Source organism: Sporosarcina sp. FSL K6-1540, assembly GCF_038620285.1.
GTDB lineage: Bacteria > Bacillota > Bacilli > Bacillales_A > Planococcaceae > Sporosarcina > Sporosarcina psychrophila.
Genome location: NZ_CP152018.1, coordinates 1,760,344 through 1,818,014, shown reverse-complemented (window position 1 = coordinate 1,818,014; position 57,671 = coordinate 1,760,344). Strand labels below are relative to the sequence as shown.

General features: G+C 41.0%; 57 protein-coding genes, 1 pseudogene and 1 riboswitch (1 of these 59 running past the window's edge). Of the genes and pseudogenes, 14 read left to right on the top strand and 44 right to left on the bottom strand.

The features are described from left to right. The 4 genes and pseudogenes from MKY15_RS08285 to MKY15_RS08270 form a co-directional block, all read left to right on the top strand. Positions 1-157, top strand: a pseudogene (locus MKY15_RS08285) (TetR-like C-terminal domain-containing protein); its annotated part reaches 322 nt to the left of the window's first position; the annotation flags it as partial. Between the two features lie 131 nt (positions 158-288). Further along, positions 289-918: a TetR/AcrR family transcriptional regulator gene (locus MKY15_RS08280; RefSeq protein ID WP_187046390.1), complete on the top strand. Its 630-nt coding sequence runs from the start codon at positions 289-291 to the stop codon at positions 916-918. A 109-nt stretch (positions 919-1,027) separates the two neighbouring features. Further along, a complete protein-coding gene (locus MKY15_RS08275) occupies positions 1,028-1,762 on the top strand; it encodes a glucose 1-dehydrogenase (RefSeq protein ID WP_187046389.1) in 735 nt (244 codons plus the stop codon). 645 nt (positions 1,763-2,407) lie between these two features. Beyond that, positions 2,408-3,655, top strand: coding sequence for a DUF4153 domain-containing protein (locus MKY15_RS08270; protein ID WP_342539404.1), 1,248 nt, complete (start codon positions 2,408-2,410; stop codon positions 3,653-3,655). A 178-nt stretch (positions 3,656-3,833) separates the two neighbouring features. Here the strand turns inward: MKY15_RS08270 and MKY15_RS08265 are convergent, their stop codons facing one another. Continuing rightward, positions 3,834-4,910: an AraC family transcriptional regulator gene (locus MKY15_RS08265; protein WP_342539403.1), complete on the bottom strand. Its 1,077-nt coding sequence runs from the start codon at positions 4,908-4,910 to the stop codon at positions 3,834-3,836. Positions 4,911-5,092: 182 nt separating this feature from the next. Here MKY15_RS08265 and MKY15_RS08260 point away from each other — a divergent pair, with 182 nt between their 5' ends. Continuing rightward, complete coding sequence (locus MKY15_RS08260; protein WP_082786452.1) at positions 5,093-6,259, top strand: solute carrier family 23 protein; 1,167 nt, start codon at positions 5,093-5,095, stop codon at positions 6,257-6,259. A gap of 163 nt (positions 6,260-6,422) precedes the next feature. On the opposite strand, the gene MKY15_RS08255 is transcribed toward MKY15_RS08260, so the two are convergent. The 5 genes from MKY15_RS08255 to MKY15_RS08235 form a co-directional block, all read right to left on the bottom strand. Continuing rightward, a complete protein-coding gene (locus MKY15_RS08255; protein ID WP_342539401.1) occupies positions 6,423-7,040 on the bottom strand; it encodes a CoA pyrophosphatase in 618 nt (205 codons plus the stop codon). Between the two features lie 126 nt (positions 7,041-7,166). Next, a complete protein-coding gene (locus MKY15_RS08250; RefSeq protein WP_342539399.1) occupies positions 7,167-7,613 on the bottom strand; it encodes an ATP-binding protein in 447 nt (148 codons plus the stop codon). A 426-nt stretch (positions 7,614-8,039) separates the two neighbouring features. Continuing rightward, a complete protein-coding gene (locus MKY15_RS08245) occupies positions 8,040-9,260 on the bottom strand; it encodes an MFS transporter (protein WP_342539398.1) in 1,221 nt (406 codons plus the stop codon). Positions 9,261-9,436: 176 nt separating this feature from the next. Next, positions 9,437-12,586: a DUF3427 domain-containing protein gene (locus MKY15_RS08240; protein ID WP_342539397.1), complete on the bottom strand. Its 3,150-nt coding sequence runs from the start codon at positions 12,584-12,586 to the stop codon at positions 9,437-9,439. Further along, complete coding sequence (locus tag MKY15_RS08235) at positions 12,559-12,975, bottom strand: (deoxy)nucleoside triphosphate pyrophosphohydrolase (RefSeq protein ID WP_342539726.1); 417 nt, start codon at positions 12,973-12,975, stop codon at positions 12,559-12,561. The genes MKY15_RS08240 and MKY15_RS08235 overlap by 28 nt, the downstream gene beginning before the upstream one ends. Positions 12,976-13,892: 917 nt before the next feature. Here MKY15_RS08235 and MKY15_RS08230 point away from each other — a divergent pair. Then, on the top strand, positions 13,893-14,030 hold the full coding sequence (locus MKY15_RS08230; protein WP_342539395.1) for a hypothetical protein: 138 nt from the start codon (positions 13,893-13,895) through the stop codon (positions 14,028-14,030). 206 nt (positions 14,031-14,236) lie between these two features. Here the strand turns inward: MKY15_RS08230 and MKY15_RS08225 are convergent, their stop codons facing one another. The 10 genes from MKY15_RS08225 to MKY15_RS08180 form a co-directional block, all read right to left on the bottom strand. Next, positions 14,237-14,773, bottom strand: a complete 537-nt coding sequence (locus MKY15_RS08225) for a chromate transporter (protein WP_067204435.1) — start codon at positions 14,771-14,773, stop codon at positions 14,237-14,239. Further along, positions 14,770-15,315, bottom strand: coding sequence for a chromate transporter (locus MKY15_RS08220; RefSeq protein ID WP_342539393.1), 546 nt, complete (start codon positions 15,313-15,315; stop codon positions 14,770-14,772). The genes MKY15_RS08225 and MKY15_RS08220 overlap by 4 nt, the downstream gene beginning before the upstream one ends. A gap of 56 nt (positions 15,316-15,371) precedes the next feature. Beyond that, a complete protein-coding gene (locus tag MKY15_RS08215) occupies positions 15,372-16,976 on the bottom strand; it encodes a gamma-glutamyltransferase family protein (protein ID WP_342539392.1) in 1,605 nt (534 codons plus the stop codon). 32 nt (positions 16,977-17,008) lie between these two features. Then, positions 17,009-18,007, bottom strand: coding sequence for an oligopeptide/dipeptide ABC transporter ATP-binding protein (locus MKY15_RS08210; protein WP_067213792.1), 999 nt, complete (start codon positions 18,005-18,007; stop codon positions 17,009-17,011). After that, positions 17,934-18,995, bottom strand: coding sequence for an ABC transporter ATP-binding protein (locus MKY15_RS08205; protein WP_187046373.1), 1,062 nt, complete (start codon positions 18,993-18,995; stop codon positions 17,934-17,936). The genes MKY15_RS08210 and MKY15_RS08205 overlap by 74 nt, the downstream gene beginning before the upstream one ends. Before the next feature lie 8 nt (positions 18,996-19,003). Next, positions 19,004-20,545: an ABC transporter substrate-binding protein gene (locus MKY15_RS08200; protein WP_342539390.1), complete on the bottom strand. Its 1,542-nt coding sequence runs from the start codon at positions 20,543-20,545 to the stop codon at positions 19,004-19,006. Between the two features lie 19 nt (positions 20,546-20,564). Continuing rightward, complete coding sequence (locus MKY15_RS08195; RefSeq protein WP_342539389.1) at positions 20,565-21,461, bottom strand: ABC transporter permease; 897 nt, start codon at positions 21,459-21,461, stop codon at positions 20,565-20,567. A 16-nt stretch (positions 21,462-21,477) separates the two neighbouring features. Further along, on the bottom strand, positions 21,478-22,419 hold the full coding sequence (gene nikB, locus MKY15_RS08190) for a nickel ABC transporter permease (protein ID WP_187046370.1): 942 nt from the start codon (positions 22,417-22,419) through the stop codon (positions 21,478-21,480). Positions 22,420-22,732: 313 nt separating this feature from the next. Beyond that, a complete protein-coding gene (locus MKY15_RS08185) occupies positions 22,733-23,176 on the bottom strand; it encodes an Lrp/AsnC family transcriptional regulator (protein WP_231885753.1) in 444 nt (147 codons plus the stop codon). 225 nt (positions 23,177-23,401) lie between these two features. Then, a complete protein-coding gene (locus tag MKY15_RS08180; RefSeq protein ID WP_342539387.1) occupies positions 23,402-24,712 on the bottom strand; it encodes a serine hydrolase in 1,311 nt (436 codons plus the stop codon). A 204-nt stretch (positions 24,713-24,916) separates the two neighbouring features. Between MKY15_RS08180 and MKY15_RS08175 the strand changes: the two genes are divergently transcribed. Further along, entirely contained in the window at positions 24,917-26,281 is a 1,365-nt protein-coding gene (locus MKY15_RS08175; RefSeq protein WP_342539385.1) for an FAD-dependent oxidoreductase, read from the top strand. A 193-nt stretch (positions 26,282-26,474) separates the two neighbouring features. On the opposite strand, the gene MKY15_RS08170 is transcribed toward MKY15_RS08175, so the two are convergent. Both MKY15_RS08170 and MKY15_RS08165 read right to left on the bottom strand, forming a co-directional pair. After that, entirely contained in the window at positions 26,475-26,795 is a 321-nt protein-coding gene (locus MKY15_RS08170; RefSeq protein ID WP_067204413.1) for a DUF4183 domain-containing protein, read from the bottom strand. An 89-nt stretch (positions 26,796-26,884) separates the two neighbouring features. Further along, entirely contained in the window at positions 26,885-27,298 is a 414-nt protein-coding gene (locus MKY15_RS08165; protein WP_340766558.1) for a DUF4183 domain-containing protein, read from the bottom strand. Between the two features lie 276 nt (positions 27,299-27,574). Here MKY15_RS08165 and MKY15_RS08160 point away from each other — a divergent pair, with 276 nt between their 5' ends. Beyond that, entirely contained in the window at positions 27,575-28,201 is a 627-nt protein-coding gene (locus tag MKY15_RS08160; RefSeq protein WP_067204408.1) for a flavodoxin family protein, read from the top strand. A 123-nt stretch (positions 28,202-28,324) separates the two neighbouring features. Here MKY15_RS08160 and MKY15_RS08155 read toward each other — a convergent pair whose 3' ends face one another. Further along, complete coding sequence (locus tag MKY15_RS08155; RefSeq protein ID WP_338654227.1) at positions 28,325-29,176, bottom strand: arginine deiminase family protein; 852 nt, start codon at positions 29,174-29,176, stop codon at positions 28,325-28,327. A gap of 132 nt (positions 29,177-29,308) precedes the next feature. Between MKY15_RS08155 and MKY15_RS08150 the strand changes: the two genes are divergently transcribed. Then, on the top strand, positions 29,309-30,046 hold the full coding sequence (locus MKY15_RS08150; protein ID WP_187046364.1) for a YqcI/YcgG family protein: 738 nt from the start codon (positions 29,309-29,311) through the stop codon (positions 30,044-30,046). A 101-nt stretch (positions 30,047-30,147) separates the two neighbouring features. Here MKY15_RS08150 and MKY15_RS08145 read toward each other — a convergent pair whose 3' ends face one another. The 14 genes from MKY15_RS08145 to MKY15_RS08080 all read right to left on the bottom strand — a co-directional run bounded on the left by MKY15_RS08145 (position 30,148) and on the right by MKY15_RS08080 (position 44,054). Beyond that, on the bottom strand, positions 30,148-31,461 hold the full coding sequence (locus tag MKY15_RS08145) for a D-serine ammonia-lyase (RefSeq protein WP_342539384.1): 1,314 nt from the start codon (positions 31,459-31,461) through the stop codon (positions 30,148-30,150). A gap of 63 nt (positions 31,462-31,524) precedes the next feature. Next, positions 31,525-32,412, bottom strand: a complete 888-nt coding sequence (locus MKY15_RS08140; protein ID WP_340741191.1) for a D-alanyl-D-alanine carboxypeptidase family protein — start codon at positions 32,410-32,412, stop codon at positions 31,525-31,527. 110 nt (positions 32,413-32,522) lie between these two features. Then, on the bottom strand, positions 32,523-32,693 hold the full coding sequence (locus MKY15_RS08135; RefSeq protein WP_338654237.1) for a hypothetical protein: 171 nt from the start codon (positions 32,691-32,693) through the stop codon (positions 32,523-32,525). A 483-nt stretch (positions 32,694-33,176) separates the two neighbouring features. After that, positions 33,177-33,995 (bottom strand): tryptophan 2,3-dioxygenase, encoded by an 819-nt coding sequence (kynA, locus tag MKY15_RS08130; RefSeq protein ID WP_342539383.1) that lies wholly within the window; start codon positions 33,993-33,995, stop codon positions 33,177-33,179. Beyond that, positions 33,988-34,638, bottom strand: coding sequence for an arylformamidase (gene kynB / locus MKY15_RS08125; protein ID WP_342539382.1), 651 nt, complete (start codon positions 34,636-34,638; stop codon positions 33,988-33,990). Before kynB ends, kynA begins: the two co-directional genes overlap by 8 nt. Then, the gene (kynU, locus tag MKY15_RS08120; RefSeq protein WP_342539380.1) at positions 34,635-35,900 is read right to left on the bottom strand and encodes a kynureninase; all 1,266 of its coding nucleotides are present in this window, start codon (positions 35,898-35,900) and stop codon (positions 34,635-34,637) included. The genes kynB and kynU overlap by 4 nt, the downstream gene beginning before the upstream one ends. A gap of 277 nt (positions 35,901-36,177) precedes the next feature. Next, a complete protein-coding gene (locus MKY15_RS08115; protein ID WP_067204387.1) occupies positions 36,178-36,789 on the bottom strand; it encodes a response regulator transcription factor in 612 nt (203 codons plus the stop codon). A gap of 1 nt (position 36,790) precedes the next feature. After that, positions 36,791-37,921 carry a sensor histidine kinase gene (locus tag MKY15_RS08110; protein ID WP_187046357.1) on the bottom strand — a complete coding sequence of 377 codons (1,131 nt, stop codon included), beginning with the start codon at positions 37,919-37,921 and terminating at the stop codon, positions 36,791-36,793. 94 nt (positions 37,922-38,015) lie between these two features. Beyond that, positions 38,016-39,068 carry a fatty acid desaturase gene (locus MKY15_RS08105; protein WP_187046356.1) on the bottom strand — a complete coding sequence of 351 codons (1,053 nt, stop codon included), beginning with the start codon at positions 39,066-39,068 and terminating at the stop codon, positions 38,016-38,018. Between the two features lie 214 nt (positions 39,069-39,282). Further along, entirely contained in the window at positions 39,283-40,536 is a 1,254-nt protein-coding gene (locus MKY15_RS08100) for a GGDEF domain-containing protein (protein ID WP_342539378.1), read from the bottom strand. Beyond that, positions 40,533-41,273, bottom strand: a complete 741-nt coding sequence (gene fabG / locus MKY15_RS08095) for a 3-oxoacyl-ACP reductase FabG (protein ID WP_187046355.1) — start codon at positions 41,271-41,273, stop codon at positions 40,533-40,535. Before fabG ends, MKY15_RS08100 begins: the two co-directional genes overlap by 4 nt. A gap of 241 nt (positions 41,274-41,514) precedes the next feature. Beyond that, complete coding sequence (gene ytxJ / locus MKY15_RS08090) at positions 41,515-41,844, bottom strand: bacillithiol system redox-active protein YtxJ (RefSeq protein WP_342539377.1); 330 nt, start codon at positions 41,842-41,844, stop codon at positions 41,515-41,517. Between the two features lie 19 nt (positions 41,845-41,863). Then, positions 41,864-43,477, bottom strand: a complete 1,614-nt coding sequence (locus tag MKY15_RS08085) for an aminotransferase class V-fold PLP-dependent enzyme (protein WP_342539376.1) — start codon at positions 43,475-43,477, stop codon at positions 41,864-41,866. A gap of 4 nt (positions 43,478-43,481) precedes the next feature. Continuing rightward, entirely contained in the window at positions 43,482-44,054 is a 573-nt protein-coding gene (locus tag MKY15_RS08080) for a glycerol-3-phosphate acyltransferase (RefSeq protein ID WP_342539375.1), read from the bottom strand. A 154-nt stretch (positions 44,055-44,208) separates the two neighbouring features. Between MKY15_RS08080 and MKY15_RS08075 the strand changes: the two genes are divergently transcribed. Further along, positions 44,209-44,868, top strand: a complete 660-nt coding sequence (locus tag MKY15_RS08075) for a phosphatase PAP2 family protein (protein WP_342539374.1) — start codon at positions 44,209-44,211, stop codon at positions 44,866-44,868. Positions 44,869-45,158: 290 nt separating this feature from the next. Here MKY15_RS08075 and MKY15_RS08070 read toward each other — a convergent pair whose 3' ends face one another. Further along, a complete protein-coding gene (locus MKY15_RS08070) occupies positions 45,159-45,656 on the bottom strand; it encodes a hypothetical protein (protein WP_342539373.1) in 498 nt (165 codons plus the stop codon). Positions 45,657-45,770: 114 nt separating this feature from the next. Here MKY15_RS08070 and MKY15_RS08065 point away from each other — a divergent pair, with 114 nt between their 5' ends. Together MKY15_RS08065 and mscL are read left to right on the top strand one after the other, a co-directional pair. Next, positions 45,771-46,100 carry an MGMT family protein gene (locus MKY15_RS08065; RefSeq protein ID WP_342539372.1) on the top strand — a complete coding sequence of 110 codons (330 nt, stop codon included), beginning with the start codon at positions 45,771-45,773 and terminating at the stop codon, positions 46,098-46,100. 189 nt (positions 46,101-46,289) lie between these two features. Next, a complete protein-coding gene (gene mscL, locus MKY15_RS08060) occupies positions 46,290-46,676 on the top strand; it encodes a large conductance mechanosensitive channel protein MscL (protein ID WP_340741183.1) in 387 nt (128 codons plus the stop codon). A 1,350-nt stretch (positions 46,677-48,026) separates the two neighbouring features. Here mscL and MKY15_RS08055 read toward each other — a convergent pair. The 7 genes from MKY15_RS08055 to MKY15_RS08025 all read right to left on the bottom strand — a co-directional run bounded on the left by MKY15_RS08055 (position 48,027) and on the right by MKY15_RS08025 (position 53,644). Next, the gene (locus MKY15_RS08055) at positions 48,027-48,977 is read right to left on the bottom strand and encodes an ABC transporter permease (protein WP_231885752.1); all 951 of its coding nucleotides are present in this window, start codon (positions 48,975-48,977) and stop codon (positions 48,027-48,029) included. Further along, positions 48,946-49,869: an ABC transporter ATP-binding protein gene (locus tag MKY15_RS08050; protein WP_342539371.1), complete on the bottom strand. Its 924-nt coding sequence runs from the start codon at positions 49,867-49,869 to the stop codon at positions 48,946-48,948. The genes MKY15_RS08055 and MKY15_RS08050 overlap by 32 nt, the downstream gene beginning before the upstream one ends. Positions 49,870-50,153: 284 nt before the next feature. After that, positions 50,154-50,852: an ABC transporter ATP-binding protein gene (locus MKY15_RS08045; protein ID WP_342539370.1), complete on the bottom strand. Its 699-nt coding sequence runs from the start codon at positions 50,850-50,852 to the stop codon at positions 50,154-50,156. Next, positions 50,845-51,213: a GntR family transcriptional regulator gene (locus tag MKY15_RS08040; RefSeq protein ID WP_067204348.1), complete on the bottom strand. Its 369-nt coding sequence runs from the start codon at positions 51,211-51,213 to the stop codon at positions 50,845-50,847. Before MKY15_RS08040 ends, MKY15_RS08045 begins: the two co-directional genes overlap by 8 nt. A 2-nt stretch (positions 51,214-51,215) precedes the next feature. Further along, positions 51,216-51,986 (bottom strand): hypothetical protein, encoded by a 771-nt coding sequence (locus tag MKY15_RS08035; RefSeq protein WP_342539369.1) that lies wholly within the window; start codon positions 51,984-51,986, stop codon positions 51,216-51,218. A 5-nt stretch (positions 51,987-51,991) separates the two neighbouring features. Beyond that, on the bottom strand, positions 51,992-52,774 hold the full coding sequence (locus tag MKY15_RS08030) for a hypothetical protein (protein WP_067204342.1): 783 nt from the start codon (positions 52,772-52,774) through the stop codon (positions 51,992-51,994). Positions 52,775-52,909: 135 nt separating this feature from the next. Beyond that, positions 52,910-53,644 (bottom strand): sulfite exporter TauE/SafE family protein, encoded by a 735-nt coding sequence (locus tag MKY15_RS08025; protein ID WP_342539368.1) that lies wholly within the window; start codon positions 53,642-53,644, stop codon positions 52,910-52,912. Between the two features lie 172 nt (positions 53,645-53,816). On the opposite strand from MKY15_RS08025, the gene MKY15_RS08020 reads away from it, so the two are divergent. Beyond that, positions 53,817-54,185, top strand: coding sequence for a VOC family protein (locus MKY15_RS08020; protein WP_067204336.1), 369 nt, complete (start codon positions 53,817-53,819; stop codon positions 54,183-54,185). Between the two features lie 140 nt (positions 54,186-54,325). Here MKY15_RS08020 and MKY15_RS08015 read toward each other — a convergent pair whose 3' ends face one another. Both MKY15_RS08015 and MKY15_RS08010 read right to left on the bottom strand, forming a co-directional pair. Next, positions 54,326-54,520, bottom strand: coding sequence for a hypothetical protein (locus tag MKY15_RS08015; protein ID WP_342539367.1), 195 nt, complete (start codon positions 54,518-54,520; stop codon positions 54,326-54,328). Between the two features lie 61 nt (positions 54,521-54,581). Continuing rightward, on the bottom strand, positions 54,582-55,532 hold the full coding sequence (locus tag MKY15_RS08010) for a hypothetical protein (protein WP_342539366.1): 951 nt from the start codon (positions 55,530-55,532) through the stop codon (positions 54,582-54,584). 181 nt (positions 55,533-55,713) lie between these two features. Here MKY15_RS08010 and MKY15_RS08005 point away from each other — a divergent pair, with 181 nt between their 5' ends. Then, positions 55,714-56,193, top strand: a complete 480-nt coding sequence (locus tag MKY15_RS08005) for an immunoglobulin-like domain-containing protein (protein ID WP_342539365.1) — start codon at positions 55,714-55,716, stop codon at positions 56,191-56,193. A gap of 47 nt (positions 56,194-56,240) precedes the next feature. On the opposite strand, the gene MKY15_RS08000 is transcribed toward MKY15_RS08005, so the two are convergent. After that, on the bottom strand, positions 56,241-57,353 hold the full coding sequence (locus MKY15_RS08000) for a 5-methyltetrahydropteroyltriglutamate--homocysteine S-methyltransferase (RefSeq protein WP_342539364.1): 1,113 nt from the start codon (positions 57,351-57,353) through the stop codon (positions 56,241-56,243). A gap of 111 nt (positions 57,354-57,464) precedes the next feature. After that, positions 57,465-57,578: riboswitch (SAM riboswitch) on the bottom strand. Between the last annotated feature and the right edge of the window lie 93 nt (positions 57,579-57,671).

The window sequence follows — 57,671 nt, the reverse complement described above, 5'->3', positions numbered from 1 at the left end:
CTTGGATTATTTTAAACGTTATACTGCCTTTGGATTTTACGGACTTATTCTGAATTGGATTAACAGTGACTTCAAAGAATCTCAAGAAGAATTTATCGAAGAAGTTATTGCGTCAACGAAAACTCACATATTTTCAATTGAATATATTGGGGAATAATCGAACCACTACCCTATCAACTTCTTTAAAATATCATGCTTAAATTTTAGTACTTACCCCGATGCGAATACAAGTTGATACCAAATAAACATGTTACAATCAATGCATGAAAAACAGTTGGAGTGACGAAAATGAGTAAACGAGAACAACAAAAACAGCAACGTCGTCAAAACATCATCCTAATTGCAAAGGATTTATTTTTGGAAGAAGGTGTGCAAACTATACAAATGCAAGATGTTGCGACTACTGCTGGCATTGGGATTGCAACGTTATTCCGCTATTTCCCTAAAAAAGAGTATTTAATGATTGCGGCGACGAATGCGATTACAGATGAAATGGCCACGGATATTGGGCAGATTGTCGAGCAGCCGGTGACGGCATATGAAAAAACCGAGCAAATTTTGGAGTATTATATAGGCATAACGAAGGATCTACAACTGCGTTTAGCAAAATATTTCGAGTCCTTTAATTTATATGAAAAAATAGCAGAAGAATCGCCTGAAGACTATGCTGAATACTTATCTGTACGGAGCAAATTAGCTCGTATTTTATTAACAGTAAGTGAACAGGGCAAGCGAGACGGTTCGTTAAGATCGGATGTTGATTTGGATCTATTTATCATGACAATGGTACAAAATTTCAGCTTATTCACTTATAAATCAAGCCTAACAAAGCATGATACCAATCTTTCGACATTGCTTACTTCGGACAAGCAGCTGGCGATGATGAAGGATGTATTTTTACGCTATATTCAGCCATAAAATTAGGGCCATATGAATTGACATTCGCATGAGAAAGCTGTTTACTAGTAAGTATAAAAGTGATAGTCGACTATCACCTTTTGCGAATCTATTCTAGGAGGAATTTTATATGAGTCGGTTATCAGGTAAAGTAGCGATTATTACAGGAGCAGCACAAGGTATGGGTGCATCACATGCAAAATTATTCATTGAGCACGGTGCAAAGGTTGTTTTAACAGATTTAAATGAGGAAAAAGGAAATGCATTCGCAGCTGAATTAGGTGAAAATGCACTTTTCATTAAACAAAATGTAGCATCTGAAGAAGATTGGGCGACAGTTATTGCGAAAACAGAAGAAACTTTCGGTCCAGTAAACGTATTAGTAAATAACGCCGGTATTACAATGGCGAAAAATATGCTTGATATTACAGTAGAAGAATACCGTCGTATCGTGGACATTAACCAAGTGTCAGTATTCTTGGGCATGAAGACTGTAGCAGCTTCAATGATAAAAGCTGGCGGTGGTTCAATCGTCAATATTTCTTCTATGAACGGCTTGGTTGCTGGCGCTGTAGGTTACACTGATACAAAATTTGCAGTACGTGGTATGACGAAAGCAGCTGCCATCAACTTAGCGCCAATGGGTATTCGTGTAAACTCTGTACACCCAGGCGTAATCGCTACACCAATGGTGGTTCAGGAAGATACAAAAGCAGCTGTAGAAGCATTCTCTAAACATATTCCACTAAAACGCGTAGCACAACCAGAAGAAGTATCTAACATGGTACTATTCTTAGCTTCTGATGAGTCTAGCTATTCAACAGGTTCAGAATTCGTTATCGATGGTGGATTAACTGCACAATAATATTAGTACATGAAAAATCCATATAAGGTTTGTAAAGGTCGATTTTCTATTAACATAGAAAATCGACCTTTGTTTTTCCGTAAATAAATAACCTCATTTACTTATGATACGGTTCCCCTTAATGCACCTACATTAGTTACTTTTATTTTAACTTTCTTTATAGCCTTCAATTTTATCTTGAATCCATCTTTTATGCCTCAAAAGTTTAATTCCAGTTTAGCCCTTATTCATTATGGAAGTCACAGACAGGTTAGTTGCATGAGTTTTATTTGTAATGAGGAATGTTTTATATTTTGTCTAATTCATACTTAACAACAATAATGTCGCTAAAGTTAATAAATATTTATTGATAAACAATAAATAATTCGTTAAAATGAAACATACAATATATATGTGAATTGCTTTTCATGAAACCAGAAATGATTTAACGATATGCGGTGTAATCGATGGCTAACCTTTCTATATTGAAAATATGGAAAGGCAAAACCCATTCGATTGTCAACTCTAGAGGCGATTCGTAAGGCTTTAGAATGTCACCTTGAGATATTTCAGAATACAAAAGTGACGAAGACATTTAAAGTTTGGTTAAATGCATTGTGGAGGAAAGTAGGACTTAGTCTGACAATTATTAGAGGAGGTATAACCGTGGAAATCGACAATTCGATTAGTAAAAACATTGCCAATCCCCGTGAGCTGGAGAGACTGTTTAGAGAAGACCCCAAAGCTTTTAAAAAGTCATTCTCACACGCCTGGGAACAAAACCCTGATTCGCAGATTCTTGCTGCTTGGTATGAAAGATTGAATTTCAAGGAGGCAGCACATACAGAAAAAACTTCCTTGCTTCAGAAAGGTTTCTTGTTCATGGGCATTTTAGCAATTCTGGCGGGGATAAGCACCAGGATCATTTTCCATTTTGTCGAACAGGAAGCAATTGCCCCAATTAACCTTGCTTTTGGGATTCTTCCCTTCATTGCAGCTTATTTTGTATACAAAAATAACCCCCCAAAAAAGGTTCTTTACACCCTTGCATTGATGTTCCTACTCTCTGGGTTGTATCTTAATATGCTGCCATCAAATCATAATGACAGTATTATCCTTGCTTATTTACACCTTCCCATATTCTTATGGGGATTGATTGGGCTTGCATTTATAGGAAATGAATATGGTATAGGCAGCACAAGATTATCCTATCTTAAATTTAATTTGGAATTTTGCATACTCTACGCCAGCATGGCAATTAGCGGAATGTTGCTAGCAGCATTAACCATGCAGTTATTTAGTTTTGTCGGTTTGGATATAGAAGACTTCTATTTTAGAAATGTCGTTTTATTCGGTGCTGCCGCTCTCGCTATTGTGGCTACATACCTGGTATCGATGAATCTTAAACTTGCTAAGAATATTACACCCTATATCGCTAAAATTTTTAGTCCTCTTGTTCTGGCCACATTGTTGGTCTATCTTATAACAGTTATTTGGGTCGGAAAAAATCCATTCTTGGATCGCAATTTCCTGCTAGTCTTCAACGGGATACTCTTTAGTGTATTGGCCGTTACCATATTTTCCATTACCGAAAGCGGTACAGACAAGAAAAAGAACATTTCTGATTATATAAGCTTCGCCCTAATTATTCTTGCTCTTATCATTGACAGTGTGGCTTTGTCAGCCATAGTGTTCAGACTTTCTTCTTATGGGATTACACCCAACAGAATTGCTGTTTTAGGCGTAAACATACTTATCTGGGGAAATCTAATCTGGATCATGGTCTCCTATATGCGTTTTCTACAAAACAAAACCGGGCCTTCAACCATCCAAGATGCGGTTACTAAGTATTTGCCGGTCTACGTACTTTGGGCCGCTTTCGTTACATTTACTTTTCCTTTAATTTTTAATTAGAAAGGCTTTACTATTGTAACAAATGCTGTTCTTCCTTATAAATGCCAAAAATGAGCAAGGTTCTATTCATAACTTGTTCATTTTCGGCTTTTTATTTTTCTGAAAAAACCGCATTTACTTCTGATACGGTTCACCGTGATGTAACTAATTGAAGTTTTTGTATAAAAATTATTTAAGTTCACTTAGCTTTATTAATAAGCTCTATATATTGCGAATCTCCGTATCCTATTGTGGGAAAAAGATCAAATAACCTATTAACTAATTCCGCTGTTGAAAGATCTTTATTTTTGGAAATATATTTTACTACTTCATTATTTTCTTTTAACATATCTAAAAATATATCTATTGCCTGATACATTACTGGGAGTAATTCAATCGATGGCTTTCTATGGTTTATCAATACTTCTTTGTATACAGATTCATAATCTCCTAATTGAAGCTCAGTTTGGCTGACTTTAAATTCATCCTCTCTAAAGCTATTTAAGAATACTTTTCCTTTGTATCCGGACTGTTCAAAGTAAGTAAGAATTGTAAGAAGATTCATCTGACAAAACATGTCTTCACCAAACCATAGAACGATATATTTATACTCCTCCTTAAAAATAGTATTGAAGGGATAAATAACCTTCCTGATGTAGTTTTCTACTGACACATGATGTCCTAATGCTCTTGTTTGAATAAACTCGTCGTCAAAAACTTGTGCCGTCGTCGCATGTACACACATCGCCTCATTGAATGGTACATAATCAGAATCCCCCATCAGTTTTTCTGCTTTAAACTCTTCATACATAACTTGACCATTCAATACGTTAAGTACGTCTTTGTCAAACAGTTCTCTCTTCACTTTTTGTAACTGTTCAACCTCATTTTTTCTAGACATATACACGCTATCCCCATCCTCGCTTTGATCGACAGTAAGTTTAACAAATGACTGTACAGGCAACTTATTTAGTTGAAATTCTCTTGGAGTTACACCAAAAATCTTTTTAAAGGCTCTACTATAAGCCTCTTGAGATGAATAGCCATATTCAAAAGCTATTTCAATTACCTTCTGACAGCTCGACAAATCTGCTGTAGATAAATATAGCCTTCTTAAAAGAACATAGCGCCTAATACTGATCCCTGTTACCTGATGAAATTTAAAAGAACAGTAATAAGGGGAATAACCCATGTAATTAGCCAATTCATCTAGTGAAAACTCTTTGTTTAAATGTTCTTCAACCCAATCTATCATAAGCTGTATATACTCATTCATTTGTCTCACTCCTGAATAAAATTATAAGTGATATCCTTTTCTTTCTTATGATAGTTCTTGTGATGTGAAAATTACTTTTCCATGTAAGCGTAAAATATTATTCAGTATTACTCTTTAATTCTTATTCTAAATATTAAATAGGAGAAATATCATGTATTAACACTAGTAAAGGGGGGACACATTTGAAAGGTTTTTTGAAAGCTATACCATTATCCTTACAGCATTTGTTTGCAATGTTTGGTGCGACAGTTTTAGTTCCAGCACTAACTGGTCTTGATCCAGGGAGTGCACTTGTTGCCAGTGGTGTAGGAACGTTGATTTTCCATCTAATTACACGAGGAAAAGTTCCTACTTATTTAGGTTCATCTTTCGCTTTCATTGCTCCTCTAGCATTGTATGTAGGAGAGTTAAATTCACCCGGTCAGGCCGTTGCAGGTCTTATCGGTGTTTCCATTGTTTATGCCATTGTATCTATTATCATTTCATATGTCGGTTTTGAAAAAGTTCGAAGAGCAATTCCTCCAGTTGTTGTTGGACCAGTAGTCAGTATCATCGGTCTTGCACTAGCAAGCACGGCGGTGAACAACATGGCTGCTGTCAATTGGGATGTAGCTATCGTCAGCCTTCTTGCAGCAATCTTTGCTACGCTTGCAGGTACTAAGATGATCCGCCTTTTCCCGCTCCTCATTGGTCTTGGAGTAGGTTATGTCTATGCTGCGGTGCGTGGATTAGTTGATTTTGGTACCATTGCCAATGCACCAGTGTTTGCCCTTCCACAGTTCGTAATGCCAGAATTCACATGGGTCGTCATCTTGGGGATGGCGCCGATTGCCTTGGTTACCATCATCGAAGACCTTGGACATATGATGGTACTAAAAGAGATTACAGGTAAAGACGTAACAAAGGACCCTGGGTTTTCAAGAATCTTATGGGGGAATGGTCTTGCAACATTAGTCTCCGGTTTCATCGGCGGGCCTGCACAAACGACTTATGCGGAAAACCTCGGCGTTTTAGCCATCACACGCCAATTTTCCAGTAGAATCATTCAAGGTGCTGCTGTTATTGCGATTATTCTAGGTCTGTTCGGTAAAGTTGGAGCTGCTATCCAATCCATTCCAGTTGCCGTGATGGGCGGCATCTGTATCTTGTTATTCGGAATGATTGCAGGCATGGGGATCCGTCACATCATTGAGGAAAAAGTTAATCTGGCGAATATGAAAAACTTGGTCATTGTCGCAGTTATCTTTATCATCGGAGTTGGATATGCTCATGGTATCGCCTACGCGACGATCGCTGGATTGCTCATTTATTGGCTCGTACCTGATTTTACGACAAAGAATGAAAGTTAATATGAAAAGGCTGCTCCACTCAACACTTTTGAGTGGAACAGCCTTTTACTTTTAAGTAAGCTATCGGGCAAAGGCAAGCCATTTAAAACCTCATTTACTTATGGTACTAAGTGAGGTTTATTAATTTCCATTATCGGCGCTTCTTCAAGATTACAAGTTTCACTCATTTTATGATTTCTATAAAATGTTTCAAAATCCTAGCCGTTAAACCCCAAATTGTATACTTTTCATAATCGAAAAACCATTCTTCCATTGAACGAGCTCTCCATTGATACTGTGCGCCATTCATTATTTTTTCATAAGGAAAGTTTAGCGAAGGCACTGGTTCAACGGATACTGAATGCATATAAGGCTCATAATTCAATAGCCATTTGAGAGGTATCGTAAATACCTCTTCAACTTCTTCTTTGTTATACGAATGAATAATTTGATTGTAATCAATGGTTGCTACAAATGGATAGATAACAAATGAAGAGGAGGCAATATAAGGACTTAATGTCCCTACAATCGTAACCGTTTTTGGGTCGACACCTAATTCTTCATGCGTTTCTCGTAAAGCGGCTTCCATTGGGGATGGGTCTGTGGAGTCGATGCGACCACCGGGAAAACTAATATCACCTGGTTGTTTTCTCATGGTGAATGAACGTACTTCGAAAAGGATATGCCATTCTTCATCCACTTGAACTAGCGGGATTAAAACCGCTGAACGAAGAGCTGTTTCCTCCCCAATAAACAGGGGCTGATTTTCATTTAACTGGTTTTTTAGTTGATCTAGGAACATGAAATCCCCCTCACCATAGTGGGTTATATTCTTTTTATAGTATCATTAGTGATCAAAACGGAAAACAATTCATCTCAGTCACTATTTATAAGGACCCCTTTACCTAATCATAAAATCAGACTATCCCTACGAATTGTTCCTGTACGGCAGACACTCTTTTCCTTGCCGAATGGTTGCTGTACCATTCATTGTTGTATAAGGTGGGGTTTCCGGCAAAACGTTCATGACCAGGAGCCGAATCGAATGATCTTTATAAAATAGTTCTTCAAATGAAGGAATAATGTGTGGGTCTGTATTTTCAAATACCCTTTTTTCTAATTCCTTTATGTCTACATCAAATGGAATCCCTATTAAAACATTGTCTATTCCCCGCACTTTGTCGGCCACGCCGAAAACAACGCTCCCCCCGCCGCCATTCGCCATGCAAACAGCATATTTAATCATTTTATTGACATTTTCCTCCTCAGCACTATAATTCCACTGTTTAAAGTCTAGGTCCTGCGCTTCAAAATCATCTGCAATATGATAATCCAATTGCTGAATGATCCTCATGATTTCGCTTTTATTCTTCACTCGAATATCCTCCTTTCCAGCAAAATTAATCTATATCACATGTAATTACATTAACCAATGCTTATACAAAAAAGGCAGTCCCTTATCACAAATGTACTTGTGGGAACTACCCCTTATTGTATTTATATGTTTGTTCCGTCATTGCTGTTTATAAAACCTTTTAAAATTGCACGCTGGCTCCATACTTGCAGAAAGCCCTCCGTGGTTCATTGATCCATTCAATCGGCTTCATCATGCATCTGTCAGCACATATAACTCCAGACTTACTCTAAACTGGTACCTAAAATAAGGCGCCTTCGCTTGGTTAATACAGATATTCATTTGCTCAGCATATAGTTTTGAAACGTCGCCTGCTTACTAAGCGCACTTTCACTATCAAGAGCTGATCTCTTCAGGTGCTTCCTTGCACCTAGGCTTTACTGTAGTTTATACAACATTACTCGCTTTTATCGATTGCAATCCTTTAAAATCCATTGCCTTTTTTCTAAAATAAAAAATGACGGCCATTAAACACGCAAGAATAAAGGTACATAATACAAGTGACCATAGGGTAACACTGATTGGGTATCGATCTATCAGTTCGCCAACAATTCTTGGCAGGAATGCACCGCCTAATCCCCCCATTGCCATCAGTATGCTTGTTGTCCATTCCTCTAATCCTTTAGACGTTTCATTAATAATCAAGAGACCAATTGAGAAAACTCCTCCCATTAATAAACCCGTTAAAAATATGGAAATAAAGCTAAACATGACGGTAGTTGAATAAGCAAACATCAAGAGGGTAAAAAACTGACCCACACAGCAAATAATAAAGAGCTTGCTGTAGCCTATTCTATCTATAATACCAGTCATACTGATACGTCCAAGTGTCATCGCTGCCCAAAAGACCGTAATGCTTAAGGCCAGCGTGGACGCATCTAAATTCGTTGTTTTGCTCATGATTGTTGGCAAGTAGTTTGGCAAAACCATTTCCGTTCCCACATACATAAAGAAAAACAACGCACCCGTCGCAATAATCGGCAATTGCCTCTTAGAGTAACGTTTTCTTTCAGTTTTATTCCCGTCTTCAGGTAAAGCCTTCGTCTGTCTTTTTAAAATTGGATCCAATTCTCCAAACGAAAGAAATAACCAGAGTAGCATAATGAACGAAGCAAACACGGCTACAAATGTAAACGAAAAGTTCCATACACCCGTCATAATCAAAAATGCAGAAATGACTGGAATCGCCAATGCGCCTACCCCAAAAAAGATTTCAACTATAACAAGTGTCGTAGCCTTCTTTTCTTTTAAATGGCCAATAATAAGGGAAGCAACAATTGTTTCAGCAATCCCTATTCCCGCCCCACCAAATGGAGCAATAGCTAACATCACATTCCAATTGGGTAAGACGCTAAACACAAACTGGGAAAGCGCAAAAATGAGTAAGGCAAGAAAAATCGTCATTCTCCGCCCAATTCGATTGACGATAAGCGGCGCGATCATTACTCCACCTAAAAAACCTAAAAATTGATTCATAATCAACTGTCCGCCATCCTTGTAATGAATCCCATACGAATCCACCATAGGTTCTAAAACGGTCCCAATAATAATATGACCAAATCCATTCAAACAATAAATGAGGGAAGCAATCCATACAAATTTCTTCATTTTATTCTCCATATCTGCATTATTTCGCGTTATTTGAAAGTAGTCTTACTTTTCTCATAGTATCAATGATGGCAAGTGTCGTCTATATGGATTGGGGTTTATGTGAACTGAAATAGGTGCTTCGTTCCCAACAATATTTACTCGTTGGGGACCAGGTAACCCATTTACTCAATACATCATAGGATATTTTTATTCGCACGCGGCACCAAGTTAGCCGGCATTGGCTCGTTAAGCCTCCATACGAAACTGACTGGCTTACTTCCTGAATGACTTACATATTCGACCTCCCCAAGAAAGATAAACGGCGCTGTGTAACCTGATTCCGTTTTGTATTCCCTCACGAATAACGCTATTTTATTTCCTGTTTGTTGATGTTGCATATATCGTTGCGCTGTTGGACTTGTATCAGACGTTCGACTTTGAGATTGCCAATGAAACAGGCGATCATTGATAGCGTAGTCTTCATACAAGGTTGATGGTGAGAAATCCTTATCTGACTTATTTAGCGTAATAAAAAAGATATCTGTTTTTTCATCCGCGAAGTATTTCACTCCTTCACGAAATGCAGGTTTTTTTTCATTATTAAAATAACCGAAAGCGGCGAGAACTTGGTCTGTTGTATAATGCGCATGCACGCGAATTGGCGAGATAAACTCAAATGGCGATATTCTTTCAAGAAGTCGTAAACCTTCAAAGCAAACTTCAAGAACTTGCTGAATTTCATTGTTCAGTCGATTATTCGACAAAAGAGCTTGCAGTCCCTCATGCATGGAATTAAATCCGAAGTTTGCTGGAGGATTATTAAAGAAAGAGTAATAGAGCATCGCAACCATTCGATGCTGTTCTTCGCTGGTTATGTTTCCACTTTCTAAATAAGAACGATAAAACTTCAATAATTCTACGGAATCTAAATGAAATAACGTATGAATCCTTTTCATGAGAACCCCTTCTAATTCAGACAAATAGTCTTCCACTACCCCGGCTTCAACCTTCAGCCTTTCAAAAGTTCTATTTCTCCCCGTACCATAAAATTCAGTGAGAGTTAAGTGATGGAAGCGCAAAAAGTTGTAAAGTGTTAGCGTTTCCCCCGAATCTTCTTCAAAATATTTCAGCTTAGAGATTAAGTTTTGCTTAGAGTTCTTAGTGGCTTTTATATTCCGCAAGATATACTCTTTCGCCTGCTTCTCCATTTGGATCACGGAGCCTTTTGGTAAATGAAAAAAGCCATTTTCAACATAATGGCGAATTGAATGCTTTGTTCTACCTACAAGAGCACGTAGTTTTTCTTCAAAGGGATAATCCTTATGTGCTTGACCTACAAAATCAAGTACAGTAAGACACTCTTTCCCATCAGCAAGACGCAAGCCGCGCCCAAGTTGCTGTAAAAACACCGTTAAACTTTCAGTTGGTCGAAGAAATAAAACCGTATTCAACTCTGGAATATCGATTCCTTCATTATATAAATCCACAACGAAGATGAATTTTATTTCGCCGTTTATTAATTTTCGTTTCGCAGTCTGTCTTTCTTCAGGCGATGATTTCCCATGAAGCGCGTTGGATGGAATTCTTTTTTGATTAAAATAGGATGCCATATACAATGCATGCTCAACGGAAACGCAAAAACCTAATCCTTTCACATCATCTAGTGATGTAACGTACTTTTTTATGCTCTGAATGATGAGATCACTACGCCGATGATTTACCGTGTAAACATTCGTCAATTCTCCTATATCGTAACCTTTTCTTGACCATTTAATCCCTGTCAAATCTACATTATCTGTAACACAAAAGTAATGAAATGGACTGAGTAATTTTCGATCAATAGCCTCAGTCAATCTCATTTCTGAAGCGATTCGATCATTGAAAAAGGTTAAAATATTTTCATTATCCATTCGTTCAGGCGTTGCGGTTAAACCTAGCAATATGATGGGATTGTAGTATTCCAATAAATTACGGTATGAAGGCGCAGTTGCATGATGGAACTCATCTACTATAATAAAATCATAAAAGTCCTCTTCCGTATTTTCTTTCATTTTTTTGCTGTTCCAGCTTTGGATACTCATAAATAGTTGATTAAATGAGGTCGGTTGATGAGTACCGACAAACATCTCACCAAAATTTGCATCTTTTAAGATAGCCCGAAATGTTATCATACTTTGTCGAAGAATTTCTTCACGATGTGCTATAAATAATAATTTTGCATCTGGCTTTTCCCGTAAAAAACGTTTAAAGTCAAATGCTGATATGACAGTTTTCCCAACCCCAGTAGCAGCTACAACAAGGTTTTTCATTTGCCCATGGATAACCCTCTCTGCTTCAAGTTCCTCTAATATCTCTCGTTGATAAAAATACGGTTGAATATCAAAAATGTACTGTTCATTCTCTTCTGCTACTGCATCCTTCGTTAATGATTGACGTAACATTTTCCAGTTTTCTTGTTCTTCATCAGCTAGTGATTTAAATTCTTCGTCATTCCAGTAACTTTCAAAAGTTGCTTCAAATTTACGTATAATATCGAAAGAATCTTTCTCTGTCACTTTCAAGTTCCATTCAAGACCAGACGTTAAGGCTGGATTTGATAAATTTGAAGATCCTATGTAAGCCGCGCTAAATCCACTATTTCTTTTAAACAAGTACGCTTTTGCATGCAGGCGTGTCCGCTTTTTATCCAACGAAACTTTAATCTCAGTGTTAGGTAACTTACTTAATTCTTCAAGCGCTTTAAAATCTGTTGCTTCCATATAAGATGTTGTTATAACTCGAAGTCGTCCGCCTCGTACCTCCGTAAATTCACGAAGTTCATTCAAAATAATACGAAGGCCAGACCATTTGATAAACGAAACGAGCCAATCAATTTCATCTGAAGAAGCAATTTCTTTTCTTAACTCTTCAAGCATGTTAGGTTCAGCATGAGAACCTGTAAAAAGTGAACTTTGTGAAAGTGATGTTACCGGTCGTATTGGCTTCTCCTGTTTAATTGTGTGCATTGTTTTTATTTTCTTATGTACAGAAGTAAGTACCTCAGATTGTTCTTCAAGCTTCAAGGCCGCAAATCCCTCGTCTTTGAGCCTATTGTTTAGAACGAGAATAATTTCATTGCATGTTTGAATTTGCTGAAGAATTGCATTGTCATCGCCTTGTTTGGCGTCTTCTCGAATATAGGAAAGTGCTTTTCGAGTGACTGCAGCTATGTAAGATGATAAGTAAATTCTTGCTTCTTCTACATCCATTTTCTCAGTCTCAATTGCATACAAGTCAGGCGACAACTGGCCTAATTCAACACGAATCTTTTCATTAATTAATTGCTCGTAAATTCCTTCATGCATCGTGTCAACACCCTTTCTACTGCTGGAATATCGGCAGGTGCCCAGTTCAAAGACAGTAACTTTTCTCGCGAAATCCATCTTATTTCCACATGTTCCGAAAGCGTAGGAATTCCAGATATAATCTTTGACATAAACGTCTCTAGCCTAACAATTATTTTTTCATATTCATATGTCGTATCCTCCACTTGATGAAATACTTCAATCGCACAACCAAGCTCTTCATGAATTTCTCGCTTTAATGCCTCTTCTTTTGTTTCACCTTCTTCGATTTTCCCGCCTGGAAACTCCCAGTAATTCGGCAAGGTCATTGCCGGTCCTCTTAGTGCACAAAGGATTTCCCCATTTTCATTTTCTATAATTGCTCCCACGACATGTACTGTTTTTTTTATTTTAATCACCTATTCTTAATCCTATTTCCATCTCCGGATTCCCCAAAAATATTATCTGACAATATAAACAAATCATACCATATACTTGCCATGTAAATATTTAATTTATCTGAGACATTTGATTCAACAAGCCCATTCTTAGCAACTACTTATCTTTGATGATGAATCACTCTGACTTACGCTTCTTTAATTCTATACTGGATATTTGGTTTCAAAGTAGTGTATTCTTTTCTACATACATATTCGATCCCCACAATAGTTTTTCTATACCACATTGTTTTGGTATCGACTATCATGTCTTTATTCATTCAAAAAGAATGGACTAAAAAACTTATCCTCTTTATGGTTCCTTTAACTATTCAGTTCTCCCGCAAAGCATCCCCAATATACTGATAAACCGCGGCATCCCCCCAAGCCGTAAGCTATTATTTGAATTTCCAACATAAAACTTCTCTGCTGAGTTGATAATTTCAGTATGATTTTGTGGCATAAATGTGGTTACAAGTTCTTACCTCTCTTTGCAGTACAAGCAACTGAAAATGGACTGAGCTAGAACATGATGGAACATGGTTTAATTCGTAATATTGGGTCTTCCACTGAAAAAGCTTAAGCCTACTACTATGAATATCCTTCAAAGCCAGATCCACAATGTATTGGGCTAAGCGAAACTACATTACCAGAGTTTTTTGGTACTAAGCTTCAAAAAATAAGTCAATTAGATGTTAAACGCGGAGGTTATGAAATTACGGTTCTTGACCTGACATCAGTGCGCGTATCGCGAGTGGCGAAACGTATGCAATGGGAAATTCTTTTATGGTTAGCATAGAACAACTAATTATATCCGTTTGTTCCCCTTTACTACGCATAATGCTGAACGAAGCGGAGACAATACGTTTAAAGTGGAAAGGATTGATACGGTGACATTTGATAATGTTAAAGTAGCGGACTTGGACGTTGAACAATTGGAGGAAGTACATGCCCTTGAAACTAAATTAGGGGTAACGCTCGTCGCATATGAAGGTTCATCCAGTACGCCGGCTGCTCATCCTGAGTAATAAGTAAACAAAGTACCTTTCTGAACCTGATTACAGCCACCTACTGTGTAGTATCGGTACTCCATTGCAAATAGGAAAACGCCATTGCCAGATTTAATATCTGCAATGGCGTTTTTAAATACGGTTTCCCATAAATTCTAGCTTATCAAGGTTTGTTATTAGCAGGGGGCTTGAGACATTAAAAAACCGCTTTTGCAGTGTAAGGTTCACCAGTCAATCCCTGTCAATGCCCCAAAACTTAGCGCTAGCATTATAACGAATGCCGGATGCCAATTCCACTTTTGAAGCATTAGAAAACTTGCCAGGGCGATAACGCCGGTGAATAGAAACCCAACACCTCCGACAGATGTTTGCACAAACTGGACAGTCATGAACAACAAGAGGATGGCAATGATTGGCCTGATAAGTTTCGTTATACTTTTCACTTTGGGATGGTCCTTGTATTTCATGAGGATCGCCATTAATCCAATCATTAGAAACAGAGAGGGTGCAACGGACGCAAATAAGGCGACAAATGCTCCGAGAATCCCACCTTCTGAATAGCCGATGGATGCAGCCATTTTGGTTGCAATCGGTCCTGGTAAGGAATTCCCGATAGCGACAACCTCACTGAATTCTTGGGTGTCCATCCATCCGTATGTACCAACTACTTCATTCTCCACGAGAGGAATTGTAGCTGGTCCGCCCCCGTACCCTAACATTCCGGATATAAAAAACGCGAGAAACAGTTGCACATAAATCATGCTTTCACCCTCCTACTTTTAATTGGAAGGAAGATGAAAACAAGGACGATTAGTATAATAAATGCAGGATGTACATTCAATACTTCCATTAAAATCCCCGCGGTGACCATCATCGTCAGTGCCTTCTTCCAACCAAGGGTGTCGCCGGATTTTTTGATGAAATCCCAGGCTAGTATGCCTAGCATAACCGCTACGACTGGCACAACGGAAGCAGACATGTTTTTAACCCATGGAATATCTTTGTATGCCTGTAAAATGCCAATTAACATGATCATCATTAAGGACGTCGGTATTACAGAGGCAAGTATGGCATTGAGACAGCCCAACTTCCCCCCCACTTTGTAGCCAATATACCCTGCCAATTTTGTTGCAATCGGTCCAGGCATCGCATTTGCAAGCGCGAGTGTATCACTGAATTCGTCTTCATCCATCCATTTGTATTTGCGTACGACTTCTTGATGGAACAGCGGAATTGCAGAAGGTCCTCCGCCGAAGCCCAATAAGCCTACTCTGCAAAAGGCGATGAACAAATCTTTTTGCAACCCCCACCTCCCCTGAACAGGTAATTTCTCCTCACTCGGGGAAGTCTGTATACCTTTCACCAAACTGCAAGTGCTCCGTCTGTGCGAGATTCAGTTCCGCCCTGAAGCACACCCGTTTCTGGATTTCGCCATATAATTTGCCCGCGTCCGAAACCTCCGCCATCCGGTGAAATTGTCACTTCATGGCCTTTTCTAATAAGCGCCTGCACCAGATAGTTCGGGAACTCCGGCTCTACCAGTACTTTTCTTGCTTCCGTCCACTGCCACCTTGGCACGTCAAGCGCTGCCTGTGGATTCAGCAGGAAATCGATTGTATTTATGACTACTTGAAAATGGCCTTGCGGTTGCATATAGCCTCCCATTACCCCAAATGGACCAACCGCTTTTCCGTCTTTTGTGAGGAAGCCAGGAATAATTGTGTTATATGATCGTTTACCTGGTCTAAGGACGTTCGAGTGGTTTTTGTCGAGCGAAAAATCATGTCCTCGATTTTGAAGTGCAATCCCTGTTCCAGGAACAACAATACCTGAACCAAATCCCATGTAGTTGGATTGAATGAAGGAGACCATGTTGCCCTCTTCATCTGCCGTAGCAAGATACACGGTACCCCCCTTCGGCAATTCATACGGTTGTGGATCCATCGCTTCATCTTCAATCAGCAAGACCCGCTTCGCCGCGTATTCATCCGATAACAAGTGTGCTGTCTCGACCGGCATATCCGCTTCTTCTGTAATGAATGCCTTGCCATCTATAAATGCTAGTTTCATACTTTCAATTTGTTCGTGAATCGTTTGAGTAGACTCCCACTCTGGTTTACTCAGTTTCTTGTAAATATTTAGCGCCATCAGCGTTACCATTCCATGACCATTCGGGGGGATTTCCCATACATCATAGCCTTTATAGTTCACGGATATAGGTTCAACCCATTCCGGTTTGTATGTAGCAAGATCTTCTTTCGATATAAAACCGCCATATTTATCCATGCAAGCTACAATCTCATCGGCAATTTCGCCTTCATAAAAATCGCGTGCACCTGTTTCAGCAATGGCTCGTAGTGTTTTTGCATGACCTGGTGATGACCACATCTCACCCGTTTTAGGTGCGCGTCCATTCGGTGCAAACGTTTCGAACCAGGTATTGAATTCATCACCGCTGCATTGTTCTTTAAACTTTTTATACGCAATTGCCCAGTACTTACCAAGTATCGGTGTGAGAGGGAAACCTTCTTCGGCATAGCGAATGGCTGGTTCCAACACTTCCTTTAAAGGGAGCTTGCCAAACCTACGTGACAATTCCGCCCAAGCAGCAGGCGTACCCGGCACCGTAATAGGAATCATTCCGTATGCAGGCATCTTGTCGTGACCAAGTGCCTTCACCGCTTCCGGCGTCAAAGTTGCTGGGGCTGGCCCTGATGCATTGAGTCCGTACATTTTATCCTTCACCCAGACAAGTGCAAATGCATCGCCCCCTATGCCATTTGAAGTTGGCTCGACAACAGTAAGTGCTGCCGCGGTAGCAATTGCTGCATCAATTGCATTGCCTCCTTTTTGCAAAATATCCAAACCCACACTTGCGGCAAGCGGCTGTGATGTAGCGACCATACCTTTTCGAGCAAATACCGTATGACGTTTAGATTGATACGGATGATACAAGTAATCCATGAAAATCCTCCTCTGAACTATACTATTTCCTGTTATATTTTTATGCCTGCGAAATGACAGGCTGCGAAATGTTGCGGTTCCACTTCTTCCCAAACGGGTTTCTTTTCACTACAAATACTTTGAGCAACAGGGCATCGCGTATGAAACGGACAGCCCGTCGGCGGATCTGCCGGATTCGGTAAATCACCTTTTAGCCTCACCCTAATTCTCTTAGCATGAACTGATGGCCTAGGGATTGCAGATAGTAGTGCTTGCGTGTATGGATGAATGGGGTTATCGAACAACGATTTTACAGAGCCTAATTCCACAGTTGTCCCTAAATACATAACTAGCACTCGATCGCAAAAGTATCTTACAACGCCTAGGTCATGCGAAATAAACATGTATGACAAGTTATATTTAGTCTGCAATACTTTTAATAGTTTAAGTACTTGTGCTTGAACAGACACATCCAATGCGGAAACAGCCTCATCACATATTATAAAAGATGGGTTAAGTGCTATTGCACGAGCAATCCCAATACGCTGACGTTGGCCGCCACTAAATTCATGTGGGTAGCGGTCGAAGTGCTCTTCTTTAAGTCCCACTTCCTGTAATAATTGAATTACTGTATCACGCTTTTCTTTTGGAGATAAATCGGTATGCATTGTAAATACCTCTTCCAACGCATTTCCTATACGTTGTCTTGGGTTCAATGAAGCGTAGGGATCTTGAAAAATCATTTGCATTTCTTTAACAAATTTTAGTCTTTCTCTTCTTTTTAAGTCTTGAATTTCATTGCCGCGAAAAAATACTTTACCTTCTGTGAGGCCTTCTAAACCTAATACAGCCCGTCCTAATGTTGATTTCCCACAACCAGATTCTCCTACTACACCGAGACTTTCACCTTCATATAACTGAAGTGAAACGTCTTCAACCGCTTTCACTTGTCCTTGCACACGCTTTAGTACTCCCCCCTTAATTGGAAAGTATTTTTTCACTCCCCTCAATTCCACTAGCACTTCTGGCGAGTTCTGTTCTGTGTACTTCATTTCCACTACCATCAAGTCCGACCTCCTCTTGTAACCAGCAACTAACTGTATGACCATTCGAAACTTTAAATTCAGGCGGGGATTCAATCCGGCATTTATCCATGGCAAATTTACATCGAGGATGGAAACGACAACCTGATATTTCTTCGCTCAGACTTGGTAAAGTTCCCGGAATCGCTTCAAGTTCAAAATCCGGATTATCAATATCTGGTACTGAATTGAGAAGGCCGATAGTATATGGATGTTTCGGATTGTCGAAAATTTCTCCTACAAGCGCTTCTTCTACTTTCTGTCCTGCATACATGACCATCACCTTATCTGCGACTTCCGCAACAACCCCCATGTCATGCGTAATCATCATGATTCCCATATCGAGTTTTTCTTTCAACTCTTTAATCAGATCAAGAATTTGAGCTTGTATCGTTACATCAAGTGCGGTTGTTGGCTCATCCGCAATAAGCAACTGAGGACCACATGAAAGAGCAATAGCAATCATTACGCGTTGTCGCATCCCGCCACTCAGTTCATGTGGATACTGCCTAATTCTTTTTTCAGCATATGGCATACCTACTTGTTCCAGTAACTTAATGCCTTGTTCATACGCCTGTTTTTTTGTTAATTTTTGATGAAGCATTAGTGGTTCAGTTAGTTGAAAGCCAATTGTAAGTACTGGGTTAAGGGCGGTCATTGGTTCCTGAAAAATCATCGACATCTGATTACCCCGTATCTTTCTCAACTCTTCAGGGTGTAGATTATGAATCGGTTTACCACCCAGTAAAATCTCACCCGACGATATGTTGCCGTTAGAAGGAAGTAATCCCATTACCGATAGAGACGTGATACTTTTCCCGCATCCGGATTCTCCCACAATACACAATGTCTCCCCTTTATTAATAGAAAAGGAGACGTCCCGAACAGCAGGAAGTGTTCCTTCCTTCGTTCGGAAAACAGTGACTAGATTTTTCACCTCAAGCAATGTCTCCTTCATAATTTCTCCTACTTTCTAGTAACGTCAGTGATATACCATTTTCCATTTGGATCGAGTTGCAGACCAGAGTATTCTTTATTTAATGCTGCTGTAACAAATCCATGATTCATAACGACGGCTACGTCTTCATCGAGCATTAGTTTATTTGCCTGCTCTAAATAATTTTTACGCTCATCCTGATCAATTGTGCTTCTTGAAGCATCCACAAGCTTATCGAATTCAGCGTTACTGTAATGAGAACGGTTAGAAGAACCAACGTTATCACTATGGAAGTTCGGATAGAACATTTCAGATCCATCAGCTGTTACGTTTGCCCAACTCAAAAATGTCAGATCATATTCTCCCGCTCTTGCTGTATCCAGGAAAGTTGCCCACTCCATCGATTCAATTTGAACTTTGAAACCTGCTTCCGTTAATTGAGCTTGTACGATTTCAGCCATAAGAATGAAGTTAGAACGGTTCGCTGTCAGTAACTTGATTGGCTCTTTACCGTATCCATTCTTTTCAACAAGTGCTTTAGCTGCCTCCACATCATATGGAGTCCCCGCTTTATCAGCTGATTCATCATAGCCGAAAACTTTTGGCCCAAGGATACTATCACTGCGAACACCAAGTCCATTCAATTTGGAGATAAACGCATCACGGTCAATCGCGCTCGCTACTGCTTTTCTAAAATCAGGATCTTTGTTACGATCCTTCGCATGGTTGAATGTAAGATAGTAAATTGTGGTTCCTTCTTTTTTCTCGATATTAATATTTCCCATCCCTTCCAGACGTTCAATTTGCTCTGTTGGAAGATTATCGATGAATTGAACTTCCCCAGCTTGTAGCATGGAAATAGCTGTAGAAATTTCAGGAACAACTTTTATTGTGAATTTATCCATTTCGGGTTTCCCACCCCAGTAGTCTTCATTAGCCGCCATTACAACCTGATCGCCAGGCGTCCAACTCACGAATTTATATGGCCCTGTCCCTACTGGTTCTCTCATTAGATCTTGTTTTTGATCAGCTGTAGGACTTACAATAGCTGCGTTAGTATGGGATAGCGTTGCCAGGAATGGTCCATACGGATAAAGCGTTTTTATTTCAATAGTATGTTCATCAATAACAGTAATCGTATCAATTGGTTCCATAAGCGAAGCACGTGGGGCAGCTGTGGCGGGGTCACGCAGTTTTTCAAAAGTATATTTTACTGCTTCCGCATTAAATGGTGTACCGTCATGGAAACTAATATCCTTTTTAAGCTTGATAGTCCAAGTGAGTTCGTCCGGATTTTCATAGGACTCAGCTAGTAGCGGTTCAATTTCCATCGTATCTCCGTTTAACTTAAATAGTTGTTCATATAGATGTTCAGTAGCATTAGCAGATACAGAGTCATTCATTAATATAGGTGAAAGTCCAACGACATCACTTGTTGTTGCAAAAATAATAGACTTTTCACCGCCCTTATTACCATTTCCTTTTTCCTTTTCTGAAGATTCCCCCTCAGAACATGCCGCGAGCATCAATAACAAGCTAAAAATAATTATAATTAGTGAGTTTTTCTTCATTTTCTTTCCCCCTAAGTTTTTAGTGAATATCCATGTTCGGATCTAACGCATCTCTTAAACCATCACCAACGACATTGAAAGCAAATACAGTTAACATAATTGCAATACCAGGAATAATCGTCAGATGTGGAGATGTCCACATAAAACTTTGCCCCTGCGAAATCATTGCTCCCCATTCAGGCGTCGGTGGTTGAGCCCCCAATCCCAAATAACTAAGTGAAGCGGTTGAGAGGATTGCCGTGGCCATTCTCATTGTGGCAAAAACAATGATTGGGGCGAACGCATTAGGCAATATATGTTTTAGCATTATTCTAATGTCGGAAGCACCCATTGATTTCATAGCCATAATATATTCTTTTTCTTTAATCGATAAGACAGATCCCCTAACAATACGAGCGCATGTCGGTATAGACCAAATACTGATAGCAATTGCAACATTTACAAGACTTGTACCGAGAACTGCAATGATAAGCATCGCTAGCAGAATTCCTGGAAATGAGAACAGTAAATCCACGATTCGCATAATAACACCGTCAAGTTTACGATAGTAACCGCCTAACAACCCTAGCGTTACTCCACCAATCAGGCCTAAAGTCACCGCAGCGATTCCTACAACTAGCGAAACACGGGCCCCATAAACAATACGACTCCATACATCTCTTCCATAATTATCAGTTCCAAGCCAATGACCTTCACTGAACATAGGAAGTTCGCTTGCCGATAGATTCTGCTTGACCGGATCGTGAATAACGATAAACGGCGCAAATATTGCCATCAATATCTGAGCTAGAATAATAATACAACCAGCCACAGCCAATTTATTTTTTAATACTTTTTTTAGCGTGGCAATATAAATTTTCTCTTTCTTGTATGCTGTTTTCTTTTTTAATTTCAATCCGCTAACAGATTGCTCCATATTATTTTCTCTCCTTTCAATCGTATTTGATTCGCGGATCAATAAACGTATAAATAATGTCAACAATCAAGTTCACAATAACAAACAATGTTGCGACGAGTAATACCGACCCTTGAACCATTGGGAAATCTCTTGAAGCTATGGCATCAATCATTAGACGTCCAATACCATTTATAGCAAATACCTTCTCTGTGATGATTGTCCCACCCAGCAAAAATCCAAAGTTCAGTCCGATAACTGTTATTACCGGAATCATTGCGTTTTTCAATGTATGAATCCAGATTACATTACGTTCTTTTACTCCTTTCGCCCTTGCAGTCCTCACATAGTCTGCACGTATGACTTCAAGCATTGAAGAACGTGTCATTCGAGCGATCATCGCTGCCGAACCAGTTCCAAGGGTTATAGCCGGTAAAATTAGTTCTTTTATGCCCTGCCATGTATAAAAGGGACTCGATAGACCCCCTACTGGCAATATTTGAAAATTTACTGCAAATACAAGAATAAGTAATGCACCTAGCCAAAAATTCGGAATGGATATTCCCGCGAGTGCGAAAGTGGTCGACGATACATCGAGCCAAGAATTGTGTCGTAGTGCTGAAATGAGCCCCGCGGAGATGCCGATAATAACAGCAATTATCATACTCGCGATAGCTAATTTGAGCGTATTTGGAAATCGCACTGCAATAGCCTCTGATACCGGCTGTTTTGTTTGGTATGAGTAGCCAAAATCACCCTGTACTGCATCCTTTACATATCTTCCGTATTGCACTAGAAATGGATCATCGAGACCTAAATTAGTTCTTATTGCAGCCAAATCAGACTCAGTAGCAGTAGGTCCTCCAATCATCGATGCCGGATCGCCTGGTGCGATGTGCATTGAAGAAAAAACGAGAAAAGAAATTCCAAATAGAAGGAATATAAGTTCAAAGGCCCTACGTACAATTAATGCAATCATCAAATCCCCCCTCATCTAATCATTTGTTAATCAAATAACCAACTTTGCTTAACAAATGTCGTTATCAAGTTAGATACGAGTATAAAACAAATATTCCGTTAAAGCAACATAATATTTCGTATAGTTAGTATATAGAGAATTTACACTACATTCAGATCACCTGATTATCATATACCGCCAAATAGTAGGTAGATGATGCCATAACCTTACTATTTGTACTGAAATGGAATTCTCATTAACGACAGTACATTCAAACACTTCGTTTCACAAAATAAAAAAACCTATCCGAAGATAGGTTTTCACTCTTAATTATTCACAATTTCAAACCGGATCGACTCTTAAAGCGTCGAAGTAATATATGACTTTCTACTCTCGTTATTCCATCTAGTGCATATAATTCTTCGTTGATAAACTTTTCCAAATCCGTAAAATCATCAACCAACACATGCATATGAAGTGTTGATGGACCTGTCATTTGATAGCAGCTCGCAACAGAAGAAATATCAGCGAGTGCCTCTGCTACACTCACTAAAGACGATGGTTCACAGTCCACCTCGAAGAATGCCGAAACCCCCTTTCCCACTTTTTCGCTATTCACTACAACTGTAAAACGCTCGATAGTACCATCCTCTTGAAGATTATGAATTCTTTCCCGTACTGCAACACGTGACAAGTTAAGTTCTTTACCTATATCTACATAAGAGAGCCGTCCATTATCTATGAGTAGTTCGATAATTCTTTTATCAGTCACATCCATTAATAATTCCCTCCTCACCATTATGTATTAATTATTAAAGTATCTTTAACAATTGTACATAAAACACTTATAATATAATTCATAATGTATATTAATTAATATGCACTGTTCACAAGTAAAGGTCAAGCAGCCCATTTAGAAAGTCCCCCTCGGAACATTATAAAGGCAAGATAATATGAATGTGAAAGTCATCGACATTTCAAAGGTCGATGGCTTTCACATTCATTACAACCCCATGAGTTCCCTTTGAACCTCCAGTCGGAAATCTTCACTTCCAAGTAACTTCGATTCGAATGAATTCATGTTTTTTCTGACGAGCATTCCTTGCCAGAAGTCTAGGTCGTCTATCATGAAGACGATTTCGACTTTATCCCCTTTGTGATTCTCTGCATACAACGCTTCGGTGAGTATGAATGCAGTCGATCCGCCCTTTGCGCCTAGGTGCACATATCGGTCGTGATTGCTTTCGTATAGCTGCATAGGCCATTCAAGCAAATCTCTCATGGTTTCTGCGGCTATCGGTGGGAGTTCGTCATTCGAAATTATCGTTAGTAATTTCCCGTAATCATTTGCGGATGCACCAACTAAGCGATCTGACCACACTTTTTGTACGTCCGTAGACGGACCATATGTTACATCTCCAGCTTTAATGGTTCCCTCTTTCATTTGTTCACTCAGTTCTTCAGCTAATGTTCGATACTCTTCCATCGACATGGCCTCGAGCTTTTTGATTAATTGCTTATCGTTCATCGATTCACTTTTTATTTGATTTGGAATTAAGACTGCGCTGACAATCGGGTAGACGTCCTCATGCTGTGTTAGTCCGAGGGTTTTTGCCCGCTCATTGATGGCAGATATTCCGAGCAGGTCGATTAGGTAGTCCGTGTTGGCGTTGGAGCTATAGGTGGCCATCCCTTTTGCGACATCATGCAATGTCACTTCGTTATTTTTGATTTTGTCTTCACTTTGCATCGCTTTTAACCACTCTTCATGAGCCCCGCCATCCGATTTTTTTAAGTAGTAGCGGTTTAAATCCGCAAGCGGTACGGAACTGTCTTTGTTCAGCTGGCCTGCATCGATTTGCATAGCGTATTCGGCAGCAATCAGTATCTTCACGGTACTTGCTAGCGGTCGTACTACATCCGATTGGTACGTGATTAATTCCACTCCGTTTTCCGCTAGGTACAGGGATGTCGTTTGTGGATTATCCTTCAGATGGTTTAAGACATACTCCGGATTGTCTCTCAATATGGCGAAGCCCGCGATTCCTATAACTAAAATAATTGATCCATAGATAATCAACCGCTTTTTCGTATACGTTTTTTTATCGAACAATATAAAGATAAAGAACGCGACCAGTAAGGCAAATAAATAATTCACGTTAAATACTAGTACCGCAATGATAATCCCGAATACAACAGCCACATTCAATAATGCTTTCCGTATCTCCATTTTTGTACGGGACTTTTTACTTAACAAAGGTAATAGTGTGAGGACAACAACTGCCGTTAACCCAAACCACGCGTAAATGTTCATATGGTGTCTCCTTTCTAATAATCTCATTGTCTTAAGATACGTTTTGAAAGCAGGATTAGTTTCAATAAGAATTTTTTATGTAGTTCTCACATGGTACGCCCCCTCGTTAGTAGCCCACCCATTAGTCATTTCCTTCATAGTTCTTGAAAACCTTCCGTTTACACTTCCACGAACAAGGTAATAGATAGACAAGGAGGGTGAACAATGAAGAAATTTGATGCAGTCATTATTGGGTTTGGTAAAGGTGGAAAGACACTGGCGGCAATGCTGGCTAAAGAGGGTCAGAACGTTGCAATGATTGAAAAGTCGGCAGAAATGTATGGTGGAACGTGCATCAACATTGCTTGTATTCCAACGAAATCACTCGTTTTTCAATCTAATAATCGTAAATACTCAGAAGTACCTAAAATGAAATTTTATAAAGAAGCGATTGAAGAAAAAGATCATTTAACTTCATTTCTGCGCGATAAGAATTTTCATATGCTAGATGACCTTGAAAAGGTTACGGTCTTTACAGGAGTCGCTTCCTTTTTAGACGATGATAAGATCCAAGTGAAAACTGACAATGAACAATTCGAGTTAACGGCAGATAAGTTCTTTATTAACACAGGATCTTCCCCTATCACTCCGCCAATTGAGGGATTAGAGGGGGCTGATTTCATTTATAATTCGACTACTCTTCAACAATTAGATACACTTCCTGAAAAGTTGGTCATCATTGGTGGAGGTTATATTGGTCTGGAGTTTGCTTCGATTTATGCGAGCTTTGGTTCAGAGGTGACGGTTATTGACCATTCACCTGAGTTTTTACGGAATGATGATCGTGATATCGCAGAAGAAGTGAAAAAAGTGCTTGAGGCAAAAAACATTACTTTTGTAGTAGACAGTAACGTCGAGTCAATTGAAAATCTTGACGGTGGTGTGGTTGTTTCTTATAAGACGGGTGACGCTGATCATGCGGAAGCTTACGGAAATGCAGTTTTACTGGCTACAGGCAGAAAGCCAAACACTGCAGGATTAGGTCTTGAAAACACTTCTGTAGAAGTAAATGATAGAGGCGCAATTGTGGTTGACGATTCATTGAAAACAAACGCTAAAAACATTTGGGCATTGGGTGATGTGAATGGTGGACCACAGTTTACTTATATTTCACTAGATGATTTCCGTATTATCAAAGACCAATTAGTTGGCGATGGTAACTACACGAGGAAAGCCCGAAGCAACGTACCCTACTCTGTTTTCATCGATCCGGTTTTATCGCAGGTAGGGTTGAATGAAAAAACGGCTAAAGAAAAAGGGATTGCCTACAAAGTGGTCACACTTCCGGCAGCCGCGATTCCTCGTGCCCGTATCGTGAAACAAACGGACGGATTATTGAAAGCCCTTGTAGATCCAGACACCAAAGAGATTTTAGGTTGCACACTATTTTGTGCTGAATCCAGTGAGATGATCAATACAGTACGTATTGCAATGGAAGCAAAACTGCCGTATACATTTTTGCGGGATACCATTTTCACACATCCCTCGATGAGTGAGGCGCTGAATGATTTGTTTTCTAAAGTGGAATAGCATAAGAAAAAGAGAAGATACCCATCACGGATATCTTCTCTTTTTGATAGCTGAAATTGAGCAGTTGTACGGGGAAATTACCTTTTGAGGACTGGGTTTACTTACTGTGAGGAATTTCTCAGTCGTTTTAATTCGGGCATAGGTTGGTACCCATAACCATCAATAAACTTGTCCCACATAGCAAAAGTTCCAGTTAAGTTACTGTTACTAACTCTACTGCTTCTATAACCAAAGGAGTTCCAGCAGATATACTGCCGGTGACAGTATTAAAGGTCAATTCTGTTGCAGAAATTGTATACGAATCGCCCTCTTGTAACACACCATTTAAATAAAAATTATAGTAGCCATTTGTTACTACAGGAAAAGCCGTTGCAGCCGTTCCACTGTCATCCAAAAAAGTAGTTGCTGCGACAGTAGTACCATCTTCGACAACTAAAGGTGCTGCCAATACATTAAAAAACCTTGTCGAAGTACCTGAAACGTTCACGTTAATATTAATAAGGGTAAGCGCCATTTGATTCACCTCCTTTCGTCTTTAGTATAGTAAATGCGAAATTCGATAAGATGTCAGGGCTGTCCATCTAAAAAGCTAAACTAATTTCACTAAATTAGTTTAGTCGAAAATGACAGCAATTCAACAATAATGGGCGTACGCGCATAAATTATGGCATTAGCCGGGCTAATCGTTAGGCTATTCGTACTCACTTCATACATTCCACCTTCTTGCATTAATGCATTGATGTATAAATTAGCATAGCCATTTGGGCTGAAATTCATAAATTCAATCGTTGGACTCCCATCATCGTTATAAAATAGATTTGCTGGAATAGTTACCCCGTTAGTCACATTAATGTTAGCTACGGGAATATAAAAATATCTTTTCACAGTCGGTATGATACTAAATTCAGAGTTATTTGTTGGGATAACTTCTATAGGTGTCTGGCATACAATCTTTTGGCTATAGTTTTTGTAATCAATCATTCTTACTACTTTTTTACACTTTTTATGTCTCTCCATGATCTTATTGCCCCCCTACCATACTATATGATGATAGGTAGTTAGCCGACTGACCGTTTCGCCCTGTACGGCAGACAATTATTATTGGCTACTTTGACGTACTATCTTTATCATCGCTCAAAATTTAAAATCCCGCTTAGCTGTGGCGTTTATGATCCTTTTTTTGCCCAATGGGTAGGACATTCGCGCCTATTATGGATTGTTCTTCAAGACGTTTTTGATTGGCCCTACAGGGTACTCATAGAGTAGAAGACAAAATTACAGAGGAGGATTTTGATGCGCCCGTTGAAAGCACTAATTTTGAATGCGTCGTTGAAAAGTTCGGAGGAGGAATCGAATACGGAGGCACTTGCGAAGAAGGTCTGCCAAATTTATGACAATGAAAATATCGTGGCAGAGGTCGTTAGACTGGCAGATTACGCGATCTCCTACGGAATGAGTCCTGATATGGGAGATGGCGATGAGTGGCCACAAGTATTTGAAAAGGTCAAAGAAGCCGATATTCTTATTATTGGTACACCGCTTTGGCTTGGAGAAAAAAGTAGTATAGCAACGCTTGCCATTGAAAGATTGTATGGAAGTAGCGGAGAGACAAATGATAAAGGACAAGCCATTTATTATAATAAAGTAGGCGGTGTTGTTGTAACAGGTAACGAAGACGGAGCAAAGCATGCCGCCGCTTCCATTCTTTATGGGTTATCGCATATTGGGTTTGTCATTCCTCCGAATGTCGATACATATTGGGTTGGAGAAGCAGGACCAGGACCATCTTATATCGCTGCAGGTCAAACAAATGATTTCACAAAAAAGCATGTTGAATTGCTTGCTTATAATACGATCCATCTTGCTAGAATGTTGAAAGAACATCCAATTCCGGCACAAGGGAATTTGCTTGATAGCTGATGCACAAGAAAGCACCCTCGATGGGTGCTTTCTTTTTGATATTAAGACAATGGCTATGTAGGAATACCTTTATATTCCCTAACAATCAAAAAACCCCACTTCACAGCGAGGTTCACAGTCGTTCTATTCCCTATTGACAGGCATTGAACAACACCTAAAAGAGCCACCGGATTTAATGATTTCATCGAATTCGACTTCAATAACTTCGAATCCGTGCGCACGTATTTGTGCATTGACTTGTTTGTTTTGAGGAAGGCTGAATACTTTTTTATCGCCGATTGACAAGACATTGGTGCCCATTGTGAATTGTTCTTCTTCGGAAACCTCAATGAGCTTGTATGTTGCTGTCAGCATATCGACAATGCTTGGATCAAATGCTTTCGAAAAAATAAGTCCTACTTCGGGTGATAGGATGTTAAATACGCAGTCTAGATGCAGGTATTTTTCATCGAAAGGAACAGGAATAATCGTGTAATCTGGAAGATCATCTTTTAACTTTTCAGCTGCTTCTATGGATGTCCGGCTACTAATGCCAACAAACAATGTGCCGCGATCGACGATGACGTCTCCACCCTCTACATGATCAGTTGTGGTTTGGAATGAAATATCCTCGTCTTCAAGCCATTCCTCGAGTGCTTCTTCTTCCCCTTTACGAATATCGCTTGCCATTTCGGAGACAAAAATGTCATCTCCTACAGTAAATCCGATATCCCTTGTGAAGACTTGTTCCGGAAATTTTTTGGATGATGGCAGCTTGATGACTTCAACTCCGTGTTCTTTGAGGAGTTCTTCAAATTGTTTATGTTGTTTCATTGCCAATTCAACATTTATATTTTCATCTTCGTATTCTTTCTGTACGTCGTTAATCACTTCTTCAATAGCCATAAACCTAGGCTGGCATAGGATTACACGGCGTAGCGTATCATACTCTGTATTGCATTTTGTAGTGTCTGAATTTTCTATAGGGGAATTCATGCTGGATCCTCCAATTATTTTTTGTCTTCTTTACACTTCCCCATCAAATTCTATTTAAACATTTTAATGGTTTTGTCCCCCGCCTAAGGGGAATGGGTATATATAGAGATTGAGATAAATGGAGGGGAAACAATGATTCTGAAAGATAAGTTTTTATTGACAAAAGAGGATTTTACGGAGCGTACCGATCTGCCTAATTGGCTGTTGAAGGAATACCAAACGTTCCATGAGACGGTGACGGATAAGACGTTTCCTTGTTATTTCGGTATGGGAGGAGAGCTCAAGGGCGAATTACGCTATGGATATGTGACACAGAATGACTGGTCCAATTTGCCGGAAACGTTGAAGTCGTTTTTGGCGCTTTTCGACAACCCCGCGCATAAACGGCATGGATTATTCGTGTTTGTTGAGCCATTTGAAACAGAAGGTTCTTTGGATGAGTATCGACAGCAGTTCTGGGAAATGTTGCAGTACTTGCACGGAGTGGATGAAATTGAATGGCCTGCCGATAGTCCCCACGATCCTGCTCATCATCTATGGGATTTCCGTTTTCATGGCGAGCCGATTTTTGTGTTTGGCAATGCACCGGCCTACAAGCAACGGAAGACGCGGAATCTTGGCAATGCAATGGTACTCGGTTTTCAGCCTCGTCGCATATTCGAGGGATTGAAAGGAACGGAAAAAGGCGGGGTCATGTCGCGGGAAAAAGTTCGTGAACGCGTCGAAGTGTGGGATCAGTTACCAAAGCATCCGGATATTAGCCATTTCGGAGATCCAGAGCACAACGAATGGAAACAGTTTTTCATTGGGGATGATGTGGAACCGATTCAAGGACAATGTCCATTTTCACATAAAGAGAAGATGAGCTAGTTGGTACCCAATAAAGACAAAAAACCTCACACAAGTGTGAGGTTTTTTATTATTCACAATTATTTCCCAACTTAATGTCGATTTCCCGGGAAATAACAGGATTATTTCCCGCCCATATCGTAATACGAATTCATCTCTGCTTCAGGCACCATACTGCCACCTGTTGCCCAGACAAGATGGGTAGCATTTGCTGAATTAGCACCCTTTACATTTCCATGGATAGCTTGTACTGGACCAGTCATCCCCGCGAGTGCGGACGGCTCGAGTCGAATATTTTCTGTGTCTGCGATCAGTTTCAATAACTTGAACATCGTTTCGTCCGCAATCGTATAACAGCCGGATAATAACGGTTCCATTGTCTTGCCAACGAAACCAGATGCTGTACCAACTGCGAGTCCGTCTGCAACGGTTTTATTGTCTAGACCGAAGTCTTGAACTGAAATCTTGTCGTGAAGACCAGTCATCATGCCGAGCATCATGCACGGGGAATGCGTCGGCTCTGCGAAGAAACAGCTGACTGCATCGCCGAACACGAGCTTCAGTCCAAATGCTACACCTCCAGGGCCGCCACCGACACCGCAAGGCAGATAAACGAACAGCGGGTTGTCTTTGTTAACGATTGTGCCACGCGCTTTCAACTGCGCTGCAACACGTTCCCCCGCCACTGCATAGCCTAAAAATAAGTCGAGTGAGTTTTCATCATCAACAAAATGACAAGAAGGATCTGCATCCGCTTGGCGACGCCCTTCTTCAACAGCTTTACTGTAGTCATCGGCGTATTCAACAACTGTGACGCCTTTTTCGCGCAACATATCCTTTTTCCATTGTTTCGCATCTGCTGACATATGGACAGTAACATCGAAACCGAGCTTGGCGCTCATGATGCCGATGCTTAGGCCCAGGTTTCCTGTCGATCCGACAGCGATTTTATGTTTTGAGAACAGGTTGTGAAATTCAGGCTCTGCAAATTTAGTATAGTTGTCAGCAGTTGTGATCAATTCGTGCTCAATCGCAAGTGTTTCGGCATGTTTTAGGATTTCGTAAATGCCACCGCGCGCTTTGATTGAACCTGAAATCGGCAGTGCGTTGTCTTCTTTCAGGAGAAGTTCACCTGAAATAGCTACTTTGTATTGATTGGAAAGCGCTTCTTTCATGTTTGGAATAGCGGTAATCGGTGATTCGATAATACCGTTCGACACTTTTGTTTCCGGGAAGACACGCTCGATATATGGCGCGAAACGTTTCAAGCGGTCTGATGCATCTTTGACGTTTTCTGCAGTCACACCTGTTTTTTGAATACCAGTTGATGTTGATTCAACTAAGGGATTGAGCCAGAGCACTTCTTCACGTGCTGTCATCTGTCCGATGAGCGGAAGCTTCTCTTTCCATTCATTTACTTGTGTTTTTTCCATCATTTTTATCGCCTCATTTTTTTGAATGTTGTATGAACAGTATAACATGTGAGGTGATTTACGAAGTTAATTCAGCACAAATCGTTCAATCAGCTCTCTCGTCAAATCAAATCGAGGAGTTGCGGTATCTCCGCCCTCTGCTGCAACATCTATGACAACTGAAATAATGCGTCGGCCATCAAAGACTCCAGTACTAGCGAAGCAGGAACCCGCCTGATCTGTGAAGCCGGTTTTCAATCCGTCGATTCCCGCCAATGCTTGAGGCATACCCGCCAACATCAAGTTGGTGCTCCACAACGTAGTGCCATTACCCGTTTTGAAGCTCGGCAACTTTGTATAGTCGAGCACTTCGGGATGCTTGGCAATGAGCTTTTGTGCAATTACTGACACATCACTTGCAGAGGCATGATTCGTTTGCTCATACCCTTTGCCAATATAATCGCCGTCAAGTCCGCTTGCATTGAAGAAAGTCGTCTCTTTCAGACCGAAACTTTTCGCCTGTTTATTCATCAATTCCACAAACGCTTCTTCCGTTCCGCTAACCATTTCGGCAAGCGCCATCGCCGCGTCATTTGCAGAGTTGACCGTCATCGCAGTAAACAATTCTTTCAATGTATAAACGTTTCCCGCTGTCATTCCTAGTTTGACGGCAGCTGATTGTCCTGTAATTTGTTGTAGCGCCTCACTTGGCTTGTATGTGTTTTCCCATGCTAAATTACCGCTGTTGACGGCGTTCAGCACGAGATACTGCGTCATCAATTTGGACATACTTGCGATTGGTAATGGTTCTGCACTATTTTCTTCGTAAATTACTTTACCCGTATCCGCATCGATAAGAATGATCGCTTTTGCAGCAGTTGCTAAATCTACTGTCTCCAAGGTTTTTTCTTTGTTATTCATCACAACTGTAACGCTCAATATAATGATCACTAGTATAAAGATCAATTTCTTCATGTTTTCCACACCTTTGCAGTAATAAGAGTTCATTACCTTAATTATGAATGATAATAATGAAGAATCGCCTAGTATAAACATGAAGAATTTCTTAAGTTTTAGTACACGGGTTACTTATAAAAACGATTAATTAACCAAACTATTATTAAAACTGCACCGAACACAAACCAAATACGTGCAAGCAATTTTTCCCTCTTCTGCTTATCTTCCATATTTCTCGTCAGAAAACGTACAAATAACTCTACCGCAATTGCCAAGATAATAATTAGTATCCAACGCATGTTTATTCCCCCATTTCTACTGTAATCATGATCCCCGATTATTAAATCCAATGCGCTAATTCTATCATTGATTGCAGGCGACTGCCCATAATTTGGAACGCACACACAACCCCCGTCCTTCCGGAATATGCTACTATAACAACTCAGTAATGGTGGTGCTTATTAATGGAATTAACAATGAGTCCACCTATCGATGATTGGTAATTTCATTCACAAACATCGATAGGAAAACATAAATTCAAGCACATAGTTCGCTTACTGGATATTTCAAGGTTGTGGCAATGAACCACAGCGGTTCGCGGAGGGGAACTACTGTCGACGGGCAATCAGTTCGACAGGTTTATTGCTGGCACACTTGCCTCCAATTAGTGAACAAGAAAATTAGATTTGAAGTTGTTATAAATACAATACTAAAACTCCGCCAACTATATTTGTTGGCGGAGTTTCTAGGGCTATTTTTTTTGATCATCATTCTTTGCTTGATTATAACTTCGTCCGAACATCCCATAACTCCGGAAAGAACTGATGATCAAGGACAGACTTCAAATAATTCACACCTGACGAACCGCCCGTCCCCATTTTAAAGCCGATAATCCGTTCAACAGTTTTCATATGACGGAAGCGCCACTGCTGATGACTGTCTTCGATATCGACAAGCTTCTCCGCCAGCTGATATAAATTCCAGTGATCATCGACGTTGCGGTATACTTCCAGCCACGCATCCGCCACTGTCGTATCTCCTTTGTATGTAATTGAGAAATCGCGTTCGAGCAGTTCTGGGTTTATCGCGAAGCCGGCACGTGACAGCGCACGTATTGCCACATCGTAAATCCCCGGTGAACGGAATGCGGCCTCTAAATCACTTGCGAGCTCGGGATCTTTCTCGTAAATCTTCAAAATATGCGGTTGCTTATAACCAAGTGCGAACTCAATAAGCCTGTTTTGGTAGGATTGAAAGCCGGATGCACGACCTAAACTGTCCCGGAACTCCATATATTCAGCAGGCGTCAATGTCGACAGCACATCCCACGCCTGGATAATTTGCGTCTGTGTTTTTGACACGCGTGCCAGCATTTTGAATGCTTCCGGCAATTCATCTTTTTCGATTAAGTCGATGGCTGTATTGAGCTCATGCAAAATGAGTTTCATCCATAACTCACTCACTTGATGAATGACGATGAACAGCATCTCATCATGATGGCCGGACAAACGTTGCTGGCTCGACAGCAATTTATCGAGATTCAAATACTCGCTATATGTCATATTATCTTTAAAATCCGTGTGAATTCCTTTTTCAGTCATGATTGATGTGCCCCCCTGCCATTGATCGCAATACGGCACGAACTGGGCTACCATCGCCGTCTTTTAGCGGAAGCGGTAATGCAATCAGTTCATAATCGCCCGGTTCCACTACGCTGAGGACGATGTTTTCTAAAATCATCACGCCGTTTTCATTGAGGGAATGATGGGTACTGACTGTTTTGCTTGTTTCAGGGTCAACAGATGGTGCGTCAATACCGATGAGCCGAACCCCTCTCTCTTTCAATAAAGGACCAATATCCTCACGCAAATACGTAAAGTTTTCCGGAAATACATTCGGATCAGGACGGCTGCCAGTTTTCAATAAAATCCGTTCTGCCCCACCGAAATCAAGGTCCTCTAGATCAGCCCTTCCAATACTCTCTTTTCCTGAAACATCGAGTACACGCGCCCGTCCGATGTATAAATCAATTGGTAAATCGAGCACTTTTAATCCGTTATCATCGAAGTGAAACGGTGCGTCGATATGCGTCCCCATATGCGTACTGGTCGTTAACTTACCAATATTGACTGAACCTGTTTCTGCTTTAGTGTACGCAACTTCATATGAAAATGGTGTGTCACCAGGCCATTCGGCAATATTATTTTGCAGCGGTTGTGAAATATCAATCCATTTCCCCGTCATGCGACGACACCTCTTTTATTCTCAAATTTTTCATAGCGTTTTTCATCCATAATCCGTTTTAGTTTCTGCACAGTATGCCAGACGTCTTCGAAGGAATTGTATAACGCAACCGGCGCAAGTCGAACACCATTTGGCGCACGGAAGTCCGGGATGACGCCATCTTCTTTCAACGCTTTACAAATACGTGCAGCCTCGACATGTTCAAGCAAGATATGGCCCCCACGTGATTCGTCTACTGGGTTGCCAATTGTGAAGTCGTGGTCAGACAGTTCCTGTTGAATTAACGCCAGCATATAGTCCGTCAGCTGAAGTGACTTTTCACGGACTTTTTTAATGCCTACTTCTTCAAACAATTCCAGCGCACCAATGACCGGCGCTAAACTGAGTACGTGAGGCGTCCCAATTTGATAGGCAGCGACGTCCAGTGCCGAATCCATTGTATGATCCATATCGAATTGCGATTCCTTTTTCGAACCGAACCATCCTGCCAAACCTGGCATTGTGCCGAAATGCTTGTCATGGACGAACAGTCCTGCGACGGACCCTGGCCCCCCGTTCAAATGCTTATATGTACACCAGAAAGCGAAATCCGCGCCCCAATCATGCAGTGCATGTTCAACTGCACCGATTGAATGACACAAATCAAAGCCAATCGGGATACTTTTTTCATTCGCAGCTTTCGAAAGTTTCTCCATATTGAGTATTTGCCCACTTCTGTATAAAACGGCTGGTAGAACGATGAGCGCGATGTCTTCTGTCATTGCTTCGATGATATCGTCTTCATTTAAAAATCGACCATCCCTGCTTTTCACCTGGACAAGATGTTCATCTGGATTAAAACCTTTCAGTGCTAGCTGGCTTTTTAGTGCATAAATGTCGGAAGGGAAATTGAGTTCATCGGCGAGAATCTTTGTTTTAGTCCCTGATGGTTTGTAGAAAGTCGCGGCAAGCTGATGCAGGTTCGTCGTTGTCGAGCCCGTTGCAATAACCTCACTTTTTGTTCCCCCAACAAGTGGCGCCATCTTTTCGCCGACCGACTCAGATAGGTAGAACCACGGATTATCACCTTCTGTCCAGCCGTCGATGCCCAGTGTTTTCCATGAATCGAGTAAATTATGCAGAGTTCGCTCCGCTCGTTTTGACAGTAATCCGAGTGAATTACCATCCATATAGATGATGTTTTCGAGTAGATAAAACTCGTCTTTATATTTTGCTAGATTGTCTTTCTCGTCGAGTTTTCTTGCGTAATCGATGCCAAACATGTTCGGTTCCCCCTTGCGTGAACTTTCCGTCTTTGGTAAAAGTGTAACATATTTGGGTTGTGCTCGTAACGAGGTTTATTGCTGGTGTGCCCCTGTTTATCACCGTCTTGGGGCGCGTTATCACCGCCATGCCCTTGTTTATCACCGTCTTGGGGCGCGTTATCACCGCCACGCCCTTGTTTATCACCGTCTTGGGGCACATTATCACCGCCACGACAATTTCAAACGACAAAAAACCGACATCACTGTCGGCTTACCGTCTTCTTATATACTCAATTCATTTAAACCAGCCCTTCTCCTTAAACCGGGATATCGCTTCAATCCGGTTCCCAACGCCGAGCTTATCTAAAATCGTGGAGATGTAATTTCGCACTGTACCAGGCGTCAAATACAACTCGCCAGCGATTTCTTTTGTGGTCTTCCCTTCAGCAATAAGCCCAAGCACTTGGCTTTCACGCTCCGTTAGCGGATTTACCGTCTCATCTCCGTCCCCGTAAGCAATGTCAACGAGTTCTGGTGCGTAAATCCGTCTGCCATCCATTATCGTTCGGATTGAACTGACAAGTTCTTCAATTGGACTGTCTTTCAATAAATAACCGCGTACGCCTGCTTTTCTCGCGCGTTCGAAGTAACCTGTTCTGGCAAATGTCGTCAGGATAATGATTTTACAAGGTTCGTCATGCAGCGCTTCTGCTGCGTCAAGCCCCGTCATCACCGGCATTTCAATGTCCATGATGCAGACATCCGGCTGATGTTCTTTCACCAGCGCAACCGCTTCTTCCCCATTTTTTGCTTTTCCGACGACTTCCATATCATCTTCCATATTCAATAATGATCCAAGTGCTCCAAGCATCATCCCTTGGTCTTCCGCTATGACAATACGTATCACATCAATCACTCTCCATAATATGTTGTATGACCGCAGGAACACGAATCGATAATTTTGTTCCTTCGCCACCTTCGACTCGAAGGCTTCCATTAACAAATTCAAGTCGCTCGCGCATGCCAGTCAAGCCATTGCCAGGTGACGTTTCTCCACCCCTAGTAATGCCGATTCCGTCGTCTATCACATTGATGACAAATTCATTCGGTAGTTGTTCAAACGACACGCAGCAAGTCTTGCCAAAACTATGCTTCACAACGTTTGTCACGGCTTCTTTCAAACACATACTTAGCACGCTTTCAACGATGGCCGGGATGTTGGTGAACGATGGATTCCCCTTAATGGTGTACTCCATTTCAGCTGCCTTCAACATCTGCTTAATGCGAATCACTTCATCTTCCAATTTCGTTGCCCGCATGCCCGCCACTAACTCCCGAACTTCCTTCAGCGCTGTGCTGGCTGTCTGTCTTATATCCTGTAACTCTCTTTCGGCAGCTCTAGGATCACGAGACACTAGCTTGCCAGCTAAATCACTCTTTAAGCCAATCAATGATAGCTTTTGGCCAAGTGTATCATGTAAATCACGAGAAATCCGTTCCCGCTCCTCCACTATAATTAACTCCGAAATCCGTTCGTTGGCATGTTCCAATTGACCTACCAAGTTTTCACGCTTATTTCGGTTGTATAAATTGAATGGCAATAATACAATACCAATCACCGAGATGAGGATGAAATGAACTTGCGGAAGAAATAACTCGAGTTCGATGAAAAAACCTGCGACAATCGCAATGATTGTAATGGCAATATGTAGCCCGTATATAATGAAGAATCCAACTTGATTGCGAATATTACCTATGAAGAATGCAGTGAATATGGATAAATACACATAGCCGAATAACAGTGTCATAACGACGTTAATCACAATTTCAAAACTGATCCACATATAAACAAGTCCGCTTTTCGATTTGAATGAAAATCGATACGACAGGAAAAATAAGAATAACAATGAAATCCCAATGGAAATTTCAATGGGCGACGATGATCTGAATATGAAAAAGAATGGCAGAAAACAAAATACTGCCCACGCATAAATACTAAGCCAAGGGTTTTTCGGGAAAATACTATACCAACTTTGCATATCTTTGTTTCACCGTCCTGTCTATACTTTCCATTGTACCAAATAGTGAGACGAAAAAAACAGCCATCCTCTGAAGAGATGGCTGTTTTAAGTATTATTCTGCGTCGAAACTTGTGCGTTTCGGTTTCAAATCGATTGAAGAACTTGCTGATTTCAGCATATGCTTCACGTCTTTAAACGCGATAAACCTTTTTTTCTCAGGATCATATAAACGGTAACGGATTGACGACAAACTTTCTTTAATCGTAATCGTTGTTGCTTGGTGAAGAGGTGGTGTCGATTCATGTGCTATTTCCAAGTTGTAATTCGGAACACGTGGTGACAAGTGATGGACATGATGGAAACCGATGTTTCCTGTCGCCCACTGCAACACACGCGGTAACTTGTAGTATGAACTGCCATCAATAGCAGCTTTCACATAATCCCACTCAGATTCCTCTTCAAAATACGAGTCTTCAAATGTATGTTGAATGTAGAATAACCAGATACCTAGTGCTCCTGCAACGAACATGGTTGTTCCTTGTATAAGAACGAATGCCTGCCAGCCGATAAGTAAAATCATACCCGTGTAAAGGGCAACAAGTATTGCGTTCGTCAAATACGTATTGTTACGCTCTTTCTTACGTGCATCTTTACGGTTGAAACGACTTGAGATAAGTACAAGGAAAAGCGGTCCGAAACCAAACATAACGATTGGGTTACGGTATAAACGGTAAGCAAAACGCTGCCATTTTGATGCTTCAACGTACTCTTCAACCGTCATGACCCAAATGTCACCTGTACCGCGCTTGTCGAGATTCGAGCTTGTTGCATGGTGAATCGAGTGTTCACGTTTCCATTTTTCATAGGCAAACAGTGTAAGAACACCAGTAATGGTACCGACAATATCATTTGTTTTTTTGTTTTTAAAGAATGAACCGTGCGTGCAATCATGGAAGATGATGAATGTCCGAATGACAAATCCTGCTGCAATAACACAAAGTCCAAGCGTTAACCAAATTGACACCGACAAACTTTGGTACGCCAAGAACCATAGGACTATAAACGGTATAACAGTATTGATAAGCTGCATTATACTTTTCTTTTTATCTGACTTAGCAAAAGGGGCAACGTCTTTGTGTAGCTGTTTTGTTTTTTCTTTAGACATGTTGTATTATCCTCCTTCAATCTTATGTTCTTTTTCTGATTCGCTATCTTGAATCTAATGATAAAGAACTTTCGGACTTCACAGAAGACATAACTGTCATGATTTTCGATATGACAGGTGTCACTTATTGTGAATTAATTCACAAGGATAGATTTTCGATACAAAAGGGCTTAACCTAGATTTCCGGGTTAAGCCCTTCTTATATTGTCCTTATTTAACTACCATCTTCAGCAGTCACACGATTACGCCCTGTCCGTTTTGAGTCGAACAATAAGTCATCTGCATATGTATGGCCCTTTTCGATGCTTGTATGATCTGTAAAACGCTTGTAGAAAAGGCCGAACGAAGCAGTATATGAGATATGTTGTGGCTCGCCTTTGAACTCAGCTTCTACAAAACTTCTTTCCACTTCCAGACGCAAACTTTCGACAAGTTCCTTTACCCCGTCATAGTTACGATTGCGTATAAAGAGCGTGAATTCTTCACCACCCGTCCGGAACAGGCAATCATCTTTTTCTAGATGACCCTGCAGCAGCTTTGCAAAATGGATGATTACGGTATCACCGACCGCGTGATTGAACGTATCATTCACCTTTTTGAACTGGTCGATATCGCATACGACTACCCCGAATGGTGCATCGTACAATTTAGGCTGTCCCATTTGTTTATCCATGAACGCCCGATTTCTAGCCCCTGTCAGGAAATCTGTGTATGCCATTTCTTCAAATTGGTTGCGCTCCAATTTGTCTTGCATATTTTGCGACTTCAATACAAACGAACGACTGACGATGTAATTCAGCATGAACAGTGCGATGAGTGATTCCCATCGTCCTTCTATCAGAAAAACGAATAGCAGGGCATTTGTAAAACCCGTTTTCCAAAGATCAAGTATACTCCGATCCTTTAGGAACGCCCATGCAGCTTGACGGGTTTGAATACTTTTTTCCAAGTACAGCAAAGTTAATAACGTCAAATCCGATATATACATCGTTATGCCATTGAGTAAAAGGATGAGCAACCAGAAGCCAAATGGGAACGGGGTAAAATAAGGGATGAATGCGTAAAACAAATAATACCCTGCCACATTTGACAACGTGAACGCCCCGATATTGTACAGTGTATCAATGACTGAATCTGAGCGTTTTTCATTCTTTATTTTCCTAAGCAGATAGACAGACGTCCTGTATACGACCTGATAGAGAAATACACCATATGGACCAGCAAAAAGAACGAATGCCAAGCCATAACTGATGCCATATTCAATATTAAGTTTCCCTGTTTTCGTCCAGGTTTGTAAATGATTATACAATATCGAAAATAACCAAAATAAGAAAAGGCCGAAGTAGAAATGCTGTGATTCAATCTCCACTTTTTCTGCGGTGAGAGACAAAGCAACTGCAGCTAGAAAAAGGGATAGGTTGAAAATAGCATTCGGTTTCACGCCCCATCTCTTTTCCTTCACCGTCATTTCAACATACCACCATCTACTTCTAGGACGGTCCCGTTAATAAAATCAGATTCATCGGAAGCTAAAAACAGATAAGCATTCGCTACGTCTTCTGGCGTACCAAGTCGAGTATACGGCGTCATCATCTTAATTTGCCCTAAGATCTTTTCTGGAATCGTATCAATCATATCTGTTTCGATGAAACCGGGAGCGACAGCGTTTACATTGATGCCCTGTCGACCAAATTCCTTCGCCCACGTTCTTGTCATACCAATGACGCCCGCTTTTGCTGCGGCATAATTCGTTTGACCGATGTTACCACCCGTTCCCGCAATCGAAGACGTATTAATGATTTTCCCTTTCCCTTGGCTAAGCATTGTCGGAAGGAACGCTTGCGTACAATTAAAAACACCCGTCAAGTTCACGTCAATCACTCGCTTAAAGTCATCCACTTCAAGCTTCAGCATCATCGCATCTTTTGTAATACCAGCATTGTTAATGAGGATATCCACTTTGCCAAACTGTTCAATCACTTTTGTGGCCATCTCTTTGACATTTTCACTATCGGACACATCCGCCTGGAAGAAAGCGGCCTCGATTCCCAATTCATGCAGTTGTTGCGCTTTCGCCTCTCCAGCCTTTTTATCAAAATCAACGATAGCAATCTGTGCTCCATTTTTCCCAAAAAGCTTGGCAGCGACTGCACCAATTCCATTTGCTCCACCTGTTATGACCACTGTTTTATATTGTAAACGCATGTAAAGAACCTACTTTCGCTTATGATTTAATAGACTATTTTAATAACTCTTATATTACCATATTTATTAGCACGCCATAAGGAAATTTCCAAGAACATAAGCGCAAGCGTTTGTTCAACCCTATCTAATAGTAAGGATGCAGCTCAATCTCTCCTGGAAAGCCTCATACAGGACGAGATTGTATAATTTCCTAGACAATAAAAAACAGATACCCCTCGAATGGAGTACCTGTTCCACATTATTAACTTCTGTAGTTTTCCACTGCTTTTTTAATCTGGGGGCCGCTAATCGAGTAATGAGTCGCCTGCCAGACTGCTGCACCGTCTTTCAATAAAAACAGTTGCGGCGATTGGTGTTCAACGTGCAGATTACTTTCGATTTCATTGGAAACGGGCCGACTTTCCTGTACTTTAAGAAAGTATTTCGGTACCTCCTCTGCGGATGACTCAAATGCATTGTAGGCTGCTGCACTAACTGGACATGTCGTACTATGTTTTAAAACGAACAAAGGATTCTCTTTCGATTGTTCCAATACGTCATACCACTCATTAACAGTGCGTAATTCTTTCATGATCATCAGCTCCTTCTATTTAATATGTTTTCCCGTTAGAGTTAGTCGTAAACACTTGCTCATCTACGGATGTTAACCAAGAGAGCAGTTCAAGCATTCTGTTTAACTCTTTTTCCGCTACATTGTTCATACATGAAATTTGAAGCCAATTTCTTTCGCGTAAATAAGCGCTCTCGTAATGAACATTGAAACCATTCAAAAACAGGTTATCCCCCAGCTGCATTGCGGATAAACCTTTCGGTAAAGCAATCGTAACAATTGCATCTGCAGCATATTTCTCCGACGCCAAAATTGTCAAACCTGCCTGTTCAACGGCGTTCCTGACTTTACGCGCACGGTTTGAAATAGCCGCAAAGACTTCTGCCGGATGCTCAAATGTCAGTAAAGCCGTGTCGAGCACAGATACCAAGTTGGATGACTGGGTATACGGAATCCCTCGTGCTGCTGCATAAGTACCTAAGTCCAAATAGCGCGGCAAGTTATCATTTTCGGCGATTTCTTCATTATGAAATACGAAAGATAGACCTGTATAACTTAATAGTCCTTTGCCACTGACACCTGTTGCATAAGCAACTCCAGTGAGATCAACTGCTGTTGTCCCAATCGCACTCACACAATCCACAGCGAGTGTAATACCGAATTGTGAACAGAACTTTTTGAATGAATTCAAATCGTTCAGCACACCCGTCGACGTTTCGCAATGGACAACCCATAACCAACTGTAGCGACCCGAGCATAATGCAGCTTCAATTTCATCGGCATCGAAAGGGGTCCCCCACTCGATTTCCATTGTGTCAAACCCCATTCCAAAACGCTGGGCATGATCAGTGAGTCTCAAGCCAAATTCCCCGTTCACAAGTATAAGACCTTTACCACTGTGCATACTTAACTGAGCCGCAACAACGTCATTCGCAAGCGTACCTGTCCCTTGAAGAAGTTGGACGTACTTTGCACCAGTCAGCGCGGTCAGCTTGTCCTTCACGCGTTGCAAAACACTTTCAAATTCAGATGAGCGATGTGAGAATGGTTCTGTCATCATGGCCTTTCTTACGTCTTCAGAAATTGTTGCAGGACCTGGTAGGAAATTGACGAGTGGTTTTGAAATCCTTCCCGCAATGCCCGCTTTAAATGTTTCTTTCGTCAAATACATCGGCTGGAAGGCGGCTTCCGCTGTCCCCGTCAATTGTGCAAATGGTAAAAACCCTAGTTGTCCATATAATTTCTGTTCTCGAACCGTTCCCGAGATGAGCGCAGCATCATAGCCCGCTTTAAGGCAATATTGGACTAACGCCTGGGTAAGGCCAAGAAATGCCCTGCCATTCCGATAGTCCTGTTCAATCGCAAGAAGCCTGATTTCTACAGGGTTTTTGGATTGAAACGGTAAGTGATGTTCAACTGGACCAATTTTTCCATCGAGCGAGAATGGACGTTCACTTCGTATCGCGATCATTCCGACGACCCGATTATCTTTCTTGCAAATTATATATGTATTTTCATCATGAAATTTGTCGACAAGCTTTCTTGATTCGTTTTGGTCATGCTGCGGAATCTCCTCGGCAAACGTACGGTAATTTAACTCATGAATCTGTTCGAATTCCAAAGCCGTTTCTGCAATTTTATAAATAAAACTCATTCTATCAACCCTTTTCTGGCATAAGTTTCTGCTTCAAGTCAGCTCGATGTGTAAATAAAAGAAGTAGCGATAATAAGCAGGCTGCTATGAATACAGGAATTCCATATGAAAATGCTAGTACTAAAATCGGCATCAATAGGACCGCAGTTAGTCCGGCTAATGTGAAGCTTTTTAGGCACGGATAGAATACGAAGAATAAGCCCACAAACACAGCAAACAGTAGTGGATTGAATGCAAGCATACCGCCTATGAAAGTGGATACTCCCATCCCGCCACGAAACTTCAAGAATAGTGGATACACATGTCCCAAAGTCACAGCGAATAGCGCACAAAGTTCTACGACCACTCCGAATCCAAGCCACTTGGCAACGAAAATAGCCAGTGCCCCCTTCAATGCGTCTCCGATGAATGTCGCAACGAATGCTTTTTTGCCAAGCACCCTCCCGGCATTACGCGCTCCAGGATTTCCGCTTCCTTCTATTCGTATATTCTTCTTAAAAAAGAAATTACTAATAATCGAGCCTGTCAGCACATTTCCCAATATGTACGAGCCAACTACTAAAAGTATGAGTGTCATAATCGATCCTTTATGGTAAATGATAGGTTCTTTCTAGTGTAGCATCTTTCTTGAACTTTTATAAAAACTTTTCAACTTGTCCGTCATGATTATTCTTTGTCGTTTTCACTTAGAAGTAGTATACAATTATAGTTAATTGAAAGGAGTGCATTCAGTGCGTGAACTATCATTTCGTCTTCTAGTAGCATTTGTTCTTTGCATCTTCTTCGGTATAGCTTTTGGATATATCGCTGCCGCTGTCGGGAATGAATCGATTGTACATTTCGATACTGATGTTATTGGATTTGTCCAAGGACTGGAAGCACCATGGCTGACATCTATTATGAAAGTGTTTACGTGGATTGGTTCAGGTTACGTCGTTGCTCCAATTGCCTTGATCGGATTTATCGTTCTATACTTTGTACTGCGCTACCGTCATCAGGCGTTTCTACTGATTGCTGTGATTGCCGGAACCGTCTTGTTAAACAGCGCGCTCAAAATTTATTTCAAGCGAGAACGACCGGAAATTCATCGTATAATGGACGCGAATGGCTTTAGCTTTCCTAGTGGTCATTCGATGATGGCATTCGCTCTTTACGCAATTATTGCGTATATCGCTTGGCGTAATGTAAAAACAACAACGAGCCGTGTTGTTCTTGTTCTATTCACTGCCGTTATGATCATCATGATCGGCACAAGTCGTATTTACCTTGGCGTCCACTATCCAAGCGATATTGTTGGAGGATACGCAGTAAGTGCACTTTGGGTAACGATTGCCATTTCAGCGTACGCGTATTTTCAGAACAAACTTAAGAAGACCGTTTCACGTCGATGAATGACGTGAAGCTGTCTATTTAAGCTGCACGACTAGTCAGTTGAAGAGACTGGCCTTTTTTAATTCATTTCCTGGGAAATCCCCATAAGGTAGTACTATGCTCCAAAACCACCTACCCCAACTATGACAATTAGCAATACATAGCCTATAATAATTAGCGAAATAATTCCAATTCCAATATATTTTAAGGAACTGCTTTCTTTTGATTTAATTGCTTTAATACCTACTATAAAACTCGCTATCCCCATAAAAATCGTATTAAACTCCGATTAGGAAAGCTTTACTACAATCTATCCAAAATACCTGGTTGTTTCTTCCTCTGAAAGTATTTTTGGCGTAAGCCCTCCAAGTTCAATGTACTCTGTGCGCCCATTTATTTTTATAATGAAAACATTACTGGTTCTCGTAGGCGATATCGAGTCGGCCCAGATGTTTTTAGTCGAGTAATAATCTTTTATTTCCTGCGCGATGGATAAAGGGATTGACGCGTTAGCAATAGCGACCGAGTTATCTTCAATAGACTGTAATGCCTGCGCTTTTGGGTCATTCTGGTCATGAATCTTTTGCAATAAATCAATGACCTCCCCGAATCCGATGATTAGAATCCCACAAATAGAATATGTGAAAATGGGATACAGAAAACTGCCTATCCCGATTCCATTCGAAAATACCCCACCGAACGTCATGATAAATATAAATCCCTGAATAATGCCCCATGCAATCACAGCCAGTCCGACACCTTTTAACGCGAACCCAATACCTGTGCGCTTTGCGAATAATTCGCTCATCCAAGTCAATCCCTTCCATTTTCGAACTCTTCTATTGTAACTATACGTACGTTAATGGAATTAGTTTCATTCGGATTTTGGTACAATGAAAATAACGCGAGGAGGCTGTTGTTTATGAATTTATTCACAGAACGTGTCATCAGAATCATCCAAGGTATACCTGCTGGCCATGTCATGACGTACGGCCAAGTTGCAGCTGCAGCTGGAAGTCCACGCGGTGCTAGACAAGTCGTGCGGGTATTGCATTCAATGAGTAAAAAATATGAGTTACCTTGGCATCGAATCATCAATGTGCAAGGCGCTATTTCAGCTCCCGCCAATGCGGAAAGCAAAGGGTCTGATCAACGGGGATTACTCGAGGTGGAAGGAATTAAATTTAATGAGGATGGAAAGGTAGATTTAACTGTGTATCGCTGGTTTCCTCTTGACGGCGAAGAGGGTTAAAGAGGGATTGGTACATTCTCAGTATCCCTTTTTGTAAATCTGTAATCAATATGATAGGATGTGTTAGGGAACTTTCGTTTATCTACATTAAAGTTCTATAGAACTAACTTATACTGTTTCCATAGAGGGTATTAACGTTTTACAGCTTACCCGTGTTATGAAATTATGAATAGATAGGGAATGAAAAATATGCTAAAAGACTTTAAAGAATTCGCACTCAGAGGAAACGTATTCGACCTCGCCATTGCGGTTGTAATTGGTGCTGCATTCGGTAAAATTGTATCCTCACTCGTTGAAAATATTATCACTCCGCTTATAGGAGTAATTTCTGGTGGTATTGACTTTTCAGGTATGCATCAGAAAATCGGAGAAGCAGATGTTACATACGGCGTTTTCCTCCAATCGATTTTCGATTTTCTCATCGTCGCATTTGTAATTTTTATGGTAATTCGTCTGATGGCGAAGTTTAAACGTAAGGAAGAACCTCTAGTTGAAGAAGCAGTACCTGAAGTGGACCCTAAAGAAGCGCTACTCATAGAAATCCGCGACTTGCTGAAAGAAGGAAAAACACTTTAAGATTTATTTTGAAAAAGGACAACCCCGACGTTGGGATTGTCCTTTTTTGATTATAGTGAGAGATAGTGTTCTACGATTCCAATTATCAAAAGCCAAAAAATCTTCCTCCAAACAACAGATTGTCAGGCATTTGATCGGTTTGAGGTTATTTATGATCGGTTGGCAGATGGATATGCTCGGTTGGAGCCGGATATGATCGGTTTGCTAAATTTATGATTGGTCTAGCAATGAATATGATCGATTTGCTAAAGATATGATTAGTCTAGCAATAGATATGATCGGTTAGAGCCAGATATGATTGATTGGCTAAATATATGATTGGTCTAGCAATGGATATGCTCGGTTGGAGTCAGATATGATCGATTGGCTAAATATATGATTGGTCTAGCAATGGATATGATCGGCGGGAGCAGGATATGATCGATTGGCTAAATATATGATTAGTCTAGCAATAGATATGATCGGTTAGGGCCAGATATGATTGATTGGCTAAATATATGATTGGTCTAGCAATAGATATGATCGGTTAAAGCCAGATATGATTGATTGGCTAAATATATGATTGGTCTAGCAATGGATATGATCGGCGGGAGCTGGATATGATCGGTTTGATAAATATATGATTGGTCTAGCAACGGATATGCTCGGTTGGAGTCGGATATGATTGATTGGCTAAATATATGATTGGTTTAGCAATGGATATGATCGATTGGCTAAATATATGATTAGTCTAGCAATAGATATGATCGGTTAGAGCCGGATATGATCGATTGGCTAAATTTATGATTGGTCTAGCAATGGATATGCTCGGCGGGAGCAGGATATGATCGATTGGCTAAATATATGATTGGTTTAGCATGGATATGCTCGGTTGGAGTCGGATATGATCGGTTTGATAAATATATGATTGGTCTAGCAACGGATATGCTCGGTTGGAGTCGGATATGATTGATTGGCTAAATATATGATTGGTCTAGCAATGGATATGCTCGGCGGGAGCAGGATATGATCGATTGGCTAAATATATGATTGGTTTAGCATGGATATACTCGGTCAAGGTAGATAATATAATCACTCACCAAGCAGGAACAGATTTAGTCCAACAACCAATCCGCCACAATTGGCAACACTACGCCCTAGATAACATTGCCTGTCAATCTCAGTGGTGGTATAATGGAAACAGGATTTATTGTCTAAAAGGAGTGATAGTCAATGTGGTTCATATACATCATGTTCGCACTGTTTGCATTCGTACTCGTTGGTAATATCGCAGGTCTAATTCGTACATTCAGCAGTCATAAATAAGTACATGAAAAAAGCCCTCCATTATCGGAGGGCTTTTTTTGCATGTTACGCGGTTATATCGCGTTTGATGAATGTTGTATAACTGATAATGAGGAAGATCACGATATAAACTGCAAGAACGGCGAGTGAAAACGACATCGTAATGCCTTCTACAATCCGAAAGTCCGTTTCATAGATTGTCAAATCCATATGCGTAAAGACAATGTATTTCACGACTTCATATTTTGCCAGCAGCATAACCAATGTCGAGCCCATAAAGTAGATGAATAATGATAGCCCGATTGCAAGTGAGCTGGAACGGAAGACGCTACCAATCATGAATGCAAACGTTGCTGTCACAAAAACATTTCCGAATGACAGGAGCAATATATAGAGCCCTTTCCCCCAAACAGATACTTCAACAACTTCTTTACCATTCCAAACAAGTTCTTGCCCTTGGCCGGATTGGAAGAAGAGATATGCGCCAAGTATAGATACAATGAACCCGATGAGCATAAGTAGAATACCGAACAAGATGACTGTCACATACTTCGACGTTAATATTTTCCATCTCTTTACAGGACGGGATAATAACATCTTAATCGTTCCTTGCGTAAATTCAGAAGCGACAATCCCCGCAGCAACAATAACCGTCAGTAAAACAGCGATGGAGCCGATACCACTTGAATTCATAATCATACTTTCCCGACTATTGCCGTTCAGCGGTTCTATTGAATTCGCAAGGCGGTATTCAAGAACTTTCTCTTTGTCTTCTAGACGTTCCCGTTCGCTGTCCACAAGTGTTGTGGTTCCGAGCTGCTCTTTTGTAATGGTCAATTCGCCTTGCACAGATGTTTTCCAATCTGGTTCATCGTAATTAGACATCGTGTCGATCCATTTCGTCAGACCTAACATTCCTAAAATCGCAACAACGAGTAGACCGGTCATAATCCAAGTTGCTTTTTTACTCCATAGTTTCATCCATTCATTTTGTATGAGCTTCAGCAATCTGGCCACCTCCAGTCATTTCTAGGAATTGATCTTCGAGCGTCTTGCGGTGTGGCTGAACTGCAAACAATTGCATCTCATGTGCCGCAATCTGCTGGATGAGCCCTGGAATTTGTGTTTTCTCTGCATTGATGATAAATCCTTCTTTGTGCGCTTCCACATTGAACCCTTCAGCTTTTAGCATACTTTCCGCTGTTTCCACTGGGAATGCTTCAATATAATAATGCGATTCCTGTTCCTCTGTCATATCACGAATATCAATTAGTTTGCCATTCTGAATGACCGCAATCCGGTCACACATAAGTTCAATTTCCGACAGCATATGGCTCGAAACAAAAACAGAAACACCTTCTTCTTCCGCAATCATTTTGAGATACGTCCGGAACTCGCGAATTCCCGCAGGATCCAGTCCGTTCGTCGGCTCATCGAGGATCAGAAACTTCGGACGGTGCAAAAGTGCCTGCGCAAGCCCCAGTCGTTGCCTCATCCCAAGTGAATACGTCGAGACCTTTTCATGGATACGGTTCTGCATGCCCACTTGGTTAATAACTTCTTCGATTCGTGCCTTCGTAACGCCATCGTGCATACGTGCAAAATGCAATAAGTTTTTATAGCCGGACATGAACTTATACATTTCCGGGTTTTCAACGATAACGCCGACTTTGGAAAGCCCCTCTTCAAAATCATCAGCAAGTAATTTTCCGTCGATGATGATATCTCCGCCCGTCGCCTCCATCAGTCCAACCATCATACGAATTGTCGTCGTTTTCCCCGCCCCGTTTGGACCGAGGAATCCTGTAATTTGTCCCGGATACAGTGACAAACTCAAGTTGTCGATAATTTTTTTCTTGCCAATCGTTTTCGATAAATTCTTCAATTCGACTATCGGTTTCATTTCCATGTCAACTTCCTTCCCTAATGAAAAGCGCAAGGCGCCATTACAAATGAACGCAGCTTAAGAACGCCACTTCCTGTGGCAACAGCTGCATGACCTACATCCTGTAGGCCCGCGACAGGCATAAGGCGGATAAAGGTTAGGCAGTCTAAGTTCGCGACTTCGTGTCGCAACGACTGCATGACCTGCATCCTGCAGGCCCAAGCGGCATTCCTTTGCCGAGTAGCTGGGCTGACTTATGACCCGAGCATCTGGCGCCTGGAACTAGACACTGTTCAATATTGAAAAACTTATACTTCTCTTCTAAACAGTGACACCATCCACGAGGTGGCATCTTTCCCGTACGTATCGCGGATTACGTCAACCGCTTCGTGCGCGATTATTCGTCCCCCTCTTAGTACTACGATTTCATCGAGCAATGGTTCCACTTCTTTTAATTCATGCGTCGACAAAAGGACGGTTTGTCGCTCCGGATCAGTAAAACGGATAAGCCCTTTCGCGATATCATCACGCACCATCGGATCCAGGCCGGAGAACGGTTCATCTAGCAAATAGTAATCAGCTTCACGCCCAAGAGTCACTGCAATTTTGACACGTCCACGGTTCCCTTTTGACAAATTTTTTATTTTCGAATCCAGAGATAAATTCAAAAACTGCGCAATTTCTTTTGCTTTCGCCAGATTAAAATCAACGAACTGAGATTCATAAAACTCAATAAGCTGACCTACCGTAAAATACGGATAGAATAGATCCGCGTCTGGCATATAAGCAATATTGCTTGCCACTTTGCGCGTAATGCGACTTCCGCTGAACGTTGCCCTTCCCGAATCCGGCGTCACTAACCCAGAAATCAGTTTCAACAGCGTCGTTTTTCCACTACCATTCTCTCCGACAAGGCCGATGATTTTTCCTTGCGGCAAGGAAAGCGTAAGGTCTTCAAGCGCTTTCCTCCGGCCGTACTTTTTCGTTATATTCTTCAGTTCAATCATCTTTTCCACCCCGTTCTTGTAGGTGCTGCAGCATTTCAGTCGTCGTAAAACCCAGCGCTTCAACACTTTGAATGAATGACGTCACAAGCTGTTCCTTCATTTCATTACGAAGCATAGCGATCTTCAATTCATCTTCCGTCACAAAAGATCCCTGGCCCCTCTTCGTGTCGGTGATTTCCATCTGCTCCAGCTCCTTATAGACGCGTTGCATCGTATTGGCATTCACACCGGCTTCAACAGCATAATCACGAACGGATGGCAATTTCTCCCCAGGATTCAGCGTTCCACGAATAATATCGCCCGTAATCAGGTCGATGAGCTGCTGATAAATTGGTTTGTCTGGAAGAAAATCTATGCCCATCATTACAACCTCACTTTCTTTTCAAACAACATTGCTCCAGCAACGAAATAGAGTGCCGTCAACAAACCGTAGAGGATAAGACTGCCGATTGTTAAAATCGATCCGCTCGGGACAATATAATTGTTAAACATTAAGAAATCTACCGTTTTAATCGGGCCGTGCATTGGCCCCATTTCCATTACTAGTTGGAGTGTTTCCGTAAACCAGACATATCCCCATCCAATGATCCATATGTTGACCAAGGCAATAATCACGATGATTGAGAACAAGCCAATATGGGAACGAAACACTTGGTATATCGACCAGAAGAAAAAAACGATTGCCATTACATAAATAGCGTTCAACAAAATGACAACACCCACACTAAGATATAAAAACAGATCATCTACAAGAGGAACCGCCCCATCGCGTGCGTAATTGGAGATAGCTGCAATCGTCCCGCACAACAAAAGCGAACAGCCAACAGTTAGGACAATGAGTGAGAACTTTGCGTAAACAAGCTGCCGTATTGATGCTGGGGAATGAAGCCAAATGTCTAGACGCCCCATTTCCTTTCCAAGGCTATCGAAAAATAACGATACCGCCATAATCAAGTGGAGCATGAAACAAAGGGCAATCATCGGTTGAATTGAAGCGTAAAAGTCTTCCGGCAACCCATAAGCTATACGATTTACTCCCAAGTATTGAATCACACTAGTGATTAATACAAAGATAACAAGTCTCCATTTCATTTGCGCCCATTCTTTTCGCAATAATCCTTTCCATTTTTTCATATGGTCTACAACCTCACTTTCTTCTCAAAAAGGACAGCTGCAATAATGAACATTATGAACGTGAAGAAAATATCGAATATAATTTCACCCGTGTAAAAAAAAGTTTCAGCATGCTCGAGGTAAATAAAATCCACATTAATTTTCGGATTTTTGATTTTCATTAAATCAATAGGGCCTATTAGAATTAGTTTCTCATATAGTTCGGAGAGGACAAATAAACTATATAGCCGAGAAGCAACAAGGAATATAATAATCGTAGCAACAATTGAAAATCCCTTTAAATATGGCTTCATAAGTCGGTCTATGACCCAGAAGAAAAACCCGATACTCATGAATATTATCGATACTGCAAAAATCATGACTATAAAAATACTTCCAAAGAAAAACAAATCATCAAATGTAGCCATTGTAGAGCTGAATAATACGTGTTGAACGGCAAGAACCAGTGTTGGAATTAACAATCCCACAGCACCAATAAGGGATGCAAAAAATGCTTTCGCTCCAACCAATTTAAAAATGGACGCCGTCGAATGAAACCACACATCCGGACGTTTTATTTCCCTTTCCAACATAATAAACAATGCAATAACCGGTGCTAATACACTTGCACCCGCCCAAATAAAACAGATAACAAGCACCACTTCAAAAACATGTACTTCAAGACCAAAAATGTTGGCTATTAGATGTGGAACAAACGACATTACAATAATCCCAAGCAATGCACTAACGAGTAACGGCCACTTCAACGTCACCCATTCTTTTTTCAACAATCCATTCCACTGCTTCATCAGCGTTCCCCCTCTACATGTCGGTGTATTAGTTAAATAGTACACTATATGCAAGGATGTTGTAAAGGGATTTGTTGGGATAAATTCACCCATTCAAAAAACACCTCTTCCTTTCAAGCGGATGAGGTGTTTTAGTTAAAGAAAACTATTGACGATAAGCTGGACGATCAACGCTATCGTGATAATGCGCAATAATATTTTAACGTGATCCGGATTCAACCTTTCAGCAAGTCGCACACCGATTTGTGCGCCCGATAAGGAACCGGCCATGAGTACAAAGGCAATTGGCCAAATAATCTTACCCATGGCAATATAGCTGATGGCTGCACCAAATCCACTTGAAAACGTTGCAAGACGGCCAAAGCCAATTGCCCGAATGTACGCAATTCGTAAGTGACCGAACAAATACAGAAGTAGAGTGCCTTGCCCCGGTCCAAACATCCCATCGTATATTCCAATTCCGAGTAATCCCGGAATCGCTACTTTCGTCGGCCTTAAGCTTTCTTCCCCTGAGAAGTCTACTTTGGAAAGGAATGATGTAAGAAAAGCAATGATAAGAAGAATAACCGCTATAATGTACATTGTACTTTCCGTCAAGCGTGTTGCTATAAAACCACCTGTAAATCCACCGAAAAGTGATATAGGTATAATCCAAAATGATTCTTTAAATGTAACCTGCTTTTTCAGTAGGACTGTTATAAAAGTAGAAAACGAACTAACTGTTGTTGAAATCTTCCCAGCCCCAAGGACAGAGTGAATTGGGATACCCATGAGCAACATAGCCGGGACCGTAATCAGGCCACCCCCACCTGCAAGCGTTCCAAGTGTCATCGCAGCCATTCCAATGAAAAATATAAGTATGTAATCCATTCCCCACACTTCCTTCATTTATAGTATACGATTATTTAACCAATTGGGAAAATCAATCACTTTCATTCAAGCTGATAAGGATTCCTTATGTACTAGTCTCGGAAAATGGTATTAGTGAAACAGCTGAATGGAGATTATACTGAAGGTATTACGTTCAGAGGAGTGTTGAGCAATGAGCAAGTTTCTAACAGGAATTGATCATATCCAAATTGCAGCGCCGCCCGAGTCTGAAGATAAAGCACGGAAGTTTTACGGGGAATTGCTCGGTATGGAGGAGATTCCAAAACCAGAAAACTTGAAGGGGCGCGGGGGTTGCTGGTTCCTTTGTGGCTCACAAGAAGTGCATATCGGTATTCAGCAGGATTTCATGCCTGCGAAAAAAGCGCATCCCGGTTTTACAGTGAATGCACTGGAGCAATTGAAATTACGGTTGGAAGAAGCTAATTATCCGTTTAGTGAAGAACTTCCAATCGAAGGGCGATCACGCTTTTTTACACATGATCCTTTTGGCAACCGAATTGAGTTTTTGGAATTTGAATGAAGCAATACGGAAGTTGCTCAAAATTCGTTTCATAGCGCAGCAGGATGCATAAGCTGCGTCCTGCTGTTTCAAGAATGAGGTGGTTTTTCGGTTTTCACTTATAGTCTTAGCTGTTGCCATGACAGTTTGACGCATTGCCCTCACAGTTTGCGGTTGCCATGACTGTTCCACGGATTGTCCTTACAGTTTCTTCGGTTGCCATGACAGTTTGACGCATTGCCCTCACAGTTTGCGCTTGCCATGACTGTTCCACGGATTGTCCTTACAGTTTCTTCGGTTGCCATGACAGTTTGACGCATTGCCCTCACAGTTAGCGCTTGCCATGACTGTTCCATGGATTGCCCTCATAGTTTCTTCGATTGCCATGACAATCGTCCTAATTACCTTTGCAATCCATTACGCTTCAATAATTTCTCGCTCCTGTACATCTAGCCTCTCTAATTCATGCAGCAATTCATCACGCTTCCTCGCAAGTCGGTCTTGAACCTTGCGCACATCTTGAAGCACATCGTTCAGCTTACTTTTCGCGTCTGTAATGCGGGAATGAATCATCCAATCTGAAAAAATATTATCGAAAAACAGATCTGTAAATGTAAAGATGTCACTTTTGTTCACCGTGAATGATTCAGTCGCGGCATTTTGGACATCCATCAGTTCCGTCTCAAAATGGCGGAGGGCACGTTGCGCGCGATGGACAAGATCATCGGAGCTATTAATTTCAGAGTATTTAAGAGCCGATACTAGCAAGCCACCGCCAAGGAATGTATCCCATACCGACAATCCTTCTGCCGCCCCAAGCTTCTCCAGCGCCGCATCGAGTGCCCGATTTGCCTTGTTACCTGCATCGCAGGCTTCGTCAATTTCACGCAGCATTGAACGCAGTCTTACTCTATCATCTGCTATTTTTTGTAACGTCCCATTCGCAATTGTGTCATTGAATCGAATCCACGTCTCTTTTTCCTTCAGAAAATCCGCCCACTCTTCCTCGATATAGTCGAAGTCTGGATTTTTAATCTCTTCACGTAATCGGATCGCTTCCGCTTCCAAGTCCGTCACTACTTTTTCTGCTTCATTATAATGGAGCTCCGCATCCGCTGCTTCTGAAATCTCCTTCTCCACTTTTTCATCCCACTTGCCTGTCCACTCACTTATCTTATTCATAAAAGAAAACTTGCCAAGCTTCACTACATCCTGTTGTTCTTTTGTCAGTTTTTCATGCAAGTTATCACGTTGTATAATCGCGTCTTTAAGTTTTACCTCCGCGCCCTCAAGACGCCTTTTCACTCGGTTGCGCTCAGTACGTATCATCGTCAATTCCATTTGTCGTTCTTGTATTTCCTGTCTCATTGACTCCACCCCTTTCTCTGTTATACGAAAATAAGTTTCATTTACACATTATATTTTACCCACATGTGGATAACAATCAATGAATTTTCATGGGAATTAACTTATCCACAGCTATTTATTGATATCAATCAAGGTTTATCCACCCTTAAAGGTATATGCTAGAAGTGGAGGTGTTTCCATCATGCATAAACTGCTGTCAATTGCAATCGTTCTTATACTCCCCCTCTCCGCCTGCGGAAAAGAACCCGCAGTTTCTACACTGCCTGATCCCGTGCCTGACCAGGAAATGTTTTCATCAGAAGAAGGTTTATCACTTGTATTGGACGAAGATTCATTCGTCGGTTCGCCATCCATCATTAAGACGCTTGTTCGAAATAATAGCTCATCCGATTACCAGTTGGGCGAATTTTATCATATTGAAGTAAATAAAGATGGCCAGTGGTATATTATTACGTATTCAGATGCCGTATTCTTAAAAAACCCGTCCTTCAAAGACTATGGAAACGTGTTGTCAGCCGGCAGTGAAGCACGCCAGAATTTTTCGGTTGACGCGCTCGGCGTGACACTGATTCCAGGTGAATACCGTCTTGTGAAAACATTTATTTCAACAGGCGAGCCCATGCACGAATTATCCGTTGCTGTGCCATTTTCAGTGGAATAAGAAATAAACCGGAACAAAGCATATGAGCCTTGTTCCGGTTTATCAGTTTAACCCCAAACTTCCTTTGCCACGTCCACAATGAATTTCAACTTTTCCCATTGCTGCTCTTCTGTTAGCTTATTGCCGTGATGCGTTGAAGCGAATCCGCATTGCGGACTTAAGCATAGTTGTTCAAGTGGCACGTATTGTGCGGCTTCTTGAATACGCGCAATGACCGCATCCTTGTCTTCCACTTCTCCATTTTTCGAAGTAACAACACCAAGGACAACCTTCGCTCCGCCGTTTGGCACATGATCCAACGGTTTAAAGTCTCCTGAACGCTCGTCATCATATTCAAGGAAGAAGCCATCCACTTTTTCTTTTGCAAGAAGTGTGGGTGCAATCAGTGCGTAGCTTCCCTCAAACGCCCACGTCGATTGGTAATTTCCACGACATAGGTGTGTTGTTACGAAAAGATCTTCAGGTTTGTCTTCCAAAACGCCATTAATGACGCGTAGTGCCAAGTCGATTAGTTGTTCTCTTGAATAGGCTCCGTCGTTAAACGGGATATTCGGCGCAGAAAGCCCCGCAATATAGACATCATCCAACTGCAAGTAGCGTACACCAGCTTCGTAAAATGCTTTCAAAGCATCTTTGTATGCTTGAATAACATCGTTGGCAAATTCTTCAATGTCAGGGTAAATCGTTTCATCACGAATTCCGATATTAAAGAGCTGATTCGGACTTGGAATCGTTTGTTTCGCAACGGCACGGCCGCCTACGATTTCATTAAACTCAACAAAGTCTTGAATGAATGGATGATTAGGGTCAAACGAAATCTTGCCTGTGTTTCGAACGTTATATCGTTCTGTTTCAATACCATCAAATACGTAGCCAGTCTCTGGCACATACCCTTCAATTCCGTTCAAATGCTCCAAGAAGTCTAAATGCCACCACGTACGTCTAAATTCACCATCTGTTACAAGTTCCAAACCAACTTCGATTTGCTTATCAACCACCCGTTTAATTTCCTGTGTTTCTACTTCTCGTAATTGTTGTGCAGTAACTATGCCTTCTTTGAAGTCTTTGCGTGCTTTATGCAAATTATCTGGTCGTAGTAAACTTCCAACGTGATCCGCTCTGAATGGTGCTTTCGTTAGTGTTGTCGATTGATTTGTCATGGTATATTCCTTCTTTCTTTTTTTAGTAACTTTAGTTTCTAGAAAGTGAGAGACAAATAAAAAACCTCTTCTAAATTCCAAGAAGAGGTTTTGCGAATTCGCTATTTGCTCTTCTCATCTCCAAGCTGTAAGCATTACACTTAAGCTTCTGGAATTAGCACAGTACTTTAAAAGTCTGTTGCTGAGGTATCATCGGGCCAGTCCCTACACCTCTCTGGATAAGAAAGTTACGTATTTAGTTGTTAACTAGTACAATACAGACTTCAGAATAGAATGTCAATACAAAAAACATATATTATTTTGATTATACTATATATG

Excerpts from the sequence above, each read along its gene's own strand:
- MKY15_RS08280 (WP_187046390.1), top strand. The coding sequence starts at position 289 with ATGAGTAAACGAGAACAACAAAAACAGCAACGTCGTCAAAACATCATC.
- MKY15_RS08275 (WP_187046389.1), top strand. The coding sequence starts at position 1,028 with ATGAGTCGGTTATCAGGTAAAGTAGCGATTATTACAGGAGCAGCACAA.
- MKY15_RS08265 (WP_342539403.1), bottom strand. The coding sequence starts at position 4,910 with ATGAATGAGTATATACAGCTTATGATAGATTGGGTTGAAGAACATTTA.
- MKY15_RS08255 (WP_342539401.1), bottom strand. The coding sequence starts at position 7,040 with ATGTTCCTAGATCAACTAAAAAACCAGTTAAATGAAAATCAGCCCCTG.
- MKY15_RS08245 (WP_342539398.1), bottom strand. The coding sequence starts at position 9,260 with ATGAAGAAATTTGTATGGATTGCTTCCCTCATTTATTGTTTGAATGGA.
- MKY15_RS08240 (WP_342539397.1), bottom strand. The coding sequence starts at position 12,586 with ATGCATGAAGGAATTTACGAGCAATTAATTAATGAAAAGATTCGTGTT.
- MKY15_RS08225 (WP_067204435.1), bottom strand. The coding sequence starts at position 14,773 with ATGATTTATGTGCAACTGTTTCTCGCGTTTTTTATATCCGGAATGTTA.
- MKY15_RS08215 (WP_342539392.1), bottom strand. The coding sequence starts at position 16,976 with ATGGATTACTTGTATCATCCGTATCAATCTAAACGTCATACGGTATTT.
- MKY15_RS08210 (WP_067213792.1), bottom strand. The coding sequence starts at position 18,007 with ATGAAGTACACAGAACAGAACTCGCCAGAAGTGCTAGTGGAATTGAGG.
- MKY15_RS08205 (WP_187046373.1), bottom strand. The coding sequence starts at position 18,995 with ATGAAGGAGACATTGCTTGAGGTGAAAAATCTAGTCACTGTTTTCCGA.
- MKY15_RS08200 (WP_342539390.1), bottom strand. The coding sequence starts at position 20,545 with ATGAAGAAAAACTCACTAATTATAATTATTTTTAGCTTGTTATTGATG.
- MKY15_RS08195 (WP_342539389.1), bottom strand. The coding sequence starts at position 21,461 with ATGGAGCAATCTGTTAGCGGATTGAAATTAAAAAAGAAAACAGCATAC.
- nikB (WP_187046370.1), bottom strand. The coding sequence starts at position 22,419 with ATGATTGCATTAATTGTACGTAGGGCCTTTGAACTTATATTCCTTCTA.
- MKY15_RS08185 (WP_231885753.1), bottom strand. The coding sequence starts at position 23,176 with ATGGATGTGACTGATAAAAGAATTATCGAACTACTCATAGATAATGGA.
- MKY15_RS08180 (WP_342539387.1), bottom strand. The coding sequence starts at position 24,712 with ATGAACATTTACGCGTGGTTTGGGTTAACGGCAGTTGTTGTCCTCACA.
- MKY15_RS08175 (WP_342539385.1), top strand. The coding sequence starts at position 24,917 with ATGAAGAAATTTGATGCAGTCATTATTGGGTTTGGTAAAGGTGGAAAG.
- MKY15_RS08170 (WP_067204413.1), bottom strand. The coding sequence starts at position 26,795 with ATGGCGCTTACCCTTATTAATATTAACGTGAACGTTTCAGGTACTTCG.
- MKY15_RS08165 (WP_340766558.1), bottom strand. The coding sequence starts at position 27,298 with ATGGAGAGACATAAAAAGTGTAAAAAAGTAGTAAGAATGATTGATTAC.
- MKY15_RS08160 (WP_067204408.1), top strand. The coding sequence starts at position 27,575 with ATGCGCCCGTTGAAAGCACTAATTTTGAATGCGTCGTTGAAAAGTTCG.
- MKY15_RS08155 (WP_338654227.1), bottom strand. The coding sequence starts at position 29,176 with ATGAATTCCCCTATAGAAAATTCAGACACTACAAAATGCAATACAGAG.
- MKY15_RS08150 (WP_187046364.1), top strand. The coding sequence starts at position 29,309 with ATGATTCTGAAAGATAAGTTTTTATTGACAAAAGAGGATTTTACGGAG.
- MKY15_RS08145 (WP_342539384.1), bottom strand. The coding sequence starts at position 31,461 with ATGATGGAAAAAACACAAGTAAATGAATGGAAAGAGAAGCTTCCGCTC.
- MKY15_RS08140 (WP_340741191.1), bottom strand. The coding sequence starts at position 32,412 with ATGAAGAAATTGATCTTTATACTAGTGATCATTATATTGAGCGTTACA.
- MKY15_RS08135 (WP_338654237.1), bottom strand. The coding sequence starts at position 32,693 with ATGCGTTGGATACTAATTATTATCTTGGCAATTGCGGTAGAGTTATTT.
- kynA (WP_342539383.1), bottom strand. The coding sequence starts at position 33,995 with ATGACTGAAAAAGGAATTCACACGGATTTTAAAGATAATATGACATAT.
- kynB (WP_342539382.1), bottom strand. The coding sequence starts at position 34,638 with ATGACGGGGAAATGGATTGATATTTCACAACCGCTGCAAAATAATATT.
- kynU (WP_342539380.1), bottom strand. The coding sequence starts at position 35,900 with ATGTTTGGCATCGATTACGCAAGAAAACTCGACGAGAAAGACAATCTA.
- MKY15_RS08110 (WP_187046357.1), bottom strand. The coding sequence starts at position 37,921 with ATGCAAAGTTGGTATAGTATTTTCCCGAAAAACCCTTGGCTTAGTATT.
- MKY15_RS08105 (WP_187046356.1), bottom strand. The coding sequence starts at position 39,068 with ATGTCTAAAGAAAAAACAAAACAGCTACACAAAGACGTTGCCCCTTTT.
- MKY15_RS08100 (WP_342539378.1), bottom strand. The coding sequence starts at position 40,536 with ATGACGGTGAAGGAAAAGAGATGGGGCGTGAAACCGAATGCTATTTTC.
- fabG (WP_187046355.1), bottom strand. The coding sequence starts at position 41,273 with ATGCGTTTACAATATAAAACAGTGGTCATAACAGGTGGAGCAAATGGA.
- ytxJ (WP_342539377.1), bottom strand. The coding sequence starts at position 41,844 with ATGAAAGAATTACGCACTGTTAATGAGTGGTATGACGTATTGGAACAA.
- MKY15_RS08085 (WP_342539376.1), bottom strand. The coding sequence starts at position 43,477 with ATGAGTTTTATTTATAAAATTGCAGAAACGGCTTTGGAATTCGAACAG.
- MKY15_RS08080 (WP_342539375.1), bottom strand. The coding sequence starts at position 44,054 with ATGACACTCATACTTTTAGTAGTTGGCTCGTACATATTGGGAAATGTG.
- MKY15_RS08070 (WP_342539373.1), bottom strand. The coding sequence starts at position 45,656 with ATGAGCGAATTATTCGCAAAGCGCACAGGTATTGGGTTCGCGTTAAAA.
- MKY15_RS08065 (WP_342539372.1), top strand. The coding sequence starts at position 45,771 with ATGAATTTATTCACAGAACGTGTCATCAGAATCATCCAAGGTATACCT.
- mscL (WP_340741183.1), top strand. The coding sequence starts at position 46,290 with ATGCTAAAAGACTTTAAAGAATTCGCACTCAGAGGAAACGTATTCGAC.
- MKY15_RS08050 (WP_342539371.1), bottom strand. The coding sequence starts at position 49,869 with ATGGAAATGAAACCGATAGTCGAATTGAAGAATTTATCGAAAACGATT.
- MKY15_RS08045 (WP_342539370.1), bottom strand. The coding sequence starts at position 50,852 with ATGATTGAACTGAAGAATATAACGAAAAAGTACGGCCGGAGGAAAGCG.
- MKY15_RS08040 (WP_067204348.1), bottom strand. The coding sequence starts at position 51,213 with ATGGGCATAGATTTTCTTCCAGACAAACCAATTTATCAGCAGCTCATC.
- MKY15_RS08035 (WP_342539369.1), bottom strand. The coding sequence starts at position 51,986 with ATGAAAAAATGGAAAGGATTATTGCGAAAAGAATGGGCGCAAATGAAA.
- MKY15_RS08030 (WP_067204342.1), bottom strand. The coding sequence starts at position 52,774 with ATGAAGCAGTGGAATGGATTGTTGAAAAAAGAATGGGTGACGTTGAAG.
- MKY15_RS08025 (WP_342539368.1), bottom strand. The coding sequence starts at position 53,644 with ATGGATTACATACTTATATTTTTCATTGGAATGGCTGCGATGACACTT.
- MKY15_RS08020 (WP_067204336.1), top strand. The coding sequence starts at position 53,817 with ATGAGCAAGTTTCTAACAGGAATTGATCATATCCAAATTGCAGCGCCG.
- MKY15_RS08015 (WP_342539367.1), bottom strand. The coding sequence starts at position 54,520 with ATGGAACAGTCATGGCAAGCGCTAACTGTGAGGGCAATGCGTCAAACT.
- MKY15_RS08010 (WP_342539366.1), bottom strand. The coding sequence starts at position 55,532 with ATGAGACAGGAAATACAAGAACGACAAATGGAATTGACGATGATACGT.
- MKY15_RS08005 (WP_342539365.1), top strand. The coding sequence starts at position 55,714 with ATGCATAAACTGCTGTCAATTGCAATCGTTCTTATACTCCCCCTCTCC.
- MKY15_RS08000 (WP_342539364.1), bottom strand. The coding sequence starts at position 57,353 with ATGACAAATCAATCGACAACACTAACGAAAGCACCATTCAGAGCGGAT.